General features: G+C 44.8%; 47 protein-coding genes and 1 pseudogene (1 of these 48 running past the window's edge). 26 read left to right on the top strand and 22 right to left on the bottom strand.

Going from position 1 to position 45,868, the window contains the following annotated elements; genetic code table 11:
- Window positions 1-450, top strand: a 450-nt coding sequence (locus tag MF542_RS14840) for a recombinase family protein (protein WP_281501724.1), incomplete at its 5' end; no start/stop codon positions are given.
- Here MF542_RS14840 and MF542_RS14835 read toward each other — a convergent pair.
- The 4 genes from MF542_RS14835 to MF542_RS14825 all read right to left on the bottom strand — a co-directional run bounded on the left by MF542_RS14835 (window position 431) and on the right by MF542_RS14825 (window position 1,969).
- On the bottom strand, window positions 431-598 hold the full coding sequence (locus MF542_RS14835) for a hypothetical protein (protein ID WP_247020843.1): 168 nt from the start codon (window positions 596-598) through the stop codon (window positions 431-433). The two genes, MF542_RS14840 and MF542_RS14835, sit on opposite strands and share 20 nt — an antisense overlap.
- A gap of 253 nt (window positions 599-851) precedes the next feature.
- The gene (locus MF542_RS14830) at window positions 852-1,394 is read right to left on the bottom strand and encodes a hypothetical protein (RefSeq protein ID WP_247020841.1); all 543 of its coding nucleotides are present in this window, start codon (window positions 1,392-1,394) and stop codon (window positions 852-854) included.
- A gap of 9 nt (window positions 1,395-1,403) precedes the next feature.
- On the bottom strand, window positions 1,404-1,610 hold the full coding sequence (locus MF542_RS17705) for a GDCCVxC domain-containing (seleno)protein (RefSeq protein ID WP_281501723.1): 207 nt from the start codon (window positions 1,608-1,610) through the stop codon (window positions 1,404-1,406).
- Window positions 1,610-1,969 (bottom strand): hypothetical protein, encoded by a 360-nt coding sequence (locus MF542_RS14825; RefSeq protein WP_247020839.1) that lies wholly within the window; start codon window positions 1,967-1,969, stop codon window positions 1,610-1,612. Before MF542_RS14825 ends, MF542_RS17705 begins: the two co-directional genes overlap by 1 nt.
- A 68-nt stretch (window positions 1,970-2,037) precedes the next feature.
- Between MF542_RS14825 and MF542_RS14820 the strand changes: the two genes are divergently transcribed.
- Complete coding sequence (locus tag MF542_RS14820) at window positions 2,038-2,451, top strand: MerR family transcriptional regulator (RefSeq protein ID WP_247020837.1); 414 nt, start codon at window positions 2,038-2,040, stop codon at window positions 2,449-2,451.
- A gap of 173 nt (window positions 2,452-2,624) precedes the next feature.
- Here MF542_RS14820 and MF542_RS14815 read toward each other — a convergent pair whose 3' ends face one another.
- The gene (locus MF542_RS14815; protein ID WP_247020835.1) at window positions 2,625-2,861 is read right to left on the bottom strand and encodes a hypothetical protein; all 237 of its coding nucleotides are present in this window, start codon (window positions 2,859-2,861) and stop codon (window positions 2,625-2,627) included.
- 53 nt (window positions 2,862-2,914) lie between these two features.
- Window positions 2,915-4,144, bottom strand: a complete 1,230-nt coding sequence (locus MF542_RS14810) for a S8 family peptidase (RefSeq protein WP_247020833.1) — start codon at window positions 4,142-4,144, stop codon at window positions 2,915-2,917.
- 49 nt (window positions 4,145-4,193) lie between these two features.
- Here MF542_RS14810 and MF542_RS14805 point away from each other — a divergent pair, with 49 nt between their 5' ends.
- Entirely contained in the window at window positions 4,194-4,538 is a 345-nt protein-coding gene (locus MF542_RS14805) for a hypothetical protein (RefSeq protein WP_247020831.1), read from the top strand.
- Between the two features lie 16 nt (window positions 4,539-4,554).
- On the opposite strand, the gene MF542_RS14800 is transcribed toward MF542_RS14805, so the two are convergent.
- The 3 genes from MF542_RS14800 to MF542_RS14790 form a co-directional block, all read right to left on the bottom strand.
- On the bottom strand, window positions 4,555-6,393 hold the full coding sequence (locus MF542_RS14800; protein ID WP_247020829.1) for a type IV secretory system conjugative DNA transfer family protein: 1,839 nt from the start codon (window positions 6,391-6,393) through the stop codon (window positions 4,555-4,557).
- A 134-nt stretch (window positions 6,394-6,527) separates the two neighbouring features.
- Window positions 6,528-6,956: a hypothetical protein gene (locus MF542_RS14795; protein WP_247020827.1), complete on the bottom strand. Its 429-nt coding sequence runs from the start codon at window positions 6,954-6,956 to the stop codon at window positions 6,528-6,530.
- A gap of 107 nt (window positions 6,957-7,063) precedes the next feature.
- On the bottom strand, window positions 7,064-7,426 hold the full coding sequence (locus tag MF542_RS14790; protein WP_247020825.1) for a hypothetical protein: 363 nt from the start codon (window positions 7,424-7,426) through the stop codon (window positions 7,064-7,066).
- Between the two features lie 298 nt (window positions 7,427-7,724).
- Between MF542_RS14790 and MF542_RS14785 the strand changes: the two genes are divergently transcribed.
- The 3 genes from MF542_RS14785 (at window position 7,725) to MF542_RS14775 (ending at window position 10,861) form a co-directional block, all read left to right on the top strand.
- Window positions 7,725-8,210 carry a J domain-containing protein gene (locus MF542_RS14785; RefSeq protein ID WP_247020823.1) on the top strand — a complete coding sequence of 162 codons (486 nt, stop codon included), beginning with the start codon at window positions 7,725-7,727 and terminating at the stop codon, window positions 8,208-8,210.
- A 185-nt stretch (window positions 8,211-8,395) separates the two neighbouring features.
- A complete protein-coding gene (locus MF542_RS14780; RefSeq protein ID WP_247020821.1) occupies window positions 8,396-10,666 on the top strand; it encodes an AAA family ATPase in 2,271 nt (756 codons plus the stop codon).
- Window positions 10,667-10,684: 18 nt separating this feature from the next.
- A complete protein-coding gene (locus tag MF542_RS14775) occupies window positions 10,685-10,861 on the top strand; it encodes a hypothetical protein (protein ID WP_247020820.1) in 177 nt (58 codons plus the stop codon).
- 87 nt (window positions 10,862-10,948) lie between these two features.
- On the opposite strand, the gene MF542_RS14770 is transcribed toward MF542_RS14775, so the two are convergent.
- The 4 genes from MF542_RS14770 to MF542_RS14755 all read right to left on the bottom strand — a co-directional run bounded on the left by MF542_RS14770 (window position 10,949) and on the right by MF542_RS14755 (window position 15,374).
- The gene (locus MF542_RS14770; protein WP_247020818.1) at window positions 10,949-12,247 is read right to left on the bottom strand and encodes a relaxase/mobilization nuclease domain-containing protein; all 1,299 of its coding nucleotides are present in this window, start codon (window positions 12,245-12,247) and stop codon (window positions 10,949-10,951) included.
- Entirely contained in the window at window positions 12,244-12,582 is a 339-nt protein-coding gene (locus tag MF542_RS14765; protein WP_247020816.1) for a hypothetical protein, read from the bottom strand. Before MF542_RS14765 ends, MF542_RS14770 begins: the two co-directional genes overlap by 4 nt.
- Window positions 12,583-12,871: 289 nt before the next feature.
- Window positions 12,872-13,966: a DUF2855 family protein gene (locus MF542_RS14760; RefSeq protein WP_247020814.1), complete on the bottom strand. Its 1,095-nt coding sequence runs from the start codon at window positions 13,964-13,966 to the stop codon at window positions 12,872-12,874.
- Window positions 13,959-15,374: an NAD(P)/FAD-dependent oxidoreductase gene (locus MF542_RS14755; RefSeq protein WP_247020812.1), complete on the bottom strand. Its 1,416-nt coding sequence runs from the start codon at window positions 15,372-15,374 to the stop codon at window positions 13,959-13,961. Before MF542_RS14755 ends, MF542_RS14760 begins: the two co-directional genes overlap by 8 nt.
- A gap of 92 nt (window positions 15,375-15,466) precedes the next feature.
- Here MF542_RS14755 and MF542_RS14750 point away from each other — a divergent pair, with 92 nt between their 5' ends.
- The 3 genes from MF542_RS14750 to MF542_RS14740 all read left to right on the top strand — a co-directional run bounded on the left by MF542_RS14750 (window position 15,467) and on the right by MF542_RS14740 (window position 20,228).
- On the top strand, window positions 15,467-16,051 hold the full coding sequence (locus MF542_RS14750; RefSeq protein ID WP_247020810.1) for a TetR/AcrR family transcriptional regulator: 585 nt from the start codon (window positions 15,467-15,469) through the stop codon (window positions 16,049-16,051).
- 301 nt (window positions 16,052-16,352) lie between these two features.
- Window positions 16,353-18,833 (top strand): zinc-dependent metalloprotease, encoded by a 2,481-nt coding sequence (locus tag MF542_RS14745; protein WP_247020808.1) that lies wholly within the window; start codon window positions 16,353-16,355, stop codon window positions 18,831-18,833.
- A 186-nt stretch (window positions 18,834-19,019) separates the two neighbouring features.
- On the top strand, window positions 19,020-20,228 hold the full coding sequence (locus MF542_RS14740) for an alpha/beta hydrolase-fold protein (protein WP_247020806.1): 1,209 nt from the start codon (window positions 19,020-19,022) through the stop codon (window positions 20,226-20,228).
- A 50-nt stretch (window positions 20,229-20,278) separates the two neighbouring features.
- Here MF542_RS14740 and MF542_RS17700 read toward each other — a convergent pair whose 3' ends face one another.
- From MF542_RS17700 to MF542_RS14725, 4 genes are all read right to left on the bottom strand, one after another.
- Window positions 20,279-21,217, bottom strand: a complete 939-nt coding sequence (locus MF542_RS17700) for a serine hydrolase domain-containing protein (protein WP_281501722.1) — start codon at window positions 21,215-21,217, stop codon at window positions 20,279-20,281.
- Window positions 21,214-21,954 carry a serine hydrolase domain-containing protein gene (locus MF542_RS17695; protein ID WP_281501721.1) on the bottom strand — a complete coding sequence of 247 codons (741 nt, stop codon included), beginning with the start codon at window positions 21,952-21,954 and terminating at the stop codon, window positions 21,214-21,216. Before MF542_RS17695 ends, MF542_RS17700 begins: the two co-directional genes overlap by 4 nt.
- A 151-nt stretch (window positions 21,955-22,105) precedes the next feature.
- On the bottom strand, window positions 22,106-22,807 hold the full coding sequence (locus MF542_RS14730; RefSeq protein WP_247020804.1) for a LytR/AlgR family response regulator transcription factor: 702 nt from the start codon (window positions 22,805-22,807) through the stop codon (window positions 22,106-22,108).
- Window positions 22,808-22,811: 4 nt separating this feature from the next.
- Window positions 22,812-24,188: a sensor histidine kinase gene (locus tag MF542_RS14725; RefSeq protein WP_247020803.1), complete on the bottom strand. Its 1,377-nt coding sequence runs from the start codon at window positions 24,186-24,188 to the stop codon at window positions 22,812-22,814.
- 347 nt (window positions 24,189-24,535) lie between these two features.
- Here MF542_RS14725 and MF542_RS14720 point away from each other — a divergent pair, with 347 nt between their 5' ends.
- The gene (locus tag MF542_RS14720) at window positions 24,536-26,056 is read left to right on the top strand and encodes a serine hydrolase domain-containing protein (protein WP_247020801.1); all 1,521 of its coding nucleotides are present in this window, start codon (window positions 24,536-24,538) and stop codon (window positions 26,054-26,056) included.
- Window positions 26,057-26,108: 52 nt separating this feature from the next.
- Here MF542_RS14720 and tmpT read toward each other — a convergent pair whose 3' ends face one another.
- Window positions 26,109-26,747 carry a thiopurine S-methyltransferase gene (gene tmpT, locus MF542_RS14715; RefSeq protein ID WP_247020799.1) on the bottom strand — a complete coding sequence of 213 codons (639 nt, stop codon included), beginning with the start codon at window positions 26,745-26,747 and terminating at the stop codon, window positions 26,109-26,111.
- Between the two features lie 104 nt (window positions 26,748-26,851).
- Between tmpT and MF542_RS14710 the strand changes: the two are divergent.
- From MF542_RS14710 to MF542_RS14690, 5 genes and pseudogenes are all read left to right on the top strand, one after another.
- Window positions 26,852-27,262: pseudogene (locus MF542_RS14710) on the top strand (helix-turn-helix domain-containing protein).
- Between the two features lie 170 nt (window positions 27,263-27,432).
- Window positions 27,433-27,771 (top strand): PadR family transcriptional regulator, encoded by a 339-nt coding sequence (locus MF542_RS14705; protein WP_247020795.1) that lies wholly within the window; start codon window positions 27,433-27,435, stop codon window positions 27,769-27,771.
- The gene (locus MF542_RS14700) at window positions 27,764-29,533 is read left to right on the top strand and encodes a PspC domain-containing protein (protein WP_247020793.1); all 1,770 of its coding nucleotides are present in this window, start codon (window positions 27,764-27,766) and stop codon (window positions 29,531-29,533) included. Before MF542_RS14705 ends, MF542_RS14700 begins: the two co-directional genes overlap by 8 nt.
- 22 nt (window positions 29,534-29,555) lie before the next feature.
- The gene (locus MF542_RS14695) at window positions 29,556-30,869 is read left to right on the top strand and encodes an alkaline phosphatase PhoX (RefSeq protein WP_247020791.1); all 1,314 of its coding nucleotides are present in this window, start codon (window positions 29,556-29,558) and stop codon (window positions 30,867-30,869) included.
- 70 nt (window positions 30,870-30,939) lie between these two features.
- Window positions 30,940-32,412, top strand: a complete 1,473-nt coding sequence (locus tag MF542_RS14690) for a DUF2271 domain-containing protein (RefSeq protein ID WP_247020789.1) — start codon at window positions 30,940-30,942, stop codon at window positions 32,410-32,412.
- A gap of 5 nt (window positions 32,413-32,417) precedes the next feature.
- Here MF542_RS14690 and MF542_RS14685 read toward each other — a convergent pair whose 3' ends face one another.
- Window positions 32,418-33,296: a LysR family transcriptional regulator gene (locus MF542_RS14685; protein WP_247020787.1), complete on the bottom strand. Its 879-nt coding sequence runs from the start codon at window positions 33,294-33,296 to the stop codon at window positions 32,418-32,420.
- A 127-nt stretch (window positions 33,297-33,423) separates the two neighbouring features.
- Here MF542_RS14685 and MF542_RS14680 point away from each other — a divergent pair, with 127 nt between their 5' ends.
- Window positions 33,424-34,671: a cytochrome P450 gene (locus MF542_RS14680; protein WP_247020785.1), complete on the top strand. Its 1,248-nt coding sequence runs from the start codon at window positions 33,424-33,426 to the stop codon at window positions 34,669-34,671.
- A 61-nt stretch (window positions 34,672-34,732) separates the two neighbouring features.
- The gene (locus tag MF542_RS14675; protein WP_247020783.1) at window positions 34,733-35,266 is read left to right on the top strand and encodes a hypothetical protein; all 534 of its coding nucleotides are present in this window, start codon (window positions 34,733-34,735) and stop codon (window positions 35,264-35,266) included.
- On the opposite strand, the gene MF542_RS14670 is transcribed toward MF542_RS14675, so the two are convergent.
- Window positions 35,256-35,582 (bottom strand): DUF1294 domain-containing protein, encoded by a 327-nt coding sequence (locus tag MF542_RS14670; protein WP_247020781.1) that lies wholly within the window; start codon window positions 35,580-35,582, stop codon window positions 35,256-35,258. The genes MF542_RS14675 and MF542_RS14670 overlap by 11 nt on opposite strands.
- A 30-nt stretch (window positions 35,583-35,612) precedes the next feature.
- On the opposite strand from MF542_RS14670, the gene MF542_RS14665 reads away from it, so the two are divergent.
- On the top strand, window positions 35,613-35,873 hold the full coding sequence (locus tag MF542_RS14665) for a GIY-YIG nuclease family protein (RefSeq protein ID WP_247020779.1): 261 nt from the start codon (window positions 35,613-35,615) through the stop codon (window positions 35,871-35,873).
- A gap of 50 nt (window positions 35,874-35,923) precedes the next feature.
- Here MF542_RS14665 and MF542_RS14660 read toward each other — a convergent pair whose 3' ends face one another.
- Window positions 35,924-36,244 (bottom strand): hypothetical protein, encoded by a 321-nt coding sequence (locus MF542_RS14660; RefSeq protein WP_247020777.1) that lies wholly within the window; start codon window positions 36,242-36,244, stop codon window positions 35,924-35,926.
- A gap of 122 nt (window positions 36,245-36,366) precedes the next feature.
- Between MF542_RS14660 and MF542_RS14655 the strand changes: the two genes are divergently transcribed.
- From MF542_RS14655 to MF542_RS14630, 6 genes are all read left to right on the top strand, one after another.
- Window positions 36,367-37,149, top strand: a complete 783-nt coding sequence (locus MF542_RS14655; protein ID WP_247020775.1) for a helix-turn-helix domain-containing protein — start codon at window positions 36,367-36,369, stop codon at window positions 37,147-37,149.
- Window positions 37,150-37,213: 64 nt separating this feature from the next.
- Window positions 37,214-38,509 carry a metallophosphoesterase gene (locus MF542_RS14650; protein ID WP_247020773.1) on the top strand — a complete coding sequence of 432 codons (1,296 nt, stop codon included), beginning with the start codon at window positions 37,214-37,216 and terminating at the stop codon, window positions 38,507-38,509.
- Window positions 38,510-38,552: 43 nt separating this feature from the next.
- Window positions 38,553-39,116, top strand: coding sequence for a hypothetical protein (locus tag MF542_RS14645; protein WP_247020771.1), 564 nt, complete (start codon window positions 38,553-38,555; stop codon window positions 39,114-39,116).
- 167 nt (window positions 39,117-39,283) lie between these two features.
- The gene (locus tag MF542_RS14640) at window positions 39,284-40,051 is read left to right on the top strand and encodes a sulfite exporter TauE/SafE family protein (protein WP_247020769.1); all 768 of its coding nucleotides are present in this window, start codon (window positions 39,284-39,286) and stop codon (window positions 40,049-40,051) included.
- 114 nt (window positions 40,052-40,165) lie between these two features.
- Window positions 40,166-42,514, top strand: a complete 2,349-nt coding sequence (locus MF542_RS14635) for a M1 family metallopeptidase (protein WP_247020767.1) — start codon at window positions 40,166-40,168, stop codon at window positions 42,512-42,514.
- A 98-nt stretch (window positions 42,515-42,612) separates the two neighbouring features.
- Window positions 42,613-43,017: a hypothetical protein gene (locus tag MF542_RS14630; protein WP_247020765.1), complete on the top strand. Its 405-nt coding sequence runs from the start codon at window positions 42,613-42,615 to the stop codon at window positions 43,015-43,017.
- Window positions 43,018-43,031: 14 nt separating this feature from the next.
- Here the strand turns inward: MF542_RS14630 and MF542_RS14625 are convergent, their stop codons facing one another.
- A complete protein-coding gene (locus MF542_RS14625; protein ID WP_247020763.1) occupies window positions 43,032-43,706 on the bottom strand; it encodes a nitroreductase in 675 nt (224 codons plus the stop codon).
- A 296-nt stretch (window positions 43,707-44,002) separates the two neighbouring features.
- Here MF542_RS14625 and MF542_RS14620 point away from each other — a divergent pair, with 296 nt between their 5' ends.
- Both MF542_RS14620 and MF542_RS14615 read left to right on the top strand, forming a co-directional pair.
- Window positions 44,003-45,229 (top strand): thiamine pyrophosphate-dependent enzyme, encoded by a 1,227-nt coding sequence (locus MF542_RS14620; RefSeq protein ID WP_247020760.1) that lies wholly within the window; start codon window positions 44,003-44,005, stop codon window positions 45,227-45,229.
- Window positions 45,230-45,232: 3 nt separating this feature from the next.
- A protein-coding gene (locus MF542_RS14615; protein WP_247020758.1) for an alpha-ketoacid dehydrogenase subunit beta crosses the window boundary here: on the top strand, window positions 45,233-45,868 show its 5' portion. 381 nt of this gene lie beyond the right edge of the window; 636 of the gene's 1,017 nt are visible here — the first part of the coding sequence; the start codon lies at window positions 45,233-45,235; its stop codon lies beyond the right edge, outside the window.

Genomic DNA, 45,868 nt, shown 5'->3' with positions numbered 1-45,868 from the left:
AAATCTAATCGCCACGGCCTTGATGCTGCGATCAAAGCAACAGGGAAAAATGACGTGTTTATGGTCTGGAAACTCGACAGGCTAGGCCGCTCATTGGGCTTCCTTATTCAACTGGTAGACACCTTGCGCGAACGAGGCGCTGGATTTTGTTCTCTAACGGATGGGATTGATACTACAACACCATCAGGGAAACTTGTGTTCCACATTATGGGGGCACTCGCTGAGTTCGAGCGTGAGTTAATCCGTGAACGCACTAAAGCAGGTATGCTAGCTGCAAAAGAGCGTGGTGCAGTGTTGGGCAGGCCAAGGAAGTTGACCAAGTACCAGATTATCCAAGCCTATAGGCTTCACAAAAGCGGTGTAACACTAACCGATCTTGCACCTCGCTACGGTGTAGACAGGTCCACACTCTCTCGCGCCATTGCCGCAGTTAGTGAAATTTGTCACTAGGTTTAACTAAGGTTTCCGCAAACCGAATGACCAGCTTTCTATCTGCTGATGAAGGTAGGTTTAAATATGCAGATAATAAACGTCCGCAGTCATCTGCCTCCATCTTGCCGATCTGTTTTAGTAATTCATTGAGATTGTCAGTTGCCATGTCGCTGTCCTTTCATTTTCTGGTAGGCCGGACGTTGATGGCTGCGTACATGAAGCAGCACGATGTATTAGACCTGATTGCCCAAGTCCTATTTCATCGTCATCCGACCCTTAAGAAAGGCCGTAATCATGCACTGGGCCATCACGCCCATATATGTTTTCAGTAAATCAGATAGGATTTACACATGCCATATCCACCACATGGATATGCACAGCTTTCAAAACGCGTGGAGGAAAGTGTAATTGCAAAAGATTTACCTCACGATCTTTCGTTCCCAGCGATCAATCGCACTTAAAGGCCCAATAGGACAATGATGTTCTTTTGTATCTGTTCCGGTAGCTATTCCATAAAGGTGATGGAAAGCGCGCATTTCGCAGCCTGGGGTGCCAATAATTGCAGCGAGTATAAAACATAGACCAAGATGTAAGAATATATAGAGCTCCCATAGAACGATACCTGTTGCGAGAACAGTATTCTCCCAATCACCAGAACTCTGTAATCCAATGAACCCGATTACCAGAAGGTAAATCAGGCTGAACAGAGCAGGTCTCTTTTTCCAATCACGAGAATAACCAATGTTGATCACATAACTTACAAGTAGCAGGCTTGCAAAAACACCATTCCAAATAAGCGGCTCGATATGTCCATCCTCTGTCATCATATAATTCCACACCGACCAAAGCCCATAAACATAATAAAGACTTAATCCACCGAAGATTAGACGAAATAATCGACCAACAGGTCCTGGGGGAGGAAGAGTACCAACATCTTCAAGCTTTAAATCGGTTGAGGTCATTATAGTCCTTTATATGCAGCAAGCCTCACCTTCTTGTATCGGTGGGCATGGAACAGTTCCGTATGAGCAATAAACACAGCAATCACCGTACTTCGGCTTCATCAGTACGTTGCACCCCTTACAATCATAAAAATATTGGCAAGCGTCTGTGGGCATGGTTTCGGTTTCCATATGCCCACATTCAGGGCAGGTAATTTTTGAGACAAGTTTAACCATCAGCCTTGCCTGAACCCAAAAAAGATCAATAGTTCACGTTCATGATAGGGAATAATGTATGCGAGACCGATGAAGATAAGAGCAATGGCGAAGATGACCAGTGTACGTACGCTTGGGCGTCTGCCACCCCAGAAGGATGCAACTATCCCTGCAATGACTAATGCAAGTGATCCAAACAGAAATTCTTCACGATACCGCGCGAAGAAACCAAGCTGTGCAATAGCGGCGCTGCTTACGCCTGCTTGAAACAACAAAAGTGGCAAAACACAGCAAGAAGCTCCAATAAAAGCACTTATTGCTCCAAGGATACCTCCGCCTGCGAACAGGCCATTTTTTTTCTTTTTAAGTATCTTATGCATTTAAATTCCAAAACTTACTTTCTTACTATAGAGTAATCCCTGTAGTAACTACAGGGTCAAGAATAAAAATGAACACAAAAAAGAGAGAATACAGCCGGGGGGCACTCGCAAAAGCTGCGTCAGTCAATATTGAAACTGTGCGTTTTTATGAACAAAAGGGTTTGATGCCTAACCCGCCCCGTACAACGGCTGGGTATCGACGCTATTCTCAGGCGCATCTTGAGCGACTCATATTCATTAAACGAGCTAAGGAATTGGGCTTTCAACTTGAAGAAACTGGAAAGCTTTTATCTATGATTGATGGGGAGATTGATTGTAGCACAGTGCAAGATATTGCCCTTGCCAATATAGAGCTTATTAATGCCAAGATTGCTGATCTCACACAAATACGCGACAGTTTGAAAGAGACAGCAAGTAAGTGTACGGGCGAACATACGCCTGAATGTGCCTTGATTGAGCGATTGCTAACACCAGTAGTTTAGAAAGATCTACTGTGACCGGATCATTTGACCTGCAAATGACTGCCGCACTTTCTGAATATATCTTACAATTCATACCGTTTAAATGAAACGCAAGATGTGTAAATGTATGACATTTACCATCTTGGCAAGGGGATCGCTGCGCACCCCCGTTGCATCCCCCGAGCAGTACTAACCTATAAAGCGATTGCTTTTCCGTTTAGCATCACCCTACATGTTCCATCTAAATCTTTTTTTAGTTTTTGAATATTTTCCGCTGTATCACTTACTTCAACTAAGTTCCTATCATCAGAAACATAGGATATGACGGCGGAGCGAGAAAAGGCATTCACCAACTGATCTACACGACCAGCGTGTTTGCAATTTCCTGCTTTCTGCAAAGAGTATTTCAACTTCACAATGGCTTTAGACATCAAGAAATTGTACTTTCTAGGCCCTATCAAATAGTTAACGTTAACAGTATTACCTATATAAGAACAGGAAGGCCAATCCCAACTCTTTCACTTGGTAATTCTATATTAATACTAGTGTTTTTCAATATTTGCAATATATATTCCGATTTTTCCCTTCCGTTGAATTTCCTGATATTTTCTGAGCGCCCTAGTTCACATGCCAACACGCCAGTTGCAATCGGTGTGGCATATGAAGAGCCTTCGTAGTCAACAAAAATATCATCGTCTATTGGAAGAGCAATTCCAATTCCTGGAGCACAAATATTAACCCCTAAGCCAAAAGACGTGCCTCTGGGTTGAAATATCTCAATTTCGTTCTGGCTATTCGGAATGTTTATCCAGCATTTTTGTTCTGACATAAGGAATTCTTGTTGCGCAAGAGTTCCTTCTGGACACACTGCTGAAAATCCAACTGATGCAACACCTATACTATGTTCAGATGAAGCTGGGTAAGCCATGCCAGCTTGGGCATCATTTCCCGAAGCACAAATACATACTGTACCATTATCCAAGGCTTCTTCTATAACTTCTTCAAGCATTACACGTGTATCATGATACTCTTTGAAGCTTTCGTATATTCCCGAAGAGATATTAATTATGTCAACTTTCCTGTTTTTTGACAGGTATTCTATGCCTTTTGCTATTTCCGTTAATGAAAGATAATTAGGCATGGTTTCTTTAGCTATTTTTGACAGTATATCGTCATCATATGAAGCATCAAAAAAAATAACTTCGGTCTCTGGTGCAAGGCCTATCGTTTCACCTCGATAGTTTCCACGCAGTATCTTTGCCACGCGCTGTCCATGGCTTGCTGGTTGAAGAAAAGTGGATGCATCAGTTGATTTAATGAGTTCAAATTCTGTTATATTTTGAAACTGAGTAAAGCCAATATCAATAATTCCGATTTTTATTCCTTTACCTCGAAGGTGGGTGTTTCTTCCTTTGACGAGGGTATGCCACCAGATGGCATCTTTACTTTGTATTCTTTGGGCTTGATACTGTATTTGGTAACTACCTGCTTTGGGCTGAGATACGAAATATGTGCTCCAATAACCTTCAAGTGGTACAATTTTCAGACCCACTGTAGCGGTACAGGTTATGGGTATTTCGACCTGTCCGTCTTCACTAATACAAGTATAGAATGTGGTTAGCTGCCCATTGTCAACAATGGTGACTTCAAGGTGAAATCTTATACGTTCGCTATTATCACCCACTACAACTAACGTCAGAAAATCTTGTTGCATTTTAGTCTCAATAATTGAAATACTCGAAAAATAATTTGGGAGAAATAATATGTCAATATCCTTGGACGCTTCATTAATTGAACTTGGTTCCGAGTTGGAAAAAATAGATTGGTATGGGATTCAAGAAATTCCAGACACTTTTGACGCAAAAGATGCTGAAGGTAGGAAATCATTTATTGGAAGATACTTTATAACAAAAAATAAGACTATGATTGCCGAGAGACTCTGTGCTGGTGAAGAGGTTAAAAAAAAGATAAAACAAGCTTCAGATATTACTGCTGCTTTTACTGATGCGGTTTTCTTAGGAGGTATTCCTGCCACTTACTTAGCAAATGTATTAATTCAAACGGATTTAACCAAATTTTGCATAGAGTGTTCAAATCTTTCTTCCTAAAAGGCTATAACTTGAATTACAAAAACCACCACCACTTTTTAGCGATAATTGGGTACTTGTTTTCAATGAACAATACCTGCTTGTCTCTGTGTAAAGTCATCATTTCATCTGCGTATGCAAGTGGGCGAGATATATCGTCATAGCTCGTGGTTTCAGATGTGCCAGAAGTGGAAGAACCACCTTGCGGCCCTGATGTACTGGATGAGCTACTGCCAAAGCTAAAAGAACGCTTTTTCATAGTGGTCATGCCACATAGATGTTCAGCATATTTAGCAGTTTCATAATCCCTTGAGCCAAAATACTGAATAACCCCTGAATTCGCCGCAAACGTACTCCATGAATCTCTGCCATATAGTTTCTTCAATTGCCCCAAGTCTTGGGTGAACACCCATAATTGCACACCAAGCCCTGCCATCGTGCCATAAGCTGTTTCAATGATATTGAGCTTTTGCAGTGCTGGAAATTCATCCAAGATCACGCGCACAGGCTGTTTATTTGGGGCTGCCTTTTCTCTGGTAAGATCAATCATTGCAGAAGATATTAACAAGCGCAGCCAGCGATTAAATGTTGGCAAACGATCAAGAGGTAGTGTGAGATATACGCTTATCCCCTGCTCATCCGTTTTTAAATCCTTAAACCTGAAATCAGACTTGCTCAAGCTTTCCTTGACCTTTGGACTATCCAGAAAATGTGTGTTTGATTGTGCTGTTGAAAGAACACCAGAGCGTTCTTTTTCGGCCTTTTGCCTAAACCTGAATGCCGCTTGTCTCACGATAGGATAAATACTTCCTGCCATATTCATCAGGATTTCATCCAAGGTGTTGCTCAGATCGTCATCATCTGGTTCTGCCGCAGGGAGTGAAAGAATATCCCGTACACGTCCTAAATGCTTGTTATGTGCTTCTTGTTCTTCTGTTACCACATAGAGGATAAAGCCTTGTATCAATGCTTTTGCTTCCTCAGACCAAAACGGGTCTTTATCACTTGAGATGATAAGCGCATCCGCAAGTAACATCGCATCACTGGATAAATCAGGATCAAGTGGGTCAAGCATATCTAATGGATTAAAATGAGCGATGTAATCAGGGTCTATGCCTTCGCCGTATGTATCTTCTTCCAATGAAATCGCCCAAGGGTCTACAACATAAACCTTTTGCCCCATCTCTTTACGCTTGGCGGCACTGCGCCGAGCATTTTCTCCCTTGGGATCAATAATCAGGATGGAAGAGTTGGAGCGCAGGAGGTTTGGGATAATTGCCGTTGCACCTTTCCCTGTTCTGGTTGGGGCAATAGTGAGAGCGTGCATATCTCCTTCATAGATAATCGCTTCTTCTCTCGCTCCTCGGTTACTGATGGTATGTCCTAAGAATAAGCCATTTGCTTCTTCTTGTTTGCCAAGAAGCTTCCACTCCCTCAAATCTACAAGGTTCGCCCAACGTGATGACCCAAACACATTAGGTAGCTTTGTTGCCGGTTCTATATAGATCATCATCAGCGCAATTAAGCTTAACCCTGTTAAGCCACCGACAATCCAGCCCCCAGGAATTGTTAATCCCTGATAGGCGCGTGTTACAGGGATAATGTCACCAATAAAGACAAGCAGCACTCCAAGCCCGAATAATGTCCATAAGGCATGACGGCTAAACAAGTATCGCAGTGTGATGATAATAAGCCCAGCAATCACACCAACGGCCATACCGCTCAGAAAGCCCATAACGGTAGGAAACTCAAATACTAATGAAGGCCTTCCCCAGTCATCTTTATGTGACCATAACCCGATCAAAGTAATAGCGAGTAAAAGAATAATAACGAAACCAGCACCACCACTGATTTTACGCGAGCCAGAATCTGACATATGCGATTGCTCCCCATCAACACATTGAACAACTGGAGACTGAGAGTATTGCCCTTATAGAGGGAGTCAATTGATTGCAAAACGCATCACATGATTGTTATTCGTAACTTTGGATATGGGTAAAGCTTGGCTGATTATTCCGCAGCAGATGAATTGATATGCACATAGGGACGTTCTTGAGAAATCCCTGCCATTTGTCTTTCATATTGCTCTTTACGCATGACTTGGTGCTTCTCAAAAAGCTGATGAATATTCTGGCGCTTTTCTGTCGTCATCAGATTAGCAGGTTTATTATACGGTGTATCCCACAGCACATCACCATCTGTATCATAGATAAGATCAACAATCAGATCATGCATCATCCAGTCAACCTTTCTACCATCTTCGCGCAGATGATCATAAAAGGCATGTAGGTAGAGTTGGATTTCAAATTCTGCATCATTGAGGATAATGAAACGGCCTAGAGCTTCATAGTAATCCCTATACAGACGTACTTTACGGATATATTCCCCTTCTAAATCTTGTGTCAGAAGGTAACAGTGGCGCAGCGCAAAGACATTCATGGGATTATTCATCCCGATAAGTATATCAGATGCAGATAATAAACAGGAACAAATCCCATATTAAGCAGCTTAAAATTCTGCGTATAAAATGCCCGATCTATACTCTGTTATCGTTCCCGATCTGGAGATTTATCATTCGATTTGGAGAGCAGTTTTTTCATGCGCTGCTGATCTTTGGTGGGTGGCTTGTTCGCGCTTGATTTAGATACGTTTTTATTGCGGGCTTTAGCGGCTTTAATATCCGCCTTTGCTTGTGCTTCTGCGCCCCGTTTTAGCTCTGCATTTTTAGGGGTGTATGTTGGCTGGGGCGGTGTTGATGGTTTTTGTTTAGAAGCTATCTTTTGTTCTGCTTCTTTAGCACGCTGTCTCATGCGCTTTAAAAGCTTATCCTGTGACCGTTCAGATTGAAGGTTAAATTCATCCTTGGCAGCGCCTTTGTTCTTGCCGTGCCACTCATCATAACCAGACAACAAACCTCTCCCTTATCAACTTTGTTGATGAAGAACAGGCTAAGCCAATCAATCTATATAAGACTAATCACAACTGCGTTGGATGGTCATTTATCTATGACTACTTGGGGCTTTGCCCCGAGCGCGCAACAAGCAAAACCATGCATCACAGATCATTTCGTAATTGGTTCCTCCTAAAGGTTCCCTCCCATCACGAAAATGATCTTGCGCAGCTTTTTCTTGCCACTTGCACCCCCATTCTCGGCGAAGGCCAAGGGTTCATGTGAACCCAATTTTCAATTTAAGGAAGGAAAAGAGAATGACACCTTATGACGCAGCAAAAATCCTTGGTCTAAGCGGTAACATCTCACCAGAGCAGGCAAAGAAAGCTCATAGAGAAGCTTGTAAGAAATATCATCCAGACATCAACCCCGCAGGGGAAAAAATGATGAAACTGGTGAATGAAGCTTATAGCGTCCTGCAAGACTTCACTGGGGACGTGAAGGAGCAACAAACCGAATATGGCGAGCAATTGAACGCGGCCTTAAACGCTATTCTGAATTTATCAGGTTTGTTTGTCGAAGTGTGCGGGGCTTGGGTATGGGTGACAGGTAACACCATCCAGCACAAAGCAACCTTAAAGGCCGCAGGCTATAAGTGGGCAAATAAGAAAAAGGCGTGGTATTTCAGACCTGAGGAATATCGTAGCCGTGGGCGTGGTCAGTCATCGCTAGAAGAGATCAGAGCCAAATACGGCTCAAGCAAACCGCAAGGCACAGGCCATGACAGGCTACAGGCATCTTGAGAGGGAATTTCCCGCCCTTTTTCTACTTATGCGCATGTAATGAGCAATAATTTACATGTTAGTACAATTATAAATGTTTTGTTTTCTTGTATTTTATACAATAGATTGTGTTCAAAAGGGTTTGAGTCTGCTTTCGATCCAAGGCAGACATTTTTTCTCTACGAGATTAAGTTGATAGGGTTTCCATGATTGAGGAAATTAACATTCGAAAAATAGCTAGCTATTCCGATTCAGGTCAAGTTCTAGGCGGGCTTTCGTGCCACAACTTCTTTTATGGCAGCAATGGGGCAGGCAAGACTAGTATTTCGCGAATAATTGCAGATGAGGGGAACCACCCTGATTGTAGTATCAAGTGGCGAGGAGGGAACAAGCTTGATGCATTCGTATACAATAAGGACTTTGTAGCGAAGAACTTCAATCCTTCCTCAGACCTCAAGGGGATATTCACGTTAGGTGAAGAAAATCCTGAAATTATAAGAAAAATTAATAAGAAAAACTCTGAAATTGAAGCTTTAAATGAAGAGATTATCCGCTTACGAAGAACACTTGGGGGTGATGATGGTGAAAGTGGAAAATTAAAGGAGAAATCGGATTTAGAAGCTGGCTATGAAGCAAAGTGCTGGAATTATAAGAAAAAGTACGATGCAGGATTCGGAAATGCCTTTACTGGTGTCAGGGGCAAGAAAGCCAAGTTTAAGGAACGGCTCATCAACGAATCTGAAAATAATTCATCAGAGCTATTTGAGTTGAATGAATTAGAAACAAAAGCAAAGAGCCTGTTCTCGGACGATTTGGAATCTGTGAGTGTATTACCTGCCTTGAATGTCGCAGACTTGTTAGCTCTAGAAAAAGCCCCAATCTTATCCAAAAAAATAGTCGGTAAGGATGATATTGATTTAGCTGCTCTTATCAAAAAACTCAACAATAGCGACTGGGTAAGAGCAGGAATGAAATATCTAGATCACTCTGATGATGAATGCCCCTTCTGCCAGCAATCAATTGTACCTGATCTAAAACTCGATCTCGAAGAGTACTTTGACGAAACTTATCTGAGAGACATAGAAGTTATTAATTCACTTCAAGTGAATTACAGAGCTTATTCTTCGGGAGTGTTAGATGTACTTAGTGGTGTTCTAGGAAATCCACCAACACAACTAGCTTCTGAAAAGCTTCAAACACTGTCCGATCTATTAAGGGCTAAAATTTCAGCAAACCTCGAACATATTGAACGGAAATCCAACGAGGCTAGCGCTGTCGTCTCTTTGGAGCCACTTGACGATATATTGAGCGAAATAGATGATATTATTGAAACGGCAAACAAAGCGATCAAAGAACACAACCTTTTAGTAGATAACATTGGTAAAGAACAAAAGGCTTTAACTGCACAGATCTGGAAATTCATATGTACTGAAGCTAAAACTGATTATGAGGAATATAAATCCCAGAATGATGCCATTCAAAAAGCTGTAATTGGACTAGAAACTAGGTTGGCCAGCAAAGAAGCTGAAGTAGCAATTAAAGATCGCGAACGGCAAGAGCTTGAGAAGGGCATAACAAGCATACAGCCAACAATTAATGGCATAAACAACCTACTCAAATCATTTGGATTTAATGGTTTCAAGCTTGCTGAATCTGACAAGTCAGGATTCTACAAGGTTGTTAGAGCAGATGGTATAGAGGTAGAAGATACTCTTAGTGAAGGTGAAAAAACTTTTGTCACTTTTCTCTATTTTTATCACCTCTTGAGAGGCAGCAATGATCAAGGCACTATTACAAAACCAAGAGTTGTTGTGTTCGATGACCCTGTTTCAAGCTTGGACAGTGATATCCTCTTCATTGTGAGCAATCTGGTGAAAGGGCTGTTCGACGACATCAGGGAGCAGCGGGGTAATATAAAGCAAGTCTTTGTCCTCACTCACAATGTATTTTTCCATAAAGAAGTTTCATTTAATCCAAAAAGAACTAACGGCGTCATGAATGAAGAGACATTCTGGTTGGTGAGGAAGAATAATGAAGAAACATTTGTAGAGAAACAAACTGACAACCCAATAATGACTTCCTACGAACTCCTGTGGAAGGAATTGAAGTCAGATAAAATCTCAAATTTAACAATCCAGAATACTCTTCGTCGAATTCTAGAGAATTACTTCAAAATTTTGGGAAACATCGACAAAGACGACATCATTAACATGTTTGAAGGTAAGGAGAAGCTTATATGTTCGTCGTTATTTTCATGGGTAAACGATGGGTCCCACTACGCCAATGATGATCTTTATATAAGCACTGACAATGCAACTGTGCAACAGTACCTCTGTGTATTCAAAAATATCTTCCAAAAATCTGGTCACATGGGGCATTTCGATATGATGATGGGAGAGTGTGAACTTCCTCGCTCTGGTGAGGAAAACAAGGAGAATTCACAAGACAACAATGATGAAAATATCAAAGTTGCGTAGCAATAAAAGGGGATAACAATGTCGGCAAAAACTAAACTCCGTAATGCAATGAGTGCAATTGACGATGCAAAGCGAGCTTTGAAGCGTGTGCAAGGCATCGATGAAGCTTATCATGATGCTAGAAGAGCTATTAGGTATCTTGAAGACGCCGAAAGCGATATCAATAGAGCCATTAGGGAAGTCAAACGCCTATGACTTTATACCTCTCGCGCGTCATCGAATTTAATCTAATATCCGCTTTTAAGCGAAAGTAATTCAAATTAATTTATTGAAACCATGTAATTATCCTAATTGTAAATCACGTTCACGTTTTCTATATAAGCAAGGACTTAGGTCTCTATCTGTTAATTCAGAATGAGCAAATGGAACAGGATGTCCAAGCGCTTTTCCTGTAATACTATGTAGGAACTTTCGTTCTTCTTTTTGGGTGTATTTCAGACGCTTCTTTTCTCTCTGTAGTATCTGTCTTTCTGCAAGCTGTTTTAGAATGATAATATCTTTCTGTTGCTGGTGTTCTTTTGCCTGTTCCCATGCCTTGAGCTGAGCTTCTTTCTTCCGTTGAGCAGTTTTGCCAGATAGGAATTCCCAAACACCCAATAAGCCTTTTTTGGTTTTTATAGCGTTACGTTGTTGCAGGTTTTGCCTTTCCAGTCTTTGACGCTTAGTTAGACTTTGGCGTGTGAGATTCTGTTGCTTGGCAAGAGTGAATACTTTCTCCTGCAATATGCTCTTTTCAATGTGATGGTTCTGTTTTTGCTGATTGATCAGGTTTTTCAGGTTCGGTGTTATGTTTTCCCTGAACTTGGCTTTTACTTCATCAACAGACGGAAGCTTGTCAGGTTCACCTAGTCGCTCTCTGACTTCCTTGGTTTTCACACCTGCATATCTAGCAAGTGAGTAAACCTCACCCTGATAATCAACAGCCACAAAACCTCGCCTGTCACCTTTCGCTAACATAAAGCCACTTTCTGAAAGGGCTGCATTAAGAGCTTTTGTACTATCTGAATATTGCCAAGCTTCTTGGAATATCTGTTTTATCTCTCTGGGGTCGCGTCCAGCCCTAAATGCCTGTTGCCATTCAGCCAGATCAAAGTTTGTCGGGTCACGCAAGGTAGGGTCTTTTAAGCCGTCAGGTAGTTTCCAACCATGCTCAAGATAGAGTTCTTTTGAAAGTTCAGTCAGGCGGCGTTTGAAGAAAGGCAAGTTAACAGCTTTGAGCTTATTACCTTCGATACCAATCCTTGACCACACCACATGGGCATGACGCCTACCTTCTTTTTCATGGAAGACAATAGCCCTTGGTTGACCTTCCAAACCAAGACGTTTTTCTACTTCATCAGCAGCACGAATAAAGGCGGGTGTTGCCACCTGTTCATGTGCAGGTGGATTAAGGGACAGAGAAAACAAATACTGCTTACACCTAGTTGCTTTAGATATAGCATATGCTTCATCAAATGCCCCTTTAAGGTCATTGGCAATGAAGCCGCGCATTTCATGTATTTCGACATGTTCGTTTTCTTCTTTCATGAGGTGGGTTGCCAGTTCATGCCCACCACCTCTCTGGCTGGCTTTCAAGATCATGAGCGTTTACCCAATCCCTGCATAAGCATAAGTCGCATATGAGCAATATCAGTACAGGCTTGCATTAAAGCCTGTTCAGTATCAGACGATACAACAAGCACGCCAAGGCGAGAGCTTTCTGCCATGTCTTGCATAGAACCTGCTAGATCACAGGACGCTAGCTTTGCTAGTATGAAAGCAACTTGTTCCTGTGACATGCCGCCAGAGGCTTTCCGCTTACCGAATACGCAGCGTTTCACATAGCTAGATAGTTTCTCACCACTAGCCCGCTTTTGCAGTTCTGCACGTTCGTCGTTGTTTAAGCGAACAGATAAAAGGGTGGAGGCTTTGCTCATGGCTTCGGCCTCCTGTTCAAGTCAGGTTTTGTAGAGCGATGTCTAGGTTTTTTTAGTTTGTTAGTTTTTGGAGAGCGTTTTGGAACAACTCGCGCTATATCCGTATCTTCCTCAAGATGGCTTAATCGGATTTCCCAATCAGCCAACATGTTGAACAATTCATCCAGCTCTTCGGGTGTATATAGGTTCGATGAAGTCCTTTCGGGCTCCACCACATTATCTCTTGAAATGAAAAGGTAATACGCTGTTTGTGTATGTATAAAAGCCCCCGAAATCGGAGGCTTTTTGTTTATAGTTTGATAATCAAACCCCGATCTGGGGCGAAGTTGCCTTTGGAAATGTCCGTGAAGCGCTCCTGAAGGCCTGCAAGGTCATCTGCTACTGTACAGCTAAGCCAGTCTTTACTCTTAAGCGCTGTTTTATACATAAAAGTGCCAGAACGCTTGTTAAACTCAGCGGGGCCCCAATCAGCTATCCGTTTTTGGATATGCCCGGGGGCAAAGAAAAACTCGGAACGGCTTGCTATAATGCCTTCCGCATCATTCTGGAATTCTTCCCAGTGGGTCATCCCAATATTGATCGTGTGTTTCATATTGTCGCCAAGCTGTTGGTGAAGCGACGCCAGCAATTGTTTGTTGCCTGACATATCTACAATCACTGTAGGGATATCCTCGATAGATGAGAGATCATCATATGAAACAGTGCTGTTATAAAGCTTGAGGTTTTTCACATACTCGCAGTTACGGCTGGAGGTAACGCCGATAATTGAAGGGGCATTATCATCTTCAGCGAGTGCATAAGCCAGACCAATGCTGGTTTTGCTCGAAGCACTCAGAATAAGTATTTGCTCAGCACCGTGCCAGTTTGCGTCCTGCAAGGCATCCCAGATACAGAAGGATGTAAGATGCAGAGGAAACAGGAGAGAGCGTTCATGTTCCATAGATGGATCATAGGTTTTTTCAGCTCGGACTCTGCGGTACATATTGTAGCCGGGCGGGAGAGTAGAACGGTGCTCAGAGGCGTCAAAGAAGGTTTCCCTCTTCACCATTGCGGGTTTCAGTTTCAAGTAATGCGCGGTGGGAAAATAACCGTAAAGCCGTTCGCCAACAGGTATTTCTTCTGAGTTTGATGATACAACATCGGCAAAACCCCATACAGGCAGAATACCCCAAGTTTCCTCGTTATCATCCGCAGGTGGGAAAAATTTCCAATAACCGATTTGGTCGCCCACGGCACCGTATGTGATGTTATTGGCAGTAAAGGCAAAATGTTCAATTTTTACAAGGATTTCACCTTCAGACAGAGTGAAGTCCTGCTCAGTATTGCCGGTATTAACTATGCGGGTGGTGGTGAGATCATCTCTCCGAATTTGAAATTCAGCCATTTGCCTGCTCCTTACTTTCAAGCTGAGCGATAAAGTTTTGCAGCATTCCCATTGCTGGCATGGCATTCGCGCGGAACCTGTTCAGGATATCCATCTTCTCTGTATCGTTTGGATCAACCTCGCTTACCATCTTACTGAAGCCGTCCAGGCGATTGTTGAGGAGCCAATCTTTCAACCCAGTATCCTGCGACCATACAAATTGGTTCCGCATGAAGGCTGCGGTGAAATATAGATAATCTGTGTCGTGGTTTGGCACAGGTACCAGGCCGCAAAGCTCATTTTTCTTTTTTTCTGTATCGTAAGCTACTTCCACATGGGCGATGAAGGCCGCGCTGAAGACAGGCTGGTATGAGCGCACCATTTGCGGCGTAATCACATTGCCCTGAAAAATAGGTTTCATTTCCACGTTGGTGATCGCGCTTGCTGTACAGTCTACATGCAATTCGCTTGGGCTTGTTGGAATAGTGCCATTTTCCAGGGTGATTGTATCTATGCCGATATCAGTTACCCGGCCCATGCGAATGATATTTTTAATGCGGCGCAATTCAGCGAGTTCCAGTTTGCTAACTGTTGCACCGTGGAACATGGAAGGGCGAACGTTTGTATCAATCCGCAGGAAATATCCGCATGCCTCTAACCTGTTGAACATATCAGTGATGGATGAAGCATTGGCGATGGCTTCCATTTGGCCCGCCTGCGCACCCATGGTGCTGTTAAAGAACTCAAGAGTTGGTTGGGTGTTTTCCCGGTCCAGCAACCAGGCGTCTCGCGGCATAATCCAGCGGATTTTATCCGGGTCAGTACCGTTTTCCAGTAGCCACAAACAGGCATCAATCCCCGTTTTGCCGCCGCCAATCACTGTATAGCCCTCGGGCGGTTCAGCTTGGCGTGTAAGATCATTCAGTGGGATGAAGCGCACACTGTTATCAATAGTGAAATTGGGGGTGTGAGTAGAGGGTACTTCGGTTTTCAGGTGCGTGGCATCAACCAGTTTTTTATAGGTAACAGTATGTGTTTCCCCAGATACTTTGGAAACAAATTTGCCGTCGCCGATGTAACTGCACATTGGGAAGTATTGCACGCGGCCTGAGGGTAGGAATTGCTGGCGCATCACTTCATCAAAATATGCGCTTACCTCAGCACCAGATGCGAGATCATTCAAACCTTTATTGAGGCCTACTTGATCCTTGGAGCCTTTACTTAGTTCTTTTGAGCTGACGCCATAATAGGCGGAAGGTTGGTGCAGGGTGACGAAGGGGTAAGCCGCATTCCAGTGACCGCCTGGTTTTGCATATTCATCCACTAGGATGAAGTTTGCGTCTGTTTCTGTAAGCAGTATGTCAGCGAATGCCATGCCCACGGCACCAGTGCCTACAATCAGATAATCCGTTTCGTGCGTCGTTCCCATATCTCTCCCCTTTTATAACAGTGTTATATCCTGTACTGTCATATATAACGGTGTTATATGCTGTCAAGCGATACGGCGTAAGGAAGTGATGAGTGACTGATACTAAAGCAAAAATTTTGAATGCAGCGTCTGAATTGTTCCTTGAAGGAGGAGCGTCGGCCCTAAGTGTACGCGCTATTTCAAAACGAGCGGGATTGTCCACCATCGGGATTTACAGTCATTTCCAGGGCAAACAGGGTATCCTTGATGCCCTTTACATCGAAGGGTTTGGTTACGTATCAAACGCTGTGAATGTAGAAGAGCAGGGGGAAGGTCCTCTCGAGCGGATTATTATTGCGGCGGAACGTTACCTGCAAATGGCTGCACATCACAAAGCGCATTATAAATTAGTGTTTGGTGAGGGTGATAGTAGTTATGAACCCTCTGAAGAAGCAAAGAGTGCTGGCCGTACAGCCTTTGAAGAGCTGGTTAATCAAGCAGCAAAAGCTTTGCCTGATGGAGTAAGTTGGGCGCAGAAGCAGGAATTCGCCGTTGGCATATGGGCGCTATTACATGGATATGTAAGTTTAAGTGATCACGCTGTTACAAATCTTGTGGAAACTCAGAATTGGCGAGACATGATATTGAAATCACTTACCGCTTATGTGCAGGCGCAATTGGAAGCGTTTTCCCACTAAAAGAACCAAGGCTTTTCAATAGAATTGGAATCAATTTAGTATGCGCAACTATGCCATAGGGCTGGAATTTCTATCTTATTGATAAACTTTGGATTATTTCTTCAGTCATAAGAAAAAATTATGTTGATACACTGTAGCGATATAGTTTCCCTTGTAACCATTGCTGGTAGCGGCTTTGGGCTCATTTTTGCCACAATTCAATTGGTTAGCCTTTTATACTAATCTTTTGGCAGCTATTCCCATACCCAATGTTTCCCATTAGAACCTTCAGTGAGTTTGAATTTCTGCTCTGGAGGAAAGTATGAAAAATGTAATCAAGCTGGCGTGTGCAACAAGTTTGCTTGCGCTCTCTGCCGCTTCGGTATCTGCGTATGAGATGGATGTGGTGGATGCCCTTCTTCTTCAAGAAAAAGAGCCAGTAAAAAAGGCTCCTGCAAAACAGGATGAAGAAAAAAAAGAAGGTGCTGAGAAAAAAGACGGCGATAAAAAAGATAAAAAGAAAAAAAAGAAACCGAAGTTTAAAAAATACGAAGATGTTGTAACGGACAAAGCCATCACAAAGCACGGTGTTTTCACAACGCACCACGTGGATGGTAAAGTATATTTTGAAATCCCGGAAGATCAGCTAGGTCGCGAATTTGTATGGCAGGTGAAGGTTGCTGGTATTGAAACCAATAAAGGTCTGATCTCAGCAGATTCTGCACGTCAATATGTATATTTTGAGCGTATCGGCGATGATCTGCTTCTTCGTGCACGTGATTATTCTGTAATTTCGAAAGAGGGTGAGCCAGAGACATTTGTTGTAAATGCAGCTGACCTCGACGGCATCCTTGCAAAACTGAAGATCGTTACATTTGGTGAGAATAAAACACCTGTTGTTGATATGACAGGCGCGTTCATGGGCAAAGTTAAAGGCCTTGAAGGCATGTTCAAAGCCAAGATGGATGCTAAGAATTCACTTGTGAAAAATGTGAAAGCGTTCGAGCGCAATGTGGAAACGCGTGTTCTTGGTCGTTTCAGCCGCAAGCAAGGTAAAGAAAGCCAGAATGTAACAGCGGAAATTCGCCATTCTATTCTTGCTCTTCCTGATGATCTGATGAAACCACGCCATTATAACCACCGTGTTGGTTTCTTTGACGCGCGTTATTCTGATTTCTCTGGTGAGAAAAACAAGGTTGAAACAAAACGTTTCATTAAGCGCTGGCGTCTTGTGAAAAAAGATCCGAATGCTGAAGTTAGCGAGCCAGTGAAGCCAATCACATGGTATATCGACCGTGGTACGCCAACGCGCTATATCGAAGCAGTACGTGAAGGTATTGAGTTCTGGCAGGTTGCGTTTGAACAAGCTGGTTTCAAAAATGCGATTGTAGCCAAGATGGCTCCAACCGTTGAAGAAGATCCTGATTGGGACCCGGAAGATGCGCGTTACGCAGTAATCCGCTGGGTACCATCTTTCATTCCAAACGCAAATGGTCCGCATGTGGCTGATCCGCGCACAGGTGAAATCATCGAAGCTGATGTTCGCATGTATCACAATGTGATCAAGCTTATTGAAGAATGGTATTTTGCACAGGCTGGCGCAACAGACCCTCGTGCTAAGAAGCTACCTTTACCTGATGATGTAATGTCTGATCTTGTACGTTTTGTTGTAGCACACGAAGTTGGTCACTCAATCGGGTTGCACCATAACTTCATCGGTTCAAATGCTTACTCTGTTGATCAGCTTCGCGATCCTGCGTTCGTAGCGAAAAATGGTGTTGCATCGTCCATTATGGATTACGCACGTTTTAACTATGTAATGCAGCCAGAAGATGGTGTTTCACCAATTGATTATATTGCTGGCCCATATGATAAGTTCGCAATTGAGTGGGGTTACAAAGAATTCCCAGGCAATAAAACTGCCGAGGAAGAAGTTGAACTTCTGAACAAAATCGCTGACCGTCAGCTTGAAGATAAAGCTCTTCGCTGGGATGCTTATTCTGTTGGCCTTGCATATGATCCGCGTATCCAGACAGAGGATATCGGTAACGATGCAATGGAAGCAACACGCCTTGGTATGAAAAACCTTGAGCGTATTATGGCAAACCTTGTTGATGCTGCTTCTTATGAAGATGGTAAAACATACGAGGAAGTACGTGTTGCGTACCGTGCGCTTGCTGGCCAGTTCCGCCGTGAAATTGGCCATGTTGCCAAGTATGTTGGTTCTGCGATTTACCGCAATGAACTAGCACAGGGCCAAAGCCAGACAGATGTGTTTGATGCTTACCCGCTTGCGAAGCAGAAAGAAGCGATGAAGTTTATTGCTGATAATGCTTTCAAACTTCCTTCTTTCTGGAAGAATGAAGAAGTTCTGAAGCGTGTTGGTTATGATTTCTACAGCAACACAGTAAACGGTTTTGGTACTCGTATCGTGCGTTCAATGCTGGCTCCGGCTAAGATCGACCGTATCGTGAAATTCCGCGAAGGTGGTCTTGAAACATATGATCCAGTTGAATTGTTTGGTGATGTGAAAGCTGCGGTATTTGAAGAGCTTAAAGACCGTAAGCCTAACGTTTCTGCTTATCGCCGTAACCTTCAGGGCGAAATGGTGAACCATCTGATCGCAGGTATTGAAGCGAAAGACGGCAAGGTAAGTGAAGATTACCGTTCATTGAGCCGTGCAACACTTGTTGAGCTTGAAAGCGAGCTTAAGAAGGTTGGAGCACGTAATGCGAAAACAATGTCTGGCATTCACTTCCTAAACCTTGCAGGCAAGATCGAAAAAGCACTGGATGCTGATTAAGATTAATCACTCAATTGAGTGTTAAAATGATAAGGGAGGTTAGTGCAAGCTAGCCTCCTTTTCTTTTGGTATATACATAAGGTTTATAAACTTTCATCACGAGTAAGTGATTGTGCAATAAGGTGTTTTACCTTTAGTCCAGAAATGGTCGGTGTTTAGGGGAAACACATAAGGAAGAGTTTGATCATGAAATCAATTCTAAGCCTGTTGCTGGTGGGGACTATTGCAACAACTACCATTCATACATATTCAGCAAATGCTTACATGGGTTTTCAGGAAGCGAAGGAAACTGAAGCTGTTACTGTTGAGCTAGGAAAACGTTATTTGCTTCAATCTGGTATTTTGGGGGAAGAACGGGAAATACTCGTTCATTTGCCAAAAAGCTATAATCCTTCAGGCGATAATACTCAGAAGTATCCGGTTATTGTTGTGCTGGATGGTGATAGTCATTTCGGGCATGCAACTCTTGGCTCAGGGCTGCTTGAAGAAAACAGCCGTATGCCGGAAGCTATTATTGTTGCTATCCCGAATGGCAGAGGGACACGCGGCCGGGATATGGCGCGAGAGATGGATAAGTTCCGTAACTTTATTGGAAACGAAGTGTTGCCGTTTGTAGAAGCCAAGTTTCCAACAAGCGGCCATAAAACACTGTTTGGTCATTCACTCGCCGGATATTTCACTCTGAGTGTTCTTGCTGATGATGGTGATATGTTTGATGCCTATGTGGCTGCGAGCCCTGTGGTGCAGGTAAGAAACAGTGAACTTCTTGGTAAATTTGAAAAAATATTCTCTGAGAATGCGGGATTAACTAAATCTCTCTATTTCACTCTTGCTGATGAAGCTGAAGAAGGTGTGCGTGCAACATCTGCTCTTAACAATATGGTTGCGCTCTTTAAGGAAAAAGCACCAGAGAACTTTGATTGGCGCTATGACTTTATCGATAATCAAGTACATATGACAACGCCGTTCCTAACGGTTTATCAGGGTTTGTCTCATAGTTTTGCCGATTATCAGGCGCCTCGGTATGTTACCAAAGAGGAGTTTGAAAAAGCGGGTGGAATGGTAGGGCTGCAAGCGTTTTTTGAGCGCAGGGCTGGTAAATATAACACTCCAGATACTATCCCGAGCGAGGTGATGCAAAATACTGGTTTCCTTTATAGCAGTGCAGGAGATCATGAGGGTGCTATCAAACTGTTAGCTGCGAACCTTGATAACCATAAAGAAGATTTGTTTGCTTATCATGCGCTTGGGCGGGCTTATGGCGCTGCGGAGCGTTTTGGAGATGCCGTGAAAACCTATGAAATGGCAGTTGTTCTTGCAGAAAAACAAGAATCTTCGGACCTCGGCTTTTTGAAGCAGCAAGTTGAACGTTATAAGAAAAGCCTTTCTCAGTGATTGGGTAAGGAAAGCCAGGCAAAGCCTGGCTTTTTTATGTCAGGCGTTGATTAGTTAGGAGCGCGTTCTAGCGTAACTGAACGCCCGCCTTGGCTTAAGGTCACGTTAGGCGCTTGATCTCCTTTAGCAAATTCCAATGACGCACCTGTTTGTGGCAGGAAGTAAAGGTCCGCCGTTTGGGCTGTTGCTTCCAGTTCAGCCTGCCCTTCCAGTTGAACCAGTATTTTACGGCCTTCTATGCGTACATGAAGTATAAGTCCAGGCCCGCCTTGGTATGTGCCGGTAACGCGCTCTTTTTGCGCAGAAGAAAGGCTGGCTGCGCTTATGTTCTTCGGTAGCGTTGTTGTAACAAGTGCGCTGAAAGTGCCTTCGCTATCTTTAATGGTTTTCAGCTCCATGCCAGATATTTCAGCACCGTCATCACGGGTGAATTTCAAAACATCCATGCCGTTATCAAACAGGAACTGGTCACCACCAATTGGCATTAGCGGTAGCGGTACACCGCCAGTGCGTTTTGAGGTAAGCTGGTCACCCATCAAGCGTATTTCACGGTTTTCATGTTCGTTGATTTGGTACACACCTTCATATTCGCGAAGTTCGCTTTTGCTTAGATCCTCAACCACAGGCTCGGGGAATGGGTTGCCAAGTGCATAGGCTGCGATACGGAACGCGATTTCTGATGGGCGAAAGTCGGATAGGGAACTGTCTGAGTTCTGAATAATTGCTACGCCAACTTCAGATTCCGGCAGGTACATTAGAAAGCTGTTGAAACCGTGAATGCCGCCACCGTGTGAAAGCATCACTTCACCTCTGAACTGCTGGTTATTAATACCGAAACCATATTCAGCTTCTACGGCTTTGCCTTGCGGCGTTATCATTTGTCTGTAAGTGGCATCTTTCAGCAGTTTACCGTTATGCAAGGCTATGTTCCAGCGCAGAAGGTCTTCAGGTGTAGATACCAAAGCGCCTGCAGCATGGGGCTGTGTCATACTAAGAATGGGGCGGGGGCGAGGTTACCGTCAATAAGTGTATAACCGTTTGTGAGGCCGCGGATTAGCAGGTCATTACCGCCAAATTCCGTTTTCTTGAGGTCATACTCATTGAAAATCGCTTTTTGCATATGTGCATACCAAGCTTTCCCTGTAATTTTCTCAATGATGGCGCCTAGAAGTACATAACCAGAATTATTGTATGCCCAACTTTCACCCGGTTTAAAATCAACTGGAATATCTTTGAAACTTGCGATCATTTCTTCTGTGGTGGCATCTAGGCGAATAGGGCCATCCATTACGCCTTCAATGCTGGTATAGCTTTTAATACCTGATGTATGGTTGAGAAGTTGAAGTATGGTAATGTTTTTACCGTTTGGGTAATCGGGCAAAAACTTTGATAGTGGGTCATCAAGGTTTAGCTTACCGTCATCCACAAGTTTTAAAATGGCCGCGGCTGCAAACTGTTTGGTTACTGAACCAATCCGCATCACATGGCCTGGGTTAAGAGGAACCTCAAGTTCAGCATTAGCTTGCCCGCGTGCGCCGCGGTATATGATTTCATCGCCTTTGGATACTGCAATGATAGCGCCGGGAATAAGGTCCAGATAAGCCTGTTCCATCAGCTTATCGGCATATTGTTGTAGGTTTTCTGATTGTTGTGTTTGTTGTTCAGAGCATGCCAGCAATGTGAAGGGCAGCAGAACAACGGCAAAAAGCATATGCATACGGCGCATATGGTCCTCCCTCTGTCGTCAAGTTATGCGCTCGTCGGGAAATCGATTTCCTTTCAAGGGCGCGCTGTTCTGTAACCAGCATATTTTTCTTTTTATAGAAAAGTACCATATCGATGGATACTTCTATTTCAAGAGTATTTTCGAATAATATTTACCAATTTAGCAGATTTTTTCGGTGTGTTTTTCCAATGGGCAGGCGTAGGCCAGTTTTGAAAACTACCGTGTCGTCTTCGATGAAATCGATCGCATCCTTGCGGGCAATGAAGGATTTATGAATGCGTATAAAACGGTTTGAGGGTAGGCTTTTCTCGAAACTGATCAGGGAGGCGGATGTTAGCAAATAGTTATCCCCGCGCCATACTTTTACGTAATTGCCATACGCTTCCAGGTGGTGGATATCTTCAAACTGCACGTGAATATGTTTGCTGTCTACCTTAATCAGCAGGCTATCTTGTATGGGGGCAGTTTCTTCCGGTGTTGCTAGTGGTTGGCTGGCATTAGAGATACGCTTTCGCACTTTTCCAAGTGCTTGCTCAAATCGGTCAAACCGGTAGGGCTTAAGAAGATAATCGGTTACATCGAAGTTATAGCTCTCTAACGCATATTCTTCGTAAGCTGATGTGATGATAATTGCGGGCTTTTCTTTAAGCATGCTTAAAAAATCAAGTCCGCTTAAAACTGGCATTTCGATATCAAGGAAGATCAGGTTAACCTGCTCGGTCTTAAGGAATTCTAGCGCATCTTGAGCTGAATGGCAGTGCCCGGAGATTTCTACATCATCCACTTCATTCAGGTATGTTTTTATAATCTCATGAGCGAGAGGTTCATCATCAATGATTAGTGCTTTTATCATGGGATTAAAGGTCCATTACCAGTGAGATACAGAAACGATCCTGCATTTTTGTGATATTGAGAGTATGCTGATCTTTATACTGCAAATTCAAGCGTTTACGAACATTTTCAAGGCCAATACCGGGAGTGCTGTTTTCATGATTTCGCAGGATGGAATTCTCACAAATGAAAGTAAGCTTGTTATCTTCCATGGACGCTGAGATATGTAACCATGAGTTTTTGTTGTTTCCTTCCAAGCCGTGTTTGAATGCGTTTTCGATGAAAACGATCAACATCAAGGGGGCAATGGTGTGATTGGAACTGGTATTGCCGAAATGGATATTAAATTGGCAGTCTTCCCCCATCCTCAGCTGCTGTAGCGCTAGGTAGTCCTGCAAATATGTGAACTCTTCTGTCAGTGGCACACGTTCCTTATCGCCTTTATAAACTACGTATCTGAAAAGTCCCGCAAGTTGCAGTACGGCTTCCGGGGCTTTCACTGATTTGGTTAGGGTGAGAGCATAAAGGCTATTGAGTGAGTTAAAGAGGAAATGAGGGTTTATCTGTTGTTGAAGCAATGTTAGTTCAGCTTCTAGCTGTCGTTTTCCTGCCTCTGATAACTGCCTGGAATTTTCTTGCCATTTAAACGCTAGTATCAATGGTAAGCTACCGGCCAGTGCCGCAAAACCCATATTGAAGTTATGAATGCTGAAGATGTTGTCATCTCCGCTTGGTGTTAGTGGTTGGCTGCCGCCGCTTATTGGTAAGTTGAGGGCTATATAAGTGAGCGGCGGATAAAGAATGATAAGCGTCATAAAACCCGCGAAAACATAAGCCACCACACCGTGTTTACTGAGGAAATGGTTAATCAGTACGTGATGATTTATATAATAGAGCACATAAAGGCACATATATAAGAGTAGCATCTGAAACCAGAAGAAAACGAATGTGGGAATGTTTTCAAAAATATGCCGGAAATTTACCTCGAGAGGAATAGGTTGGTTATAGATTGCCTCTGGATGAGACCCCAGGAAAAGAGCCGCTATAAAGCTGGCAATCACCGCCAGTGAAAATAGAGCATTATCAAGATTGATGTTGAATTTAATCTGGTTTTTTTGCCGTGCGCTAAACCAACCATTCACATATTCAATACCGTAAATCAGCCATAACAAAAGAAAACTGAAAATATCACTGATGACATATGGGGCAGTGTGTGATTGGTTGGCTAAACCCATTAAAATTGCTGGCCCGGTAAGCAGAATAATAAGACGGTATATCCAGCGGCGCTCAATGGTTTTTGGGCTGTATGTACTTAGAAGTAAAACTATCGGCCCCAACTCAAGAGTAAAACGTGTGAGAGTGTAAAGGTAATTGGTAAGTCCCGCACCATCTTTCATAAACATATAAAATACGCTGTTTCCAAAGATCACTAAGAGCCCAGAGAGGTAGGGGACAATAGCGTGTGTAACACTGGATAGGTTCATTGGAGTTTCACTCAATTGTTCGCGCTGACTTTATGGTGTTTATGCTCGCGATATTATACTCGCCCCAAAAGGGTTAAATGATCAACGGGCTGATTTCAGGGATAAACTAACCCGTCACCCATTTTAACGTTAAAAATGCCTAATTCTTCTTCGGTCACGAGTTTTGGGGCGTTCATCACTCTCACGTTGTAGATATTTATGCTGAACATATTTTGAACTCAACAGCGACAGAGGCAATTCCGCCCTCCGCTTGTTGGAGAAGAAAAATGATCAGAAGAAATCGTAATATTCTAAAAACACCTAATGGATTGAATGTGCTTCGCACCAGCGCTTTGGGACTTTGCGCTCTTATGGTGACAGGTGCCCAGCAGGTTGCGGCACAGGAAAGCCGGAGCATCGAAAGCAGAATTCAAAAGTTGGATAGTTATTTCGAGCGCTGTGAGGGTTACAAAATTTGTAACGGAACTGTTCTGGTAACAGATGGTGGGCAATTGATTTATACTAAAACAATGGGGCAGGCCGGTGTAGATACAACAGTCAAACTGGAAGCAAATCATCAATTCGATATTGGTTCTATCACCAAGCAGTTTACCGCTACTGCAATTATGCGCCTTAAGGATCAAGGCAAGTTGGCGTTTGATGATGATGTGCGAAAATATCTCCCGGAATTGCCATATGAAGGCATTACCATTCGGCATCTTTTGAATCATACATCGGGTGTGCCAGAAGTGATGGGGTATTATTCACAGCAGTACCGGCAGGGTAACGTGAAGGAAAATATCACTAATAATGGCCTATTGGAGGTGCTTGTAGAACTTAAAATACCTGTTCGCTTCGGGCCTCAGGAAAAATGGGCTTATAGTAATACAGGCTATACCTTGCTGGCTTCAATTGTTGAGCGGGTGTCTGAAAAACCCTTTGCAGTTTTTCTAGATGATGAGTTCTTTAATCCTCTGGGTATGAAAGACACAGTTTTGCGTACACCAGATACAGAAGATGAAATTGACAAAAGAGCTTATGGATTCAGCACGCACTTAACTGGGGAAATCCGCGAGAACGACCAAATACCGTTTTTCTATCTGGTAGGCGGAGGTGGTATTTATTCCACGATTTCTGATCTGCATAAATGGGAACAAGCCCTTTCTGCGGGACAGTTGGTTTCAGTGGAAAGTTGGAAGGAAGCCACTACACCTATCACCCTTGCTGACGGCAGTACTAAAGAATACGGGTTTGGTTGGGGTTTAAGGGATAGTAAACTTGGTAAACGACGGGTAGCCCACGGGGGGCATTGGCGCGGATTTAAGGCAGCGTTTGAAATGTTCCCGAATAAAGACCGTAGTATCATCATGCTTACAAATAACGGAGCAGACGATAGTGTTGACCAAGCTGTAGATGATGTAGAAGCTATTCTGGAAGGCAAGGAGCCTGCACCTCTCAAGCGTTCAATGGCGCAAGCGCTTTATAAGGTCGTTAGTGAAGGCGGAGCTGACGCTGCACGGCAATTTGTTAAGCAAACTGTGAGCAAATATTATTTTGATGAAGGTGAATTAAACCGACTGGGGTATCTTCTCCTTGGCAATGATAAGCTGGCGGAAGCAACTGCCGTGTTTGAAATTAATACACAAACATTCCCAAACTCGCCAAATACGTTTGATAGCCTTGCAGAAGCTTTCTTGAAGGCGCAGGACAAGGCTAAAGCCTTATCAGCGTATGAAAAAGTGTTGGAACTTGATCCCGATTTTGAAGGTGCTCAAGAAAAGCTCGCGGAGCTTAGAGTAGGGAAATAACGAGGCATAATCAGTCGAGCATGCAATTTTGCTCGACTGATTTGTAGTTGGCTTACTTGTTTTTCAATAGCCAAGCGTTTTCTGTAACAGGGGAGATATCAAATTCTTCATGCGGTAATGGATCTTTCACCAGCAACTTAAGCTGATAGGTATCAAAATAATGCTGGGTTACTTCTGTATCTGTGATGGGAAAAGGAGGTCCATTCCTGAGGGCCGGATCATATTCCAAACAGATAAGAAGCTGGTGGGCGGCCTCAGTGATATCGATTATATGTGCTGCATAGCGTTTTCTCATTTCAGCGGGTAAAGCCACCAGTGCACCGCGGTCAAACACAGCGTCGACAAGGCCTAACATTCTCTCTGTCAGATCAAAGATATTACCCACATAAATATCTATATTCTCTGTGCTGTAGAGTTTCATGGAACCGGCGGCAGTGATTGCTGGCTCCAGCTCTAATTCTTCAAATAATTGCGTGATGGCTGCTTCGCTAAGTTCTGCGCCAACAACGGAATGTCCGTTCGATAATAGCCATCCAATATCTTTGGTTTTGCCACAAAGTGGCAAGAAAATGCGACTGTTCTCATATAGTTCAAGTTCGCCGAAATATTTCACAAGCTTTGGGTTTGCCTCGCTTAGATGGAAGCGAATCTCATTCTTTGCCCATTTCTGGTGCCAAAATTGTTCATCCATAATCTTACCTCATACTAAATTACCGCACCGTAGGCTCGCTTGAACCTATGGTGAATTATGGGTAGGCTACAAGTTCAAGTTAACTTGAGGTCAAGAGAAAAATTATGAACCCTGCTATCCTTGATATTGCCGAGGTTGGGAAACTATCTGGTTTGCCTGCATCTACCATCAGGTTTTATGAAGAGAAGGATCTCATTCGCTCAATCGGCAGACGAGGGTTAAGGCGTTTGTTTGAGCCAAATGTACTGCTTCGGCTTCAGCTTATAGTGTTGGGGCAACAATCAGGTTTCTCGTTGGAAGAGATTGGAGCAATGTTCACTGAAGGTGGTACCGAGATTAACAGGGAACAGTTGCTTGTGAAGGCTGATGAGCTTGATAGGAACATAAAGCAGCTTACCGCTATGTGAGATGGTTTGAGGCATGCAGCTGTGTGTGAAGCACCAAGCCATTTAGAATGTCCTCGTTTCCAAAAGGTGATGAAAATTACCAATAAAAAATATCTTCGAGACCGATAGAGACAAAAAAAATAATAAAAATTCCTGGTGCGAAAAACATTCTATCATATTGTTTTGTCGAGATTTTTTCTTTATTTCTGGATGATGGCAATCTCATCTATGCGTTACAATGATCTTTAATATAACATGCTACCTTGCATAACATGGTAGCATGTTATATGGTGATTCCCATGGACGCAAAAAATACAATTTCACAAATGCGACGCGGGATACTTGAGTTCTGCATTGTCAGCTTGCTGGCAAAGGATGAGATTTATACCGCCGAGCTAATAGATCGTCTGAAGGCAGCGAACCTAATCGTCACTGATGGCACGCTATATCCAATGCTCAACCGTTTGCAGAAAGCGAAGCTTCTGCAATACCGTTGGGTGGAGTCTGAAGCCGGTCCGCCGCGTAAATATTACGCGCTAACAGAAGAAGGGACAGCGTTTCTCGCGAAGCTAGACGCTGCCTGGCAAGATATGACAGATTCCGTGGAATCTATCCGCAGAGGACAGAGCAATGAATAAGGTTGTCAGTATAGAAATAGCCGGTCAGGTTTTTTGGATAGATGAAGAAGCTTATGACGTGCTTCGGTCCTACCTGAAGAAAATCAGGCATCAGCTAGCAGGTGATGACTGTGAAGCAGAGATTGTTAAAGATATTGAATTACGTATCGCCGAGCTTCTCTACACATTCAGTAGCCATGATAAAAAAGCCATTACGGTAGAGCAGCTCGAAAGCGTAATTGAACAGGTTGGCTTTATTGATGGTGATGAAGAGGCCGAAGATTATTCAGAGCCAGTTCAACCTAAAAAAAGTTATCTGGACCCTCAGAATAAAATTCTCGCCGGCGTGTGTGCTGGTCTTGCTATCCGGTTCGGTGTACCAGCATTTGTATTGCGCCTAGTGTTTATAGCGCTGACTGCGCTTTTTGGCCTTGGTCTGGCACTGTACCTGATTTTCTGGATATCGCTTGATAAAGCCAACAGCAGAACCAAAGCTCTGGCCGCTAAGGGTGAGACAGCTACAGCCCGGAAAATTGCGGAATATGATGCCCCTAAAGAAAATCCGTTTGTACAACTACAGCGAATTATCTTTCTGCCTATCAGTTTGGTGGGAACCCTTTTATCGGTGATTGGTACTCACTTTGTGAACCGCCGGAAAGGATATTGGTTTCTCTTTAAGAACGCCTTTGCAGGAGGCTTGTTGTTTGCAGCTTTCTTTGTACTGGTGGGGGTTTATGTCTTCAATGAAGGCCGCCTGTTCCCTGTGGTAATCAATTGGATGCTAAGTGCCGCTGCGCTTTATATTGTGGTGCTAATTCTAGCAATCTATTTCCGGGAATTTTATCTGGATCAGCCTAAGCGTAAGCTTGATAGGAAATTCAAGCGTGCTGTCGTAGCCCCGATTGTTATGATTGCTGCTGCTTTTGGATATCTGAATTATGCCCATCTGCATCATGCCCATGAAGAGGTTGAGCGTAAATTTGCACTTGATGGAAACAAGTTTGAACTGGTTTTCAATGAAAACCTTCCGGATTTGATGAACCCATATGCTTATGATGTGCGTTATAGCATTAGAACGCATACCGGTTCAGAAAATGAAGTGAACATGCTGATTTCTTATGACGCTGACGGCAGTACGGTCGCAAAGGCAAAGGAAAACATTCAAACCATCGAATATGCTTTCAATTTTGCAGGTAATAAGCTCACGCTTGATCGCTCTTGGTCACTTGACCCTGATGCTTATGTTCGCGGACAAGGCGTAGAAGTGGTGCTTGAAATTCCACAAAATACCGTTGTGAAAAGCAGCCGGGAATTCACGCTATACCGTTATGGTGATCCTTATCGTTATTTCGCAAAAGACTATGGGATCATGGAAGGTACATACTTGGCAGTGGGGGATAATCTTTACGATTATGGCCCGGAACAGGATGGACGCGTAAGCAACAACGAGCGGATCGTTCTTCAAGATAAATTCTGTGCGGAGTTTTTCTTCGGTGAAGTTTGGAGCTGTAGCAGTAATATTCAATATAATATCGAATATAACTCTCGCTTTGATAAGGCTTTTGAAGCTCATACAGCGGAAATCAATGAGATACGCCAGTATCTGCTACCTGACCGTAGTCTGTTTGTTTCAAATCTTGCCGAGCTTAACGAAAAAGCAAAAGCGCTTAGCGAAACCTACCCGGTGATTACCGAATTCCAGCAACATGTTGAACAATTAATGGCCATAAAGGCTAAAAACCCGAGCACGACAGCAAACGGCGAGAGCAACAGCTCTCGCTAACAAACAAAACGGGGATAGAAAAATGACTATGTTGCTAAATCGCAGAAGCTTTCTCTCAAAAACGGTGAAAGCAGGTACTACTCTTACCCTTGGGGGAACGCTTCTGCATCTTTCTGCTTGTTCCAATGAAGATATCAAGCGACCAATTTTCAATCTGCTAAAAGATCCAGATGGTATTTGTGATCTGCCAGCAGGTTTTCGGTACACCATTATATCAAGGCATGGTGAAATCATGTCTGACGGGCATGCAGTGCCAGATTATCATGATGGTATGGGGTGCTTTGCTGGGCCTGGTGGGGAAATTGTACTCGTACGTAACCACGAAATACCTACATACTTTCCAAGTGATCCTCCGTCGCAGGAGCCTCGTTTTGCCTATGATCCAGATGCCAGTGGAGGCACGACCACTATCTGGTTAAATGACAAGATGGAGGTGCTTAAGCACCATCTCAGCTTAACAGGAACTATTCGCAACTGTTCTGGTGGCAAGACGCCTTGGAGTACCTGGATTAGCTGTGAAGAGCCGGGTACTGGTCTGGGGTCAGCGTGGGAAATGGGGAAGCGCCATGGCTATAACTTTGAAGTGAACCCTTTCACGGCACTGGAAAAAGTAAGGCCTCTTAAAGCTATGGGGCGTTTCAATCATGAAGGTGTCGCCATCGATCCAGCGACAAGCATCGCGTATCAGACAGAGGACAGGGTGGAGGGCTGTTTCTACCGCTTCCTACCTAACGTGAAAGGTCGTTTTGAAGAAGGTGGTGTGTTACAGGGCTTGAGATTTGTGGACCGGGATATCATTCACACGTCAGGTTTTCCGCTTGTGGCGGGAAAACCATACGCCTGTGAATGGGTAACGGTTGAAGAACCTGATCCAGAAGAGGATACGGTAGCCGATCAGGCACAAGCCCAAGGTGCGGCGGTTTTTGTCCGGGGTGAAGGCATCGTCTATGATCGGGGGAGTATCTATTTTGCCTGCACGTCTGGCGGTCAGCAAGGGATGGGGCAGATATTTAAATATACCTCAGATGAAGCTGGCGGGCACATTGAACTTGTGTTTGAAGCCGAAGAACAAGGTGTGCTTGAAAAGCCTGATAACATCACACTCAGCCAGTGGGGTGACTTGGTGATCTGTGAAGATAATGGCTATGATACGCAGTGTCTGGTCGGGTTAATTCCTGAAGGGAAACTTTATTATATTGCTGCCAACACTCAGTCAGAATGGTCTGGTGCGTGTTTTTCACCAGACGGCAGAACCCTTTTTGCAAATATTCATAAAGACCCCGGCATGACACTGGCCATTCAGGGGCCGTGGGAGCAACTTCGGCCTACTGCATGACATATGTCAAAGACGTAGTCTTGCATATCATTCTTATTACCAAGAATATTTGTATTTTCTGGTGATAATGATGGTGCGCTTACGTTCTTCAACAATTCTGGCAAGTCTGGGGATTATCTCTGGGCTTGTTTTTCCTTTGCATGCTGAAACGGTTTTTGATCACCGAGAAAATATTCTCGGCACTTCCTTTGATATGGTGGTCCATGGTGCCAAGAAAGAAATGGCTACCAAGGCAATCGAAGCTGCAGTGTTGGAAATCAAACGTTTGCAATTGGTCTTTAGTCCGGCTTGGAAAAATAGCGAGCTTGCTGAACTTAACGCGAGGCAGATGGTAATCTCTGAAGATATGCAGTTGGTGCTTAAAGCTTGCGAGTATTGGCAAGAACGGACCATGGGTAATCTCAGCTGCCAGCTAGGTGATATTAAAGCTATGTGGGCTGATGCTGTGAAGAGCGGCAATTTGCCTGATAAAGCAGAACTGGATGAGTTGCTCGAGAAGATTTCCAGAACGCCGATGGAGATATCTGAGGGTGCTGTGGATGTTCAGGGTGTTAAGCTGGATCCCACAGCGCTTTCAAAAGGATATATTCTCGATAGTGCTTTAAAGGTAGCTCAATTCTATGTACCTGAAGCGACAGGCATTAAACTAGACATTGGAGGGGATGCTCTCTATTGGGGTGGCGCTATGGCAAAACCAGCCTGGACTATTGGGATAGCGAATCCTTTTGATACTGCTGACAATGCAGGGTTTATGGCAACACTTGCACTCTCGGGAAAAGCGGTAGCGTCCAGCGGGCACCGTACACGTACATTCAGTGTTGGTGGACAGAATTATAGCCAGATTATTGACCCTAAAACTGGCTGGCCCGTTGAAAATGCACCAGCGGCTACTGTTGTTGCGAATGATGCTATGACAGCGGATGCGCTTGCCACTGCTCTCTCTGTGATGCCTATCGGAGAAGGATTACAGTTGATAAACAGCCTGGCTGGTGTGGAAGCGCTTATTGCTTCCTCCGATGGGCAGCAGTTTTCGTCAGCAGATTGGCATAAGTTTTTAGCAGCTAACCATGTCTCGAACGAGGTGGCCTGGAAGAATGATTTTCGCTTCAAAGTGAACTTTGACATCCCTGATAAAGATGAAGGCAATTACAAACGTCCCTACGTGGGTATTTGGGTGACAGACACGAAACGAGAATTGGTTCGGAGCCTGCTTTTACTTGGCACCGGTAAAGAGTGGATGGAAGAAACCTATGTATGGTGGCGGCGTTACGGGCGAAAAGTGAAAGCGGTAGTAGATGGTGTAACCCGGCCCACACGCATGCCAGGTAAGTATAATATCACTTGGGACGGTAGAGATGATTACGGAAAACCCGTAAATGAGGGGGATTATATTCTTCATATCGAAGTGGCTCGTGAGCATGGTGGGCATACTTACCGTCAAATTCCGATCTCGATGAAGAATGAAGCCTTTTCTCTCACTCAAGCTGCTGAGGGAGAACTCGGTGATGTGGCCGTTTACTTTGGTGAAAATATCAAAAGATAGAAATGTTATAGGTTTTCCTGAACGCAGGTTTTAACCCAGGACTTAATATTGTTTACTTCGGCAGTGCTTGCAGGATCAGGTTGGCTGATCAACCAGTAGGCCATATTTGCGTCAATGGATTGTGTACTAACAGCTGCGACACCATAAGATTCTGAGATTTGTGGCAGTAACCATTCGGGGATAAGTGTGGCTCCTAAGCCATTTTGAATAGCTGTCAGAACATTTTGGAAAGCATCAAACCACAGAAGTTTGGTGCCTTCTGCTATTTCAATTTTGCTGTATCTAGTGAATAAATCCCACATATCTGGTTGGGCCTTCATGGCCAGTAATGGGCCAGAGAGTTTACCGTTCTTCAGGTGCGAGCTTACTCTATCTTTTGCGCTGACCAGCAGGAAGCGGATTGGGCTAAGTTTGTCTGTATTTAAATGAGTTTGAGGTTCTGTACCAATATGAAGGCTGATATCCGCTGTTCCCTGTTCAACCAATCCAAAGTCATTTGAAGTGATAATTTCAACATTAAAACCTGCATGCTTTTTGTTATGATCGGCAAGACGCGGGATAAGGAAATGCGAGCTAAGTGTTTGAGCGCACGACACTTTAATCGGCTTTTCTTTGGCTTCATACGCAAGTTCATTCCAGGTCCGTTCAATAGCACAGAGAGATGCAGAAATTGTTTGGGCTAGTTTGGTTCCGGTTTCAGTGGGTATTACACCACTGCCGTGCCTGATAAAAAGCGGTGCTCCCATATCTGCTTCAAGTGCACGTATTCTGTGGCTTACGGCTGAAGGTGTTATACCAATCTCAGCAGCTGCCAATTTGAAGCTCTTCAGCCGCGCCGCGGCTTCAGTTGCTCTCAGTCTATCTAGTGGCGGTAATTTGCTCATATCCTGCAAATAGAGCGATGCGAGGTGAATTCAATTCATCTCTGCGCGAATTAATTCATTTGAGCTTACTAAGTTTAACTGTCAGGCTTTTGGACTTGGGAGAGGATAATTATTGGGAGGGTCATCCATGGATGCGGCATCACTAGAATTTCACAGGAAACGAGCAGCTGAAATGCCGCTGAAAGATATTCGGTTGGCGGACCCTGAACTGTTCCGTGATGATGTTATCTGGCCATATTTTGAACGGCTCCGGAAAGAGGACCCTGTGCACTATGCGGAAGATTCTATGTATGGACCATATTGGTCACTTACCAGATTTGAAGATATCTCGGACGTAAATCTGAACTTTAAGGATTTTTCTTCCAGCGCGGAGTTTGGTGGTATCACGGTGGCGGATATTACTGAGGACCTGCCGCTTGAAATGTTCATTGCCATGGATCCCCCAAAGCATACAGAACAGCGCCGAGTGGTAGCGCCTTCTGTGAACAATAAAAGCATGCGGGATTACGAGCCGCTTATCCGTGAGCGTACCATCAAGGTGCTGGAAAACCTGCCTGTTGGTGAACCGTTTGATTGGGTCAGCCATGTTTCTGTGGAATTAACGATCCTGATGCTGGCAACACTTTTTGGTTTCCCGATCGAAGACAGAGTAAAACTCACCCGCTGGTCTGATGTGGCGACAGGTAAAGAAAACAGAGAAATTGTTGAAAGCATTGATGCGTGGCGTGCGGAGATGATGGAATGTTTTCAGTATTTCCAGCAGCTAAGAGAACAGGCTGCTATTGAAGCGCCAAGGCCCGAACTTATTTCCATGCTGGCACACGGTGAAGCTACGCACGATATGCCGCCTATGGAATTCCTCGGTAACATCATCCTTCTGATTGTGGGCGGAAACGATACCACTCGTAATTCCATGACAGGTTCTATCCTTGCCATGAACCGCTGGCCTGAAGAATATGAGAAGCTGAAGAAAGATCACTCTCTTATCCCAAATTTTGTTTCCGAGATTATCCGCTGGCAAACCCCGCTTGCGCACATGCGGCGTACAGCACTCAAAGATGTTGAAGTAGGCGGTAAGCAGATCAAAAAAGGCGATAAGGTTATCATGTGGTATGCCTCTGGCAACTATGATGAAGAAATGTTCCCTGAAGGCAACCGTGTGTTTATTGAACGGGAAAATGCACGCAGACATTTGGCATTTGGGGCCGGTATTCACCGCTGTGTAGGTGCGCGGCTTGCGGAGCAGCAACTTACGATACTGTGGGAAGAACTTCTGAAACGTTATCCCGATATTGAAGTGTTGGAAGGTCCAAAACGTGTGCCTTCAAGCTTTGTAAACGGTTATTCGCGCTTGATGGTGCGTATACCTGAGTAACGCTAGGGCCCATTTGCTTTCTCCTTTTTTCGGGTTACCTTAAACGTTAAAGGAGAAGAACATGGGCCAACACTCTTCCAAATTTTTCAAAGCAGTTGCAGCCGCAGCTGTTTTATTTTCTGCAGGTGCTTCAGCCGATGACGCGGTAGATATTTCTGCCGAAAGCTTCAAATGTATGCTTGAGATGACCAAGGTACGCCACTTTTATGTGGATAACCTGTTGGGTGGTCTGGAAGCCACCCTTGAAGTTGCAAACAGTAAGAAAGGTGGCGTTTACCCGCCGGGTTCCGTTGTGCAGCTTGTGCCAACTGAAGTGATGGTAAAACGTGAAAAGGGCTGGAGCCCGCGCACGAAGGATTGGGAGTTCTTTGAAATTGATGTCTCTGGTGAAGGCAGCGTTATCAAAGTACGCGGTACTGATCAGGCAGTGAACAAATTTGGTGGTAACTGCCTTGAATGCCATGAACGTGCCCGGCCTAAATGGGATATGATCTGCGAGCAGGGGCATGGCTGTTTGCCAATTCCTGTAACTCGCAAGCAAATCGCAGCGCTTCAGAAAGCTGATCCACGTTGCGCAGCGACGGCTAAAGAATAAAGCGTTGATAGAGCCAGATACCGGCTGCGATATTTATAAAACATGTAGCGAAGAAACGGATGCGAAACGACCGTTTCTTCGTTTTGTGTTTAAAGAGCTTTTGCCCACAAATCGCGCCAGGCCAGCCGCCGAGAATGGCGAACAGGTGCAAGGTATTTTCCTTTACCCGCCAATTACCTTTAATCGAGGCGCGTTTATCCCATCCATACATGCATAGTGTTATAAAACTGAGCGTACCTAAATAAGCGGCGATAATGAGTGTGCTGTTCATGCCAAACTGATTATAGTTGCGATTGGTGAGCAGAATAATATGCATAAGCTGCCAAAGTAAAATGGAACCGCGTCAATGCTGAATGAAATTTGTTATGTGTATGTGCTAGGCACAAAGGACGGTGGACGCGCCCAAACCTACGTGGGTTGGACCAATGATTTAGATAAACGTCTGGCTGCCCATAACAGTGGAAAAGGTGCGAAATCAACGCGCGGCAGGCAGTGGCAAATCCTTCATACAGAAGAATTTAAAACCCGCGGTGAAGCTATGAGCCGGGAATGGCATCTGAAGCGGGACCGAAAATTCAGGAAAGAACTACTCGAAACTCTTAAATAGCTACCCCGTCAGGTAAGCGCGAAAGACGGAGTAGCTAGCGCGGCGGGAGGTTATTCCGCTGCAACTGTGTTGCCGTGAAGCTCGGTTTTGCCTGTGTGTTTCGCCATATAGAAAAGAATGGCGATGCTGCCCGTAAGCAGGGTGCCAAGAAGGTAAGGGAGTGGGTTAATCCCTTTTCTTTTTGCATCCTGCCAAATCCAGAAATTGCAGATACCAAAAGCAATAACCAGATCAAAGCTTACCTGTAACCCCCATGGACCCATGACCATCAAGCCATCAAACGCGGCTGAAAGGCTGCCCGCAAAAACCGCATATAATGTAATGGCTGTGAAGATACCTAAGATCAGTTTCCAGAAAAATGTGTTGTTCATTTTCGCCTCCTGTGTTGAGGCTGATTGTATGGCTTATGAGGTAATGGCAGCAATTCCCTAACAGGTAATAGCCGGCAGGTTTTTGCTCGTGTATGCTGATTTCGAGAGAACAGGAGGCAGATATGACAGCACAGGCACAAAGCGGTTTCGGCAGGTTGATGAAACAGTGGCGACAGCACAGGGGGCATAGCCAGCTTGAACTGAGCCTTCGGGCCGAGGTTTCCCAAAAGCATATCAGCTTTATGGAGACGGGTAGATCGCGCCCCAAGGAAGATACAGTGCATAAGGTTGTGGAAGCACTTGAAATTCCTCTCCGTGATCGGAACAAACTGTTCGAGCTTGCAGGCCTTGCTCCCCAGTATGCCGAGGTTACCATCTCTGATCAGGCGGTAACACCTTATAAAGACGCGCTTGTTCGTCTGCTCGCGCAGCAGGACCCATTCCCCGCTTATGTGGTTGACCGCTGGTGGAACCTTGTTGAAACCAACGAAGCCGGGAAAAAATTGTTTATGGCGCCTGGTGCGGATACCCCGAACCTTGTGGATGCGTTCATGGCACCGGGTATGTTCAGAGATATGGTGGTGAATTTCCCTGAGGTTGCCTGGGCATTTTACCGCCGCCTGCGTAGTGAAGCCCTTCAAGCGCCAGCGGATGAGAGGATGCAGGAATTGGCAGAGCGGGCGAAAGCCTATCTTTCAGATGTGCCTGAACCGCTTCATTTAGGGCCGCACGAACTGGCGCTGTGCCCTAAGCTCAAGATAGGAGATACGGTGATTAATACGGTGACGATGATCGCGCAGTTTTCTGAACCTAATGCCATTGTGCTTGATGAGTTAAGGCTGGAACTTGTTTTCCCCGCAGACGCCGAAGCCGCTGCGTTCTTTACTATGATGGCGCAAAGTTAAGATATTGTAATATTAAGAAAAATTCCCATACTAAAGCGTATGAATTTTAGTGTGGGGGAACATCGTGAAAAAATGGGGAATACGGCTCTTAAAAGCTGCGTCTGCGTTACTGCTTCTTTTTGTAGTGGTTTTCGGAGTGTGGCTTGAAAATGCTACTGTCGTACGTACCAGTGGCGGGGTTTATCAAGCTATCATGCTGCCGTTGTCTGGTGGCTCCAGCATCCGTTGGCGAGCGGATTTTTCCATTACCGCTGACAAACCTAACATTCAGCATATTCAGGGACCAATTGTAGAACGCAAGGCGGACAAGAGTTTTGCTGCTCAGTGGGTGTGCGGCAATAGTGTGCATACCGCTGAAGTTGGCGAGTATGATCCGCTTAAGGTCACTTGCGGTGATAAAGCCTACAGCTATGATTTTTACCCGCCTGCCAAAGCAAATGATGCGGCAACCTTCATCACAGATGGCCCTGTTGCCGTGACATCTGATTTAGAAGGAAATCTTGGTTATTTCCTCCGCTGGGGGATTGATACAGGTGTGTTAAACGCGGCTGGTAACTGGGCTTTCGGTGGTGGTCATTTGGTTGTCGCAGGTGATATGTTTGACCGCGGCAGATATGTATATGATCTTCTCTGGTTCCTGTATGACCTGGAACAGCAGGCAGAAGCTTATGGCGGTAAGGTGCATATCCTTCTAGGAAATCACGAACAATATGCATTCATTGGGCTTATCAAAAGCGTTGAAGCAGAGCACCTGTGGGCGATTGAACAGATGATGCCGTACCCCGTAGCTCTCCGTAATGCCACCGTTCTAGGGCAGTGGCTTCGCACCAAGCCAGTAATGGCGAAAATCAATAATGTGCTTTATATGCACGGCGGCATTAGTGAACTTTTGCTGAAGAGTGGTAAAACCATTGAAGAACTGAATGCGTTGAACCGCGAAGCGCTGGATAATTATTCTGAAATTTCGGATGATGTTTTTGCCCTCACACACGGTAATCACTCGCTAACTCAATACCGCGGGTATGCGCACGCCATGGAGTATTACCCGGAAGCTGATCAAAGCTTGATCGACCGCACGAAACAGCAGTTTGGTGTGGATTATCTTGTTGTGGGCCATAGCCAGGCGGAAACATTAGCTCCAAAGTTCGGTGGTGATATTTATATCGTGGAAAATACCCACTTCTCAAAGGAAGCTTTGGTGTTTGAAGAAGGGCAGCCTGTTATAAAGCAACTCTCACTTCTAAAGGAACGATTTGAAGATAATGCCTATCAAACCCGATCTTTCAGTCTCTTCAATATGAAAGATTTGAAAGCCTTTTTCGGAATATTCTCCGCCGTATCTCGTGTGCCTGAAAGGTAATCATTGAGCATAGCGTATTCATTATAAATATGTTGGAAAGTAGATGGGAAAGTTAATCGTTATAATAATGTTGTTGATGGTCACAGCTTGCGATAATCAGACGAACACTTTCAATGTAAATGGTAGTGTATTCGAGATACCTAACAAGTTTCTTGTTCAAGGTGATATATTCTTTCTACCTCCCAGCCAACATAGCTACCCTATTGTGAAATTATATCCAGAAATGGATAGGTTGCATTATATAGGCTTTATTATAAAACCTATGCGGGGGTTATGTTCTTCGTTAGATGGAAAAGGGTATAATATGCTGCCTAACGCATGCGCCTCGGTAGCTCAGGGGGTAAAGAAAACACACCACATTGATTTGAAGGGGTTGGTCAAAACATACCCATATGAGAATAATCTGAATTGGCTATATCAAATACAGAGAGTAGATGGCACTGAAGATGTTATATCTTGCGGTACAATTGGACGGAATAATACCTGCTCTAGCTTCGGTATTTATCATGATATGATATATACCGTGCGTTATCTTGAGGAAGATATACCAAATCTTAATAAAATTCATCAGGACGTATATGATAGGCTTACTGAGTGGGAAAAATAGGTGAATAACCTATAATGCATATGGCGTGCATGAGAGTATTTGGCAGACTGGATTACACTTTGAATTGGTTTGTGTGATAGTTCTTATATCGAAGTACTTCATGTAAAGTTCGCTGATATAAAAGCTAGCGCTTTGTCTTCTTTCCTCTCTTTGCTATACCCACGCTTATGTATGAAATTATCCTTCTTTTTGCCGCAGGGTTCTTTGGCGGTATTTTAAACAGCCTTGCGGGTGGTGGCAGCTTTATCACTTTCCCGGCGCTTTTATCTGTTGGTGTGCCGCCGATTATCGCAGGTGCGACCAATACTTATGCTTCTATGTCAGGCTATATCAGCGGGGCGTTTGCTTACCGGCATGATATGATCCGTTATAAAAAAGAGCTGCCGAAATATATTGGGTTTGCGCTGCTTGGCGGTGCTATGGGCGCGTGGCTGCTGTTGCAAACACCACCAACGGTTTTTGAGGAAGTAATCCCATGGCTGATGCTGTTTGCCACTGTGCTGTTTATCTTTGGCGGGAAAATCAACAAGCGCCTTATGGGAGCCGGGAAAGGTGAGCGCACGTTTATCAGTAGCGCACTCATTATCCTGTTTCTTCTGGCGATTAACACTTACGGCGGTTTCTTCAATGCGGGGCAGGGTATCCTGTTTCTCGCCTATCTGGTGCTGGCGGGTTACACCAATATCAACTCAATGAATGGGTTGAAGCTGGTGGTTTCCAGTTGCGTAGCGATTATTGCGGTGGTGCTGTTTGCTGTGCAAGGGGCAATCGCATGGTATGAAGGCAGTGTTATGCTGCTGGGTACGCTCACAGGCGGTTATGTGGCAGCGCGGATTGCCCGCAAGCTGCCAGACCAGTATGTGCGCACGTTTGTAACTTTGATGTGTATAGTGATCACCGCATATTTCTTCTTCGATGTATATTATCGCAGCTAAACTTCGGTTCACCGCATAAGATTGTAATCTTGAAATTCTCCCGATAGGGTGCATGCTCGAGTTATTGGGCATGCCTTAGGCCAACACCAAGGGCATAATTTAGGGGAGAACAGTATGTTCAAGGGTTTCTTGCAGGCCTGTGTGCTTGCAGTGGGAGTATTCTCCTTCACGCATGCGCCCGCGTATGCGCAGATCAAACAATCAAAACAACCAGGCCATGAAGATAAGTTTCGTCAACTTGATGAAAGCCTGCCAACACCAAATGACCAGCGGATTGCCTCTGGCCATCCTGGGCCGGAATATTGGCAGCAGCGTGCGGATTATAAAATCCGTGTAACGCTGAATGATGATAATCAAAGCATCACGGGCTCTGAGAAAATCACGTATACAAACAATTCACCACATACGCTGAGTTATATTTGGGTAAGGCTTGATCAGAACCGTTTTGCAAAACATTCGGATGATCATCTGACCACACCAAATAACCCAACCAAGCGCATGAGTTTCACGAACCTTGAGCGCATGAAATACCGCGAGAACTTCGATGGTGGTTTCAAAATTGGTTCGGTAACAGGCAAGGGCGGTAAAGCACTGCCATACAGTATCGTTCGCACTATGATGCGGATTGATCTGCCAAAGCCGCTTAAGCCGGGTGCAAGCCATGAGCTGAATATCACATGGTCCTACAATATTGTGGAAAGTAAGCAGATTGCCATTAAGCGTTCTGGTTTCCACCATTTTGAAAAAGACGGTAACAAAATTTATAACCTTGGCCAGTGGTATCCGCGTGTTGCAGGTTATACCGATAATGGTGCATGGAATAACCGCACTTTCTACGGCCTTGGTGAATTCCAGACAGAGTTTGGCGATTATGATGTAGAAATCACTGTACCATCAGATCATATCATCTCTGCGACAGGTGAACTTGCAAACGGTAAAGATGTTCTAACATCAGAGCAGCGTAAACGCCTTGAGACAGCAAAAACAGCTAAACGTCCTGTTTTCATCGTAACCAAGGAAGAAGCGCTTGAAGCCCAAAAAGGCAAAGCGACAGATACAAAAACATGGAACTTCCGCGCTGAAAACGTGCGTGATTTTGCGTGGGCTTCTTCTCGTAAGTTCGTGTGGGATGCAATGGGCCATTACCAGGCAGAAGATGACCGCACTATCATGGCAATGTCATTCTATCCTGAAGAAGGTATGCCGCTTTGGGATAAATATTCCACAGAAGCAATCGTTCACACACTGGAAGTATATTCTAAATATACATTCCCATACCCATACCCAACGGCGCAGTCTGTAAACTCTGCAACAAGCGGTATGGAATATCCGATGATCAGCTTTAATCCGCCACGCCCGACAGAGCATGCGGACGGTTCGCGTACATACAGCCGCCGTACAAAATACGGCCTGATTGGTGTGATTATCCACGAAGTTGGCCACAACTATTTCCCAATGATCGTGAACACGCCTGAGCGTGACTGGTTCTGGATGGACGAAGGTTTCAATACTTTCCTACAGGGCCTTGCACACCGCGAATGGGAAGAAGGCTGGCCGGGTAACAGTGGTGCACCGCACACAATCATCCGCTTTATGACAAGCAAGAACCAGATGCCTGTAATGACAGATCCTGAATCTCTCATCCAGTTTGGTGCTAATGCTTACCAGAAGCCTGCCGTGGCGTTTAACATTCTCCGTGAAACTGTGATGGGCCGCGAGGCGTTCGATCATGCGTTCAAAGAGTATGCGCGCCGCTGGAAATTCAAGCGCCCGTACCCGGCTGATTTCTTCCGTACGATGGAAGATGCCTCTGGTTATGATCTTGATTGGTTCTGGCGCGGTTGGTTCTACACCACTGATCATGTGGATATCTCACTTGATAAAGTGACATGGGGTACGGTGAACACCAAGAACCCTGATGTGGAAGCGGCTTATAACGCCGAGCGTGAAGCAGAGAAGGGCACGCCCCTTGTAGTAGAGCGCCACAAAGATGTACGCCGCCGTGTGCTTGAACGCCCAGAGCTGCAGGATTTCTATAATGAGCATCCTCAAACAGCTGTGCTTGAAGCGGACCGGGGCGCGTATCAGCGCCTGCTCGACGGCCTGTCTGATTGGGAAAAAGAAGCACTGAATTCAGCAGAAAACTTCTATTTCCTTGAGTTCACCAACAAAGGCGGCCTTGTGATGCCTGTGATTGTTGAAATCGAATACACAGACGGCACAAAGGAAATGAAGCGCTGGCCTGCTGAGCTGTGGCGCCGTAACCCAAACAAGGTTTCAAAGCTCGTGATGACTGAAAAAGAAATCAAATCCATCACGCTTGATCCGAAGCGGGAAACAGCGGACGCAGACCTTGAGAACAACTACTGGCCACGCCGTCCTGTGCGCAGCCGTGTTGAACTCTTTAAGCGCCGTGGTGGCAGAAAGACCATGATGGAACGCGCTGGCGAAACCGCCCAGTAAGTTTCTACTGTACTAGAAAAAACAAAAGGCGAAGCTTCACGGCTTCGCCTTTTTTGTGAATAATGTATAATGCTGCTAATAACTGATTTTGGTGAATTATGCGGACTAATTGGACAATTTCATTTTTAGGGTTTGCCTTTCTATTATCTGCCTGCGCACCGAAGCATGCTGAAAATACCCGATACACTAATGGCTTTAGATGGGTTGATGCTGATCATGAGATAGTTTGTGGGGCGCCTATAAATTTATCTAAGCTAATCCAAGAAAAGCAAAATGAGCTTAAAGAGTATCTAATTTCACAAGGTTTGGAAGCCGCAACTGAAGGGGTTGCTTTAGATAGGCCAGGCGATATCGGTTTAAAGTCGATTGAGGGAGTAATTTATGCTCGCTTTAATTTTGATAACCCAACGGCGGATGCTCCATTTACACTTGATGGAGGTTTCACGGTTATAATGGAACCTTGTCGTGGCAAATTGATTTCAGCGTCACTATTAGTGTGGTAGATGTTTTAAGGATATCAAATCCCCTTAAAACTCGTGAATTCTTCTACAGAAGCGCGGTCGGTTTTAAGCTGGTTCACCTCCGCGTCATTGTCTGCGAAGCCGAGGGCCATACCGCAGTATAAAACATCTGTTTCCGGCAATTCGAAATGCTTATGAAGTGATGTGCGAGCCATGCCCCATGCTTCCTGCATGCAGGTGGCGAGGCCCATTTCCGCAGCGACGAGAGCTATAGACTGCATAAACATGCCGAGGTGTGCGAATTGGCCCTTGCCCATACATTCGTCCATCACGAAAAACAGGCCAACAGGCGCGCCGAAGAAATCAAAGTTGTTCACGAGCCACTGAAAACGCGCGGCTTTATCTTCACGCGGAATACCAAGAAGCGCATACATATCTTCGCCCACTTTATAGCGGCGGCTTCTGTATGGTTCTTTTAGATCAGTGGGGTAAATGGAAAGTTCGCCTTCTGCTTCACCCTTGGGGTTATTCGCCAGCGCCATCTTTGCGGCCATGGAAGCAGCTTCTTTTTCTTCACCAGCAACCACAATCACCTTCCAGGGCTGAAGATTGCCGCCTGAAGGCGAATGGCTCGCGCGCTCAAGAAGTTCTGTGATGGTTTCCTTGCTTACTGGGGTATCCAGAAAAGCGCGTGTGGAAATGCGGCTATTGAGTGCGTCTGTTACTTTCATATTTCATTCCTCGTTTATCGCTTAAATGTATCTAGGGTAGCGAGCGCCACAAACAAGAGCACTTAAGATTAGGCGACTATCTGTCCTCTATCTGTGGTATGATGCCGCGCCAAATTGGGGTGTAACCGGGTGCAATTGTTGTTTTTTCTGATGTGTTGGCGCTGTGCCTGTTGGTAACCAGCCCGTGAACACAAATGATTCCCCTTGTAATTCGCGAAAAAAAATTGCATTCTCGGCGAAAATTAAGTCAGCATTGCTGACGTATTGTCACAGAAACAGTCTAGGGTCTTAACGCTATGTCGGATTATGAACCGCTGAAGTTCTATGTGCCTGAACCAACAGGCCGCCCGGGTGATGAACCTGATTTTACCAAACTGATTATTCCTGATGCCGGTAGCGCACGCAAACCAGCGATTGATTGCCGCCCGCAGGAAATCAAGGATTTGGCAACAACAATCATCCGTGTGATGAACCGTGATGGCGAAGCGGTTGGCCCTTGGGCTGAGGGTATCGATGATGATGTATTGCTTGATGGCCTTAAGGCGATGATCCGTACGCGTGCGTTTGATGAGCGTATGATGACACTTCAGCGTCAGGGTAAAACATCCTTCTACATGAAGTGTACTGGCGAGGAAGCTATCGCAATTGCGCACAAGTTGGCGCAAACAAAAGGCGATATGAACTTCCCTACATACCGTCAGCAGGGCTTGTTGCTTGCGACTGATTACCCAATGGAAGATATGATCAACCAGATCCTGTCTAACGAGAAAGATCCGCTGAAGGGCCGCCAGCTGCCTATTCTTTATAGTGCACGCAGCCACGATTATTTCACGGTTTCTGGTAACCTTGGCACACAGTTCATCCACGCTGTTGGTTGGGCGATGGCATCTGCAATCAAAGGCGATACAAAAATCGCTTCTGCGTGGATTGGTGATGGTTCAACAGCTGAGAATGATTTCCATTCAGCGCTTGTGAACGCTTCTGTTTATAAGCCACCAGTTGTTTTCAATATTGTGAATAACCAGTGGGCGATCTCAAGCTTCCGCGGTATCGCAGGTGGTGATGAAGCGACATTCGCTGAACGTGCGCACGGCTATGATATTCCATCCCTCCGTGTTGATGGTAACGATTTCCTTGCGGTTTATGCTGTATCTCGCTGGGCGATTGAACGTGCTCGCCGCGGCTTTGGTCCTGTTCTTATCGAATGGGTAACATACCGTGTGGCTCCACACTCAACATCAGATGATCCGTCTAAGTACCGTCCGAAAGAAGAATCAACAGCGTGGCCGCTTGGTGATCCGATCCTTCGCCTCAAGAATCACCTGATTGCTCGTGGCCTTTGGTCAGAAGAGCGTCATGCTCAGGCTGAAAGCGAGTATGACGAAGAAGTGCGCGTAGCAACTAAAGAAGCTGAATCGCACGGCGTTATGGGCGCAGGTTCAAGCCCGAAAGATATGTTTGAAGCGGTGTTTGAAGAACTACCGCCACATCTGCGCGAACAGCGCCAGAAGATGGGAGTATAACCAATGCCGCAAATGTCTATGATTGAAGCCATTCGCGATGCAATGGATGTGAAAATGGCTGAAGACGACAATGTTGTCGTGTTCGGTGAAGATGTTGGTTATTTCGGTGGTGTATTCCGCTGTACGCACGGCCTTCAGGATAAATACGGCAAGAACCGTGTGTTCGATAGCCCGATTAACGAAAGCGGTATTGTAGGTGCGGCGATTGGTATGGCTGCTTATGGCTTGCGTCCATGTGTCGAAATCCAGTTCGCTGATTATATCTATCCAGCGTATGACCAGATTGTATCAGAGGCAGCACGCCTTCGTTACCGTTCTGGCGAGCAGTTTACAGCACCGATTACGATCCGTACTCCAGTTGGTGGTGGTATCTTTGGCGGGCAGACACACAGCCAGAGCCCGGAATCACTTTTCACCCACGTTGCTGGTGTGAAATCGGTTATTCCGTCAAACCCATATGATGCAAAAGGCCTGTTGATTGCGGCGATGGAAGATCCTGATCCTGTAATCGTATTTGAGCCAAAGCGCCTGTATAACGGTCCGTTCGATGGGCACCATGATCGCCCTGCGAGCAACTGGTCCAAGCACCCGCTTGGTGATGTGCCTGAAGGCCATTACACTGTAGAGATTGGTAAAGCT

It is taken from the genome of Kordiimonas laminariae (assembly GCF_023008165.1).
Taxonomy (GTDB): domain Bacteria; phylum Pseudomonadota; class Alphaproteobacteria; order Sphingomonadales; family Kordiimonadaceae; genus Kordiimonas; species Kordiimonas laminariae.
The sequence above is the reverse complement of the archived record's forward strand: the minus strand, read 5'-3'. Positions and strand labels throughout refer to the sequence as shown.

Coding starts and splice junctions, on each gene's coding strand:
- MF542_RS14835 (WP_247020843.1), bottom strand. CDS start 598: ATGGCAACTGACAATCTCAATGAATTACTAAAACAGATCGGCAAGATG.
- MF542_RS14830 (WP_247020841.1), bottom strand. CDS start 1,394: ATGACCTCAACCGATTTAAAGCTTGAAGATGTTGGTACTCTTCCTCCC.
- MF542_RS17705 (WP_281501723.1), bottom strand. CDS start 1,610: ATGGTTAAACTTGTCTCAAAAATTACCTGCCCTGAATGTGGGCATATG.
- MF542_RS14825 (WP_247020839.1), bottom strand. CDS start 1,969: ATGCATAAGATACTTAAAAAGAAAAAAAATGGCCTGTTCGCAGGCGGA.
- MF542_RS14820 (WP_247020837.1), top strand. CDS start 2,038: ATGAACACAAAAAAGAGAGAATACAGCCGGGGGGCACTCGCAAAAGCT.
- MF542_RS14815 (WP_247020835.1), bottom strand. CDS start 2,861: ATGTCTAAAGCCATTGTGAAGTTGAAATACTCTTTGCAGAAAGCAGGA.
- MF542_RS14810 (WP_247020833.1), bottom strand. CDS start 4,144: ATGCAACAAGATTTTCTGACGTTAGTTGTAGTGGGTGATAATAGCGAA.
- MF542_RS14805 (WP_247020831.1), top strand. CDS start 4,194: ATGTCAATATCCTTGGACGCTTCATTAATTGAACTTGGTTCCGAGTTG.
- MF542_RS14800 (WP_247020829.1), bottom strand. CDS start 6,393: ATGTCAGATTCTGGCTCGCGTAAAATCAGTGGTGGTGCTGGTTTCGTT.
- MF542_RS14795 (WP_247020827.1), bottom strand. CDS start 6,956: ATGAATGTCTTTGCGCTGCGCCACTGTTACCTTCTGACACAAGATTTA.
- MF542_RS14785 (WP_247020823.1), top strand. CDS start 7,725: ATGACACCTTATGACGCAGCAAAAATCCTTGGTCTAAGCGGTAACATC.
- MF542_RS14780 (WP_247020821.1), top strand. CDS start 8,396: ATGATTGAGGAAATTAACATTCGAAAAATAGCTAGCTATTCCGATTCA.
- MF542_RS14775 (WP_247020820.1), top strand. CDS start 10,685: ATGTCGGCAAAAACTAAACTCCGTAATGCAATGAGTGCAATTGACGAT.
- MF542_RS14770 (WP_247020818.1), bottom strand. CDS start 12,247: ATGATCTTGAAAGCCAGCCAGAGAGGTGGTGGGCATGAACTGGCAACC.
- MF542_RS14765 (WP_247020816.1), bottom strand. CDS start 12,582: ATGAGCAAAGCCTCCACCCTTTTATCTGTTCGCTTAAACAACGACGAA.
- MF542_RS14760 (WP_247020814.1), bottom strand. CDS start 13,966: ATGGCTGAATTTCAAATTCGGAGAGATGATCTCACCACCACCCGCATA.
- MF542_RS14755 (WP_247020812.1), bottom strand. CDS start 15,374: ATGGGAACGACGCACGAAACGGATTATCTGATTGTAGGCACTGGTGCC.
- MF542_RS14745 (WP_247020808.1), top strand. CDS start 16,353: ATGAAAAATGTAATCAAGCTGGCGTGTGCAACAAGTTTGCTTGCGCTC.
- MF542_RS14740 (WP_247020806.1), top strand. CDS start 19,020: ATGAAATCAATTCTAAGCCTGTTGCTGGTGGGGACTATTGCAACAACT.
- MF542_RS17700 (WP_281501722.1), bottom strand. CDS start 21,217: ATGACACAGCCCCATGCTGCAGGCGCTTTGGTATCTACACCTGAAGAC.
- MF542_RS17695 (WP_281501721.1), bottom strand. CDS start 21,954: ATGCGCCGTATGCATATGCTTTTTGCCGTTGTTCTGCTGCCCTTCACA.
- MF542_RS14730 (WP_247020804.1), bottom strand. CDS start 22,807: ATGATAAAAGCACTAATCATTGATGATGAACCTCTCGCTCATGAGATT.
- MF542_RS14725 (WP_247020803.1), bottom strand. CDS start 24,188: ATGTTTATGAAAGATGGTGCGGGACTTACCAATTACCTTTACACTCTC.
- MF542_RS14720 (WP_247020801.1), top strand. CDS start 24,536: ATGATCAGAAGAAATCGTAATATTCTAAAAACACCTAATGGATTGAAT.
- tmpT (WP_247020799.1), bottom strand. CDS start 26,747: ATGGATGAACAATTTTGGCACCAGAAATGGGCAAAGAATGAGATTCGC.
- MF542_RS14705 (WP_247020795.1), top strand. CDS start 27,433: ATGGACGCAAAAAATACAATTTCACAAATGCGACGCGGGATACTTGAG.
- MF542_RS14700 (WP_247020793.1), top strand. CDS start 27,764: ATGAATAAGGTTGTCAGTATAGAAATAGCCGGTCAGGTTTTTTGGATA.
- MF542_RS14695 (WP_247020791.1), top strand. CDS start 29,556: ATGACTATGTTGCTAAATCGCAGAAGCTTTCTCTCAAAAACGGTGAAA.
- MF542_RS14690 (WP_247020789.1), top strand. CDS start 30,940: ATGGTGCGCTTACGTTCTTCAACAATTCTGGCAAGTCTGGGGATTATC.
- MF542_RS14685 (WP_247020787.1), bottom strand. CDS start 33,296: ATGAGCAAATTACCGCCACTAGATAGACTGAGAGCAACTGAAGCCGCG.
- MF542_RS14680 (WP_247020785.1), top strand. CDS start 33,424: ATGGATGCGGCATCACTAGAATTTCACAGGAAACGAGCAGCTGAAATG.
- MF542_RS14675 (WP_247020783.1), top strand. CDS start 34,733: ATGGGCCAACACTCTTCCAAATTTTTCAAAGCAGTTGCAGCCGCAGCT.
- MF542_RS14670 (WP_247020781.1), bottom strand. CDS start 35,582: ATGCATATTATTCTGCTCACCAATCGCAACTATAATCAGTTTGGCATG.
- MF542_RS14665 (WP_247020779.1), top strand. CDS start 35,613: ATGCTGAATGAAATTTGTTATGTGTATGTGCTAGGCACAAAGGACGGT.
- MF542_RS14660 (WP_247020777.1), bottom strand. CDS start 36,244: ATGAACAACACATTTTTCTGGAAACTGATCTTAGGTATCTTCACAGCC.
- MF542_RS14655 (WP_247020775.1), top strand. CDS start 36,367: ATGACAGCACAGGCACAAAGCGGTTTCGGCAGGTTGATGAAACAGTGG.
- MF542_RS14645 (WP_247020771.1), top strand. CDS start 38,553: ATGGGAAAGTTAATCGTTATAATAATGTTGTTGATGGTCACAGCTTGC.
- MF542_RS14640 (WP_247020769.1), top strand. CDS start 39,284: ATGTATGAAATTATCCTTCTTTTTGCCGCAGGGTTCTTTGGCGGTATT.
- MF542_RS14635 (WP_247020767.1), top strand. CDS start 40,166: ATGTTCAAGGGTTTCTTGCAGGCCTGTGTGCTTGCAGTGGGAGTATTC.
- MF542_RS14630 (WP_247020765.1), top strand. CDS start 42,613: ATGCGGACTAATTGGACAATTTCATTTTTAGGGTTTGCCTTTCTATTA.
- MF542_RS14625 (WP_247020763.1), bottom strand. CDS start 43,706: ATGAAAGTAACAGACGCACTCAATAGCCGCATTTCCACACGCGCTTTT.
- MF542_RS14620 (WP_247020760.1), top strand. CDS start 44,003: ATGTCGGATTATGAACCGCTGAAGTTCTATGTGCCTGAACCAACAGGC.